The following is a 57112-nucleotide window of genomic DNA, read 5'->3' on the forward strand; positions in this document are numbered from 1 at the left end:
GGGCGGGGACCCGGGTCCGCCCGCGCGGCAGCCCTGCGACACCGTCGCGCCGGTGCGGCGCCCCTCAGGGTGCCGCGCCGCCGTCGGGGGGCACGGGGGGCCCTTCGGCGGGGGGCGCACCGGTCGCGGAGGGCGCAGGGGTGCCGGCGGGGGGCACGGGGGTGCCGGTCGCGAGCCTGCTCTCCAGTTCCTTGCGGAGCGCGGGGGGCAGGTTCCCGGTGCGGGCCCACTCCAGTACCAGTGCGGCGACGCCTCGGAGCTTGGTGTTGGTGCGCATCGACGCCTCGCGCAGGACGTCCCACGCCTCGGCCGGGGAGCAGCTGCCCACGGCCATGAGGACCCCCATGGCCTGGTCGATCACGGCGTGCGACTCGACGGCCTGCTCCAGTTGCGCGATCTCGGACCTGAGGCGTTCGACCAGGAAGTCACCGTCCGCCGGACCGGCTTCGCGGTGTGCGCTGTCCTGCCCTGTCACGCTCGCCTCCGTGCTCGCTGTGGGATGGTCATCAGTGGAGAACACTTTTCGGCTCGTGCCCGCCTTGCGCACCCCCATGCCTCGTCTTCACCACAGTGGCGCGGAACGCGCACCCGCGCACCCCGTCCGCGCCGACCCGGTGGCGCACGGACGCGCACCCGCCGCACCGGGCGGCTGCGGCGGCCCCGGACGCGCCCCGGGCCGGGTGCGGAAGTCGCAGGTGAAGGGCCGCCCGGGCTCCGGCAGATGCCCTGCGGCAGTCGGCGCGGGCCGCGCCGCCGCCGGGGTGGTCACCGTGCCGCCGCTCCGGTGCCGAGGCCGGCGAGGAAGTCGCGCTGGTCGGCGAGGAAGCCCTCCGCGAACAGGGCCCGCGGTGCGAAGAGGGCGGTCAGGGTGAGGCGGAGCGGCGAGTTCTCGACGTCGTACGCGACGAGGCTGTGGGCGGCGCCGGGGTAGCGGGCGACCCGCAGTCCGGGGCCCGGCAGGAGCCTCCGGTAGACGGCCTCCGTCTCGGCGGTGTCGACGTTCAGGTCGCGGCCGGCCAGCACCAGCAGGACGGGCGTGCCGCGCAGGGCCGGCAGCGCGGGGGTCGCGTCGGCGGTGTGGTTCCGGGAGACGAACCGCCAGCGGGCGGCGGTCATGGCGTGGGAGCGGCCCACGGCGCGCACGTACGCGTCGTAGGGCGCGGACCGGTCGAGCAGGTCCCGCACGGTGTCGCGGCGGCGCAGGGCGGCGGCGGTCTCGGCGTCGGAGGCGCCGTCGCGGCGCAACTCGGCGAGGAGGTTGTAGCGGCCCTGGCGGTGCCAGTCGATCGCCGGGGAGACCGCGATGGCGAACCGGATGCCGCGGTCGCGGGCGGCGATCTTCGGCAGGACCCAGCCTGCCTGGCTGGCGCCCCACAGTCCGATGCGGTCGCCGTCGACGTCGGGCCGTCCGCGGGCCCAGGCGATGGCGTCGGCCGCCTCGGCGGCACGGTCGTCCATGGACTGTGCGAGCCAGTCGCCCGGAGCGCCGCCGACACCCGGCTTGTTCCAGGACAGCGACGCGTAGCCGGCGCGGGCCAGGGACTCCCAGATCGGCCGGTAGAAGGTGTCGTGGGTGGCGTCGACCGGGCCGTCCCCGTGGACGAACACGACCAGCGGATGGGGACCTCGGCCGTTCGGGGGCAGGGCGAGGACGCCTTCGAGGGTCCTGCCCCCGTGGCGGATGGTGACCGCCTCCTCGCGCAGGTCGTAGCTGTGCTGCCAGAGCACGAGCCCGACGAGGCCCGTTGCCAGCAGCGCCAGTGCGGTCAGCGTGGCGAGCAGGGCACGCGCCGCCTTCCCGGCGCGTGTCGTCGCGGTGCGGTGCTTCTTCATCGATCCCCCCGAAATGTATCGCTCCTGAAACGATCGTAGTCGAATCGACCGTACTATGTTCGTACCAACAGTGCGAGGAGGGGTCGTGGACACAGCAGCAGCCATCCGGCGGGGCGTACCGCGCGGGCAGGAGGAGAGGGTCGCGGAGCTGTACTGGGAGGCGTTCGGGCGCAAGCTCGGCGCCGCCCTGGGGCCCGCCGAGCGCGGCCGCGCCTTCATCGCCGACCACCTCCACCACGACCGCGCCGCCGTCGCCCTCGCGCCGGGCGGCATGGTGGTCGGCGTCGCCGGGTACCAGCTCGGCGGGCGGGCCCTGACCGGCGGCGGCGTGCGGGACATGCTCTCGCGCTACGGACTCGTGCGCGGGCTGCCCCGGCTCGCGGTACTGGCCCTGCTCGAACGGACCCCCGAGCCGGGTGAGCTGGTCATGGACGGCATCGCCGTCGACCCCGCCCACCGGGGCGGGGGGATCGGCAGCCGCCTGCTCGCGGAGACGGCGGCCGTCGCGGCGGAGCACGGCTGCTCCCGGGTCCGCCTGGACGTCATCGACGTGAACCCGCGCGCCCGCGCCCTGTACGAGCGGCACGGGTTCGTCGCCGTGCACACCGAGCAGACGCCGTACCTCCGGCGCCTGATGGGTTTCGGTGCGGTGACCACCATGCACCTCGCCGTTCCGGCGCGCCCGGACGGGCCGCGGGCCGGCGGCGCGGAGGCAGGCCGATGAGCACGTCGGCGGCCGAGCCGGCCGCGCCCGGGATCGGCACCCGCACCCTGGTGTTCGCCCTGCTCCGCGAGGACGGCACCGTCGACGGCGCCGAGCTGTACGCCGTCGCGGGTGCGCTCGGCATGACGGACCAGCAGGTGAGGCTCTGCGTCAAGCGCCTCGTGGCCGAGGGCCGGTTCACCCAGGAGGGCCGCGGCCGCAGGGCGGTGCTGCGCGCGGCGGCCGATCCGACGGGCGCCGTCGCACCCGACGCGCAGTACGTCCGCCACGCCTACCGGCAGGACCGGGGGCTGGCCCCCTGGGACGGGACCTGGCACCTGTTCGCCTTCGCCGTCCCCGAGACCGAGCGGCAGGCCCGCGACGCCCTGCGCGACGCGCTCCTCCACCTCGGGGCGGCGCCGCTGCAGGGCGGGCTCTACGTGACCGCGAACGCCGTGGGCCCGGTCGTCGAGGCGCACGCCCGGCACCTCGGCGTCCTGTCCTTCCTCACCCGCCTCACCAGCCGGGACCTGCGCGTGGGCGAGGAGGACGACCCGGCCCGGCTGGCCGCCCGGCTGTGGCCGCTCCGGGCGGTCGCGGACCGCCACGAGGCCCTCGCCTCCCTCGCCGCGGACCGGCTCGCCCGGGTGACCGGTCCGGACCGCACCGGCGGCACGGCGCGGCTGACGTACGCCATCGAGCTGGCCGCGGCCTTCACCGACGCCATGCGCCCCGACCCGCTGCTGCCTCCGGAGCTCCTCCCCCAGCCCTGGCCCGGCACCCGTGCCCGCGCGCTGGCCGCCCGCTGCTGGCAGGCCCTCGACGACGGCGACGACGGCACCCGCAGTGGCCTGCGGCTGTTCCGCCTGTACGGCGAGGCCCTCGCCGACGCGCCGGCTTCCGGCACACCCGTCGGCGACCCGGCACCGGGCCGTCCCGGGGCGGGCTGACCCTGCCCGCCCCGGGTCGGTGGGCCGGACAGCCGACCGGCGGGGCGCACGGCACCGCCGGACCGGGCTGTCCCGCACGGCGCGCGGCCTCGTCCGGAGGACCCGCCGGCGCGCCGCGTCGGCGGAGGCGGGCCTACACGGGCGCGGAAGCGGCGGGCCGTCCGTGGCAGCGCGCCCACTTGCGGCCGCCGCCGCACGGGCAGGGCGCGTTGTGAGGCCGGTGGGCGTCGGCGGCCGCGTAGGCGCGCATCAGCAGCGCGGGCGCCCGTCCCTGGTGGAGCAGGCCGGTCATGGCGCGCATCGGGCGGTCGACGTGGTGGAAGAACGCGGTGAACCCTGCGCACAGGTGGTTGAGGCCCGGCTCACCGTCCCCGGTGGTGGCGAAGCGGTCCTTGGGGCAGCCTCCGTGGCAGGCGAACCGGACGTCGCAGTCGAGGCACTGGCGGGGCAGGGTGTCGTACTTGTCCTGCCCGAACCTGCGCTGCTGCGGGGAGTCCACCAGCTCCAGCAGGTGCCGCTCGCGGATGGTGCCGAGGAGGTGCTCGGGTTCCACGAAGTGGTCGCAGGAGTACACGTCGCCGTTGTGCTCCAGGGCGAGGGCGCTGCCGCAGGTCCTGGAGTGCACGCACAGCGAGGGCTGTTCGCCATACCAGTTCGCCAGGGCCACGTCGAACATCTGCACGTGGACGCGGCCGATGTCGTGGCGCACCCAGTCCTCGAAGACGTCGATGAGGAACCGGCCGTACTGCTCCCCGGTCACCGAGCGGTCGGTGACCCGGTCGCCCTGCTGCCGGTACAGGGGCCGCTCCGCGGCGCGGGCGCCCCACCCCGCGTCGGCCAGGGGCAGGTCCTGCGCGGTGGTGCGCTCCACGATGGGGATGAACTGCACGTGTTTCGCGCCGCAGTCGTCGCGGAGGAAGGCGTAGACCTCGCGGCCGTGTCCCGCGTTGGCCGCGTGGAGGGTCGTCAGGGCGTTCCACTGCACGCCGTGCTCGCGCAGGTGGCGCAGGCCGCGCATGACGCGGTCGAAGGTGGGCTTGCCGCCCTTGTCGACCCGGTAGGCGTCGTGGAGGGCGCGGGGGCCGTCGACGGAGAGGCCGACGAGGAAGCCGTTGTCCTTCAGGAACCGGGCCCAGTCGGCGTCCAGGAGGGTGCCGTTGGTCTGGAGGGTGTGGACGATCCGCTGGCCGGGGCGCGCGTACCGCCGTGCGAGCTCCACGGACCGGCGGAAGAAGTCCAGGCCCATCAGCGTCGGCTCCCCGCCCTGCCAGGCCACGGTGACCTCGGGCGCCGGTCCGTGCGCCTCGGTCAACTGGCGGAGGTAGGCGTCGAGCAGGTCGTCCGCCATGCGGAATCTGCTGCCGCCGTAGAGCATCTCCTTGGACAGGAAGAAGCAGTAGGTGCAGTCCAGGTTGCAGATCGCCCCGGTCGGCTTGGCGAGCAGGTGGAAGGGCCGCCGCCGGATGGTCGGGTCGGGCAGGTCGACGGTGCTCATGCCGCCAGGGTGCGGCCGGCGCAGGCCGCGCGCCTCACCCCCGGAGGGTGAGGGCCCCGGCGGGCGTCCCGCCGGGGCCCGGCCAGTGGTACGGGCCCCGGCCCGGGACAGCGGCTGTGGCGCGGCCGCTTCGGGTCTCACACGGCGGGGAGCGGCGCGGCGCCCGGGCGGCGCGGTGGGGCGACGCCCGGTCGGCCCGCCTCCTCACGGTTCGCGGGGCACGACGCACAGGGCCCAGATGACGAAGGCGTACAAGGCGATCAGGACGATCGACCAGACGGGGTAGTACGGGATCGTCAGGAAGTTCGCGATGATCAGCAGGGCGGCGATGCCGACCCCGATGACCCGTGCCCACAGGGCGCGGGAGAACACGCCCAGGCTGACGACGATGGCGACGGCCCCGAGGATCAGCTGGATCCAGCCCCAGCCGGTGAGGTCGAACTGGAAGATGTAGTTCGGTGTCGTGACGTACACCTCGTCCTCGGCGATCGCCATGATGCCGCGGAACAGGTCCAGCAGGCCCGCGATGAACAGCAGGACCCCGGCGAACGTCACCAGTCCGCCGGCGGCGGCCTCGGACGCCGCGGAGCGCCGGTGGTTCGTGGTCGTGTCCATGATGGTTCCTCCCTCGGATGCGTACCGGTTGCGTGCCTCCTCCTTCCGCGCCCCCAGTCTGGGGCGGCGGCCCTGGGCTGGTGATCACCCGTGGCGGGTGAGGCCCGGCGCCCGGTCTGCTGGTGCCCTGAAGAGGCGGTCTGCGGACACCGTCCGCACGCCCACGCAGGAGGACGGAGGGGCCCGATGGACGGCGAGACCTGGGCCGGGTTGGCGGCGGCGGGGGTCACGGCCGCCTACGCGCTGTTCTCGCGGCGCCTCGCGGCGAGTCCGGTGTCGTCCGCGACGGTGTTCGTCGGGTGCGGGGTGCTCCTCGGGCCGGCGGTCCTCGGTGTCGTCGACCTGGGGCAGGAGACCGGGCCGGTCCGCGTGCTGATCGAGGCCGCCCTGGCCCTCGTGCTGTTCACCGACGCCCTGGCCGTACGTCTGCGCGACCTCCGGTCCGGTGGCTTCGTGCCGGCGCGGCTGCTCGGCGTGGGACTACCGCTGACCATCGGAGCGGGCTGGCTCCTGGCGTGGCCCCTGCTGCCCGGGCTGACCCTGTGGGAGCTCGCGCTCGTGGGCGCCGTGCTCGCCCCGACGGACGCGGCCCTCGGGAAGACCGCCATGTCGAGCCGGCAGGTCCCGCCACTGGTCAGACAGGGCCTCAACGTGGAGAGCGGCCTCAACGACGGCATGGTGCTGCCCTTCTTCGTCCTGTTCCTCGCGGGCCTGCCCGGCACCTCGGCCGCCGGGGAGGGGGCGGCCGGGGTGTTCTGGCGCGCGCTCGTGCTGAGCGCGGTGCTGGGCCTCCTGGCCGGCTCGGGCGGGGGCCGTCTGCTGCGGTGGGCGCAGGCGCGGGGGGGGGTGGCGCGGGAGTGGGCGCAGCTCTACGTCCCCGCCGTGGCCGCGGCGGCGTACGGGCTGGGCGTCGCGGTGGACGGCAGCGGATTCATCTCGGCCTGGGTCGCCGGTTTCACGTTCGGTGTCGTCCTGCGCCGGCACGCATCCGCGGGGCCGGGCCGGCGGCGGCCGGAAGGACCGGAGCGCGAGGCCGCCTTCGCCGAGCACCTGGGGGGCCTGCTGGCGTCGCTGAGCCTGCTGCTGTTCGGGGCGGTGCTGCTCGGGCCCACGCTGGAGGGCCTGAGCTGGCGGGTCGTCGGCTACGCGGTGCTCAGCCTCACCGTCGTGCGGATGGTCCCGGTGGCCCTCGCGCTCGCCGGGAGCGGCCTCAGGGCGCCCACCGTGGCGTACGTCGGATGGTTCGGCCCGCGGGGGCTGGCCTCCGTCGTGCTGGGGCTGCTGGTGCTGGAGGACCGGGTCCCCGGCGTGGACCTGCTCGGCAGGGTGGTCGCGGTCACCGTGGGCCTCAGTGTCCTGCTGCACGGGATGTCGGCGGTCGCCCTCGCCGACCGCTACGGCCGCTGGCACCGTCGGACCGCGGCGGCGGGCCGGGAGACCGTCGAGGCGGCGGCCGTTCCCGAGCCGGTGCGGCGGCGGATCACCATCAGGTGACGGGGCCGAACCGTACGCGCGGGGCCGGCCTCTGCGGGGCGCGGGCCCCTCACCCTCCCGGGGTGAAGACGGGCGGCCGCCCCCGGGGCCACCCTGGTCGCATGTCCGGGCACGACCCGCCGGAAGCCAGGAGAAACGCCATGTCCAAGGCCTACAGGGGAAAGATCGCCCTAGACGTCCGCGACTCCCGGCCGGACTGGGAGCCGTTCCTTGCGCCCCGGGCGCCGGAGAACGCCCCGAACGTACTGCTCATCGCCTGGGACGACGTGGGCTACGGGACGATGGACTGCTTCGGTGGGCCGGTACGGACCCCGACGATGTCGCGCATCGCCGACATGGGCGTCCGCTGCTCGAACTTCCACACGACCGCGCTGTGCTCCCCCACCCGGGCGTCGCTCCTGACCGGCCGCAACGCCACGTCGAACGGGATGGCGACGATCGCCGAGTTCAGCTCCGGCTTCCCGGGGATCTCCACCCGCATCCCGTTCGAGAACGGCTTCGTGTCCGAGGTCCTGGCGGAGCGCGGTTACAACACGTACTGCGTCGGGAAGTGGCACCTGACGCCCGGCGAGGAGACCAACATGGCCGCCTTCAAGGGGCGCTGGCCTCTCGGGCGCGGCTTCGAGCGGTTCTACGGCTTCCTCGGCGGCGAATCGAGCTGCTGGTACCCGGACCTGATCCACGACAACCACCCCGTGGACCCGCCGGCCACGCCGGAGGAGGGCTACCACATCGCGAAGGACTTCTCGGACAAGGCCATCCGGTTCATCCGCGACGCGAAGGCCGTCGACCCGGGCAAGCCGTTCTTCATGTACCTCTCCCTCGACGCGGCGCACGCGCCGCACCATGTCTTCGCCGAGTGGGCCGACCGCTACCAGGGCGTCTTCGACGAGGGGTACGAGGCCGTCCGGCCCGGGATCCTGCGCCGACAGAAGGAGCTCGGTCTGCTGCCGGAGGACACGGAACTGTCCGGCATCAACCCGCACGGCGAGCCCGCGGCGACGGGGCAGGGCGGCCGGTCGTGGCCGACGCTCGACACCGTGCGGCCCTGGGACGGGCTCAGCGACGACGAGCGGCGGCTGTTCGTCCGGATGGCGGAGGTCTTCGCCGGCTACGTCTCCTACACCGACGACCAGCTGGGCCGGGTCCTCGACTACCTGGAGTCCGCGGGGGAGCTCGACAACACGATCATCGTGGCGGTGTCCGACAACGGGGCCAGCGGCGAGGGCGGACCGGACGGCACGTTCAACGAGTGGCGGTTCTTCAACGGCGTGCCGACCCCGGCCGAGCTCTCCCTGGAACACCTCGACGAGCTCGGCAGCCCCTCGTCGTACAACCACTACAACACCGGGTGGGCCTGGGCCTTCGACACCCCGTTCCCTTACTGGAAGCGCTGGGCCGGCTACGAGGGCGGCGTGGCCGACATGTGCCTCGTCGCCTGGCCGGCGGGCATCCCGGCGCGGGGCGAGGTGCGCTCCCAGTACCTCCACGCGGTGGACGTCGTCCCCACCCTCTACGACCTGCTGGGCGTGGAACCGCCCGAGACACTCAAGGGCCGTCCGCAGAGCCCGATCGAGGGTGAGAGCTTCGCCGCCGCCCTCACCGACCCGGCGGCGCCCGGGCGGGAGACGCAGTTCTACGCGATGCTGGGCCAGCGGTCCCTGTACCACGAGGGCTGGCTGGCCTGCACCGTCCACCCGCCGCTGAGCGGCTGGGGCGACTTCGCCCACGACACATGGGAGCTGTACGACCTGACGCGCGACCGCGCGCAGTCGACGGACCTGGCCGCGCGGGAACCGGAGCGGCTGGAGACCCTCAAGAGCCTCTGGTACTACTACGCCGGCCTCTACCACGGGCTCCCGCTGGACGACCGCACCGCCCTGGAGCAGACCCTGGCGGACCGTCCGCGGGGGAACCCGGAACGCAGCCGCTACGTGTACTACCCCGACTCCGCGCCGGTGCCCGAGCAGTCCGGCGTGGTCACCGGCGGCCGGTCGTACACCATCGCCGCCGGGGTGGACGTCGACTCGGCCGACGCCGAAGGCGTCCTGTACGCCCACGGCGGCGTGACGGGCGGCCACAGCCTGTACGTCAAGGACCACCGGCTGCACTACGCGTTCAACTGGGTCGGCACCACCCTGCAGGTCGTGGATGCCGACCGCGACCTCCCTGCGGGCAGGCACGTCCTGACGGCCGAGTTCGCGGCGGAAGGCCGCAGCAGCGACCCGGCGATGCCCGGCGCCACGGGCACGCTCACCCTCTACGTGGACGACCAGGAGGTGGGTCACCGCGACATCGTCACCCAGCCCGGTGCCTTCTGCCTCGTCGGGGACGGCATCTGCGTGGGCCGCGACGACGCCTCACCGGTCACCCCCGACTACACGGGGCCGTTCCCGTTCACCGGGGGCACCATCGACAAGGTCGTCGTCGACGTCTCCGGCGACCGGTACGTCGACCACGAGGCGCAGGTGCGCGGCTGGTTCCTCAACGACTGATCGGCAGACGGGGGGTAGGGCAAAGGAGCAACGACATGAATCTGGCCTACGACTACCCGGTCCTCGGGGCGTTCTGGACGGTCATGTGGATCTTCCTGTGGGTGCTGTGGATCGTCCTCCTCTTCCGCATCATCGCGGACGTCTTCCGCGACGACACCCTCGGCGGACTCGCCAAGACGGGGTGGCTGATCTTCGTGATCGTGCTGCCGTTCCTCGGCGTCTTCGTCTACGTGATCGCACGCGGCAAGGGCATGGGCCGCAGGGAGGCCGAACACGCGCAGGCGCAACGGCAGGCGCTCGACGACTACATCCGCGAGACCGCCGGTGCCGGGGCGGGCTCCGGGAACCACGCCGAGCAGCTGGCCCGGCTCTCCGAACTGCGCTCGCGGGGCGAGATCACCGAGGAGGAGTTCCGGCGGGCCAAGGAGAAGGTCCTGCACTGACCCGGCCGCCGCCGGGCAGGACGCAGCGGTGCGTGCCGCGCCACGGCGCGGCACGCACCCGTGTCCTTGGCGGGGAAACGCCGCCCTGCGTGGTTTCTTGGGCCCATGCCCAGCGGAGTACGCGCACGTGTCCTGCCCGCCTCCCAGCGCCGTTCGCTGGACGACCTCGCACAGGACCTGGACCTGTCGCACGGGGACACCGTGTCCAAGCGGTCGGCGTTCTGGACGATGCTGACGCTGTCGTCGGTCATCGCGGCGGGCGGGGTCCTCACCGACTCGACCGCGACGGTGATCGGAGCCATGATCATCGCCCCGCTGTCGACCCCGATCATGGGCATCGCGCTCGGCTCGGTCCAGCGCCGCCGCACGGGCTCGGCCAAGGTCGTCCTGCTCGCCTGCGCGCTCGTGATCGCGATCGGCGCCGTGTTCTCGACGGTGCTGCCCGGCAGCTACGAACTGCTCTCCAACAGCCAGATCGCGTCCCGCACCTCACCCGGCATCATGGACCTGGTCGCTGCTCTGGCCACGGGCTTCGCGGGCGCGGTGGCACTCGCCCGGCGCGATGTCGCCGCCGTGCTGCCCGGGGTCGCGATCGCCATCTCGCTCGTCCCGCCCCTGGTGGTCGCCGGGGTCTGCCTGGGGCGCCTCGCCGGGTGGCTGGCGCTGGGCGCCCTGGTGCTGTTCGTGTCCAACCTGTTCGCCCTGGTCTTCGGCGGCATGGTCGTCTTCGCCGCGCTCCGCCACGGCGGCCCGGCGGGACGGGAGCCGGGGCGGCCCGCCCGCCGGACGTACGCCGCCATGACCTTCCTGTTCGCCGTCGTGGTCGTGCCGCTGTCCGCGAACACCGCCCTGACGCTGCTGCTGGACACGTGGACCGGCCGGGCCAAGGCGGCGGCGGAGGATTGGCTGGCGGACCAGCCGGACGCGTCCGTCACGAGCGTCGACGCGAAGTCCCGCACGATGTACATCCAGGTCCGCCTGCCCGGCGACCTGCCGCCCGTGCAGGGGCTGCTGGACCGGCTCGACGGGCAGCTCCCGGACGGCGTGCCCGTCGTGGTGGACGCCTCGCGGGGCCGGAGCATCGACGCGGGCCGAGTCGGGCAGTGAGCCCGCGGGGCGCCGGGGAGCCCACCAGCGCGGGCCTCATCCGGCGGCGGGCCGCGGCCCCGCCGCCCGCGGGGGCTCGTCGTCGTCCAGGAACTCGCGGACGCCGAAGGCGGCCAGGGTGATCACCGCCGTCCACACCACCACGGCGGTCGTCGGGTAGCTCCAGGTGAACAGGACGACCGCCGCTGCCACGAGGACGGCCACCCCGATCCAGCGCTTGTAGCGGTGCACGAACCGCCCGACGGGCCCCGAGCGCCATCCGGCGGACTTCGCCACGTCCCGCAGCGCGCCGACGCTCCTGCGGCCGCCGGAGCGGGTCAGCACGGCGGCCCGCGACGGCCCCGCCAGGAACGCCCCCACGGCGGTGAACACGGCGACCGCGCCCAGCGCACGGGCAGCCGCACGCAGGAACCGGACCAGGGTGTCGTACACCTCCCCCGCCGCCGCCTGGGAGACGTCGGGCGGCAGCCGGTCGAGGTAGACGTCCCGCGTGACGGTCAGGGCGATACCGAGGATCACCATGGCCACGAACACGGCCACCCCGGTCCCGATCAGCGCGTGGCGGCGGTCGAACGCCACGTACACCCCGGCGGCCGCGACGAGCAGCGCGATGAGGGGCAGCCAGCCGCCGAGGATCTCCAGCACCCGGACGTAGGTGCGGACCTCGCCGATGTCCTTCGAAGCGAACACCACGAAGTCGGTCTGCACGGCGGGAATCCGCGCGGCGGGCGCGAAGCCGGCGTCGACCAGCCGTTCCTTGACCAGGGCGACGATCGGACCCACGTCGACGGCGACCTCGTCGCCCTCCAGCTTGACGACGCCGTCGGCCTCGCCCGTCAGCGCCCGGTCCAGCAGCGTGTGCGCCCGCCGGTTGGCGTCGACCCACACCGTCTCGAACGCCTCACTGCCGACGACCCGCTCCACGGTGTCCCTGACCAGCTGCCGGAGCCCGTTCTCGATGGGCTCGTCCAGCGTGCCCAACAGCTCCGCCAGGCGCGGGGGGACGCCCTGCTGGGCGGCCGCGTCCGTGAGCTGCTGCACGAGCGCCTCGACGTCCACCCGGTCCAGGACGACGTCGGTGACGCGGTCGGCGACGGCCGCCTGCACGTCGGGATCGCTCGCCAGCGGCGCGACGGTGGCGACGTAGCGGTCGGTGTCCTGCACGATGCTGTCGGCCCACACCGCGACGACGGCGAGCATCGACAGCAGTGCGGCGAGCAGCACGAGCACGGTCGAGCCGACGGAGCGCAGCACGTGGCGCCGCGGGGGGCGGGACTCCAGGGCGTTCAGCCGCCGCCTCAGCTCGTCCAGTTCGCTGCCCGCCCCCGGTGGGGGCGCCGGGCCGTCGACGTCGCTCATGGCCCCTAGCAGACGCGGACGGCGGGGCGCCCGCCAGCGGTGGGCCCTGTTCGGGTGACGGCACCGAAGGTGCGGGGGCGGCGGGCCGGTGGTGGACTGGGGGTGCGGGAGCAGCCGGCCGTTCCGGTGCGGAGGCGCGCCCCCGCACCCGATCCGAGAAGGGGACGCCGTGAACACAGAGAACGAGCCGACGGGTCCGATCGACTACCTGGTCGTCGAGTTCCCCGGCAACCGGATGACGGGGGAGGGCTTCCCCCTGCTGGTGGACCTCGTGGACCGCGGTCTGATCCGGATCCTGGACCTGGTCTTCATCCGGAAGGAGGAGGACGGCTCGGTGACGGGGATGGAGATCGCCGACCTCACCGGGGACGGCCGCCTCGACCTGGCCGTCTTCGACGGCGCGTCCTCGGGCCTCCTGGGCCAGGACGACCTCGATGAGGCCGCCGTCGCGGTGCAGCCCGGCAGTTCCGCCGGGATCCTGGTCTACGAGAACCTGTGGGCCGCCCCGTTCGCCGCCGCCCTGCACCGTGGCGGCGCACAGCTCGTCGCCTCCGGCCGCATCCCGGCGACCGCCCTGGTCGCCGCCCTGGACGCGGTCGAGGAAGCCGACTGAGCCGCTGCCCGCAGCCCCTGACACATAGGAAGGACACAGCCATGCCGGGTCTGATCCGCGGGGTCGCCCGCACCGCCGTCGTCGCGGGAACGGCGACCGCCGTGTCGAACCGGGTGACACGGCGCCAGCAGGGCCGCTGGGCCTCCCAGCCGGGATACGCCGAGGCCCCGCCGCCGCCCGCGGCACCGTCCCCGCCCCAGGCTCCGCCGAGCACGGCCGCCGGGGCGTCCTCCGGCACAGCGGACACGATCGAGCAGCTCAGGCAGCTCGGGGAACTGAAGGCGCAGGGGGTGCTCACCGAGGCGGAGTTCGAGGACCAGAAGCGCAAGCTGCTGGGTTCCTGACACCCATGCGACCGTGACCGCCGGGAAGCCGACGGGCACGGTCGACTGCCCTGCTGGCCTGCCCGCCGCGAGCGGGGCGGTGGCGCGGCCCACCGTGGTGGGGGCCTCCGAGAACACCGGCTGCCGGGACCCCCTGGGGGAAGCGACGAGGCACACAGCCGCGGACCCCGGCTCTCCGCCGGCGGGCGGGCGCGGCAGGTCGGACCGGCGGTGCGACGCCGACGGGCCGGCCCGCGCGCACCGGGGTGCGGCGCTGACGTGCCGGCACGCTGACGTCTCGGCACGCGCCGCGTCGGGCGGGGCGGTGAAGCGGCCCCGCCCGGCCTGCCGGCCGACCGGGGGCACTCCGGCGCGACGGCCCGGCACGGCACGCACAGCGGAAGGGGACCTGGGATGGCCGACCCGGCAGCCGCCGGCACCACGGGGGATCCCTCCCGAGGCCCCGGCTGGCCGCGCGGCAACCGGCGCGCCGCGCTGGTCATGCTCGCGCGCGCCCTCCTGGTGGCGGTGTGCGTCGTCCTGGCGTACTACCTCCTGCCGATGGACAGACCAGGCACGCTCCGCACGGTGACGGTGCTCGTGGGCGGGGTGCTCGCGGTGCTGCTGGTCTTCGCCTGGGAGGTGCGGACCATCATCCGCTCGCCCTACCCGCGGCTGCGGGCCGTGGAAGCGCTCATCACCACGCTGGTGCTGTTCCTGGTGGTCTTCGCGAGCGTCTACTACCTGCTGGAACGTGCCTCCCCCGGCTCCTTCAGCGAACCGCTGACCAGGACGGACGCCCTGTACTTCGCCCTCACCACGTTCGCCACGGTGGGTTTCGGGGACATCGTGGCGGTGACCCAGGCGGGACGGGTGGTGGCGATGCTGCAGATGGCCGGGGGGCTGCTGCTCGCGGGCGTCGCGGCCCGCATCCTGACGGAGGCGATCCGGACGGGTCTCGGTCAGCGGCGCGACCGCGGGGCCGGCGGGCCCGACGCGACCGGGCCGGACGACCGCTCCTGACCGGGGGCAGCGGATCCGTTCACGGCCGGCCGGGGCGGCCGGGGGCCGCCGGGCCGCAGCGGGCGGGGACGCCCGCATCGGCACTCCCGTGGCCCGCCGCGCCGCATCTGCGCGGCACCCGTCGCGCAGCCTCGCCGTGCCGCGGCGGGACGGCCCGCGCCGCATGTCCGCCGCGTCTGTCGTGCCGCACCCCGGGCCGGGCTCCGTCGGGCCGCAGCAGGCCGGGCAGGCCCGAGCCCCGCTGCGCCGCACAGCGCCCGACTGACCGGGCCCCTCCCGCCGCACCGCAGCGGCCCGCGTCGGGCCGCACGCCCCCGCCCTGCCGTGCGCGCCCCGCACGCCGGCCCTGCCCTGGCGGGCCGCCCCGTCGGATGCGACGCGGCGGAAGGTGCCGGGCCGGTCAGAGCGGCGGTCCCGCCAGATGGACGCCCGGGCGGTGGCGGGCGCGCACCGCCAGGGCGGCGACGTCGTCCTCGGCGTGGACCGCGTCGAGGCGGTCCAGCACGTCGTCCACCACTTCCTGGACCGTCCCGCCGGCGGGCAGGCGCAGTCCGGCGAGCCGGGCGAGCGAGTCGTCGATGTCCTCGCCGCGGCGCTCCACGAGACCGTCGGTGAACATGAGGAGGGTCTCGCCGGGCGCCAGCCGGCGCGTGGACATCTCGTATCCCCCGAGGCCGGTGCCGAGGGGCGGGCCGACCGGCACGGACACCAGCTCACCGGTGCCGTCCGGGGCGAACGCCACGGGTGGCAGGTGCCCGGCGCCGGCGAAGGCCACGGCGCCCCGGGCCGGGTCGACTCGTGCCAGCAGGCACGTCGCGGGCCGTCGGGTGCCGTCGTCCGTGACGGCGGAGTCCAGTTGCCGCAGGATCCTGTGCGGCGGCAGGTCGGTCGAGGCGATGTAGCGGAGCATCGAGCGGTACAGGTTCATGTCCACCGCCGCGTCGATGCCGTGCCCCATGACGTCGCCGATGACGAGCAGGGTCCGCCCGTAGTGGAGCCGTACGGTCTCGAACCAGTCCCCGCCGACCAGGGCCCCGCCCCCCGCGGGGAGGTAGCGCGTCGCCAGGTCCAGGTTGGGGTGCGGCCGGCCCGGCTCGGCGAGCAGGGCGCGCTGGAGGTGCATCGCCGTGTCCCGCACCCGGGCGTGGGCGCGGGCGTGCCCGACGTGGGCGGCGGCGAGGCGGGCCGCGAAGCGCGCCACCGCCACGTCGTCCGCTGCGAAGGGGCGCCGCTCCCGCAGGGCGAGGGCGCTGCCGTAACGGCCGCGCGGACCGGTCAGCGGGACGAGCAGCGCGTAAGGCGGACCGCCCGGCAGCAGAACCGGCTGCCCGTCGTCAGGCACCCGCGGGGTCAGGTCGGTGGCCGGTGGGCGGTGTCCGAGGAGACGGCCGGGACCGGCTGACACGCGCAGGGCGGCCGGGCCCGCCGGGCCGGTGCCGGGGGTGTCGGCCGCGAGCTCGACGAGCACGGCGTCGCAGACGTGCCGGTGCAGGAAACCGGCAAGCTCCTCGCACGTGGTGCGCTCGTCCAGCGCCGTGCCGACCGTGCCGACCGCCTGCTCCAGCAGTACCGGAAGCGTCGCGTCCGGCTCGTCCGCCGGCCTTCCCTGCCCGCCACCGCCGCTCCGACTCACCCGTCGCCTTCCTCACCGTCGCCCCCGCGATCAGGGGGCGCTCCCGCTCCATCATCGGGCGAGTCGCGTCCGGGGGCTCCTCGGCGCTCGCGACCGCCGGGGCCGCGGAACGCTCGGGGTGCCGCCGGGGGCCGAGGCTCCGGGCGCTGCGCGGCATCGTCCGGCATCCCTGGCCGCCGGCGGGCCGGTGTGCCCAGAATGGTTCAGGAGCAACTGCTCCCCGGCCGCGTTCCAGGACGGTGTGCGCGATGAACAGTCCGGTGATCGTGGGGGTGGACGGTTCGCGGTCCGGTCTGGACGCGGTGGACCTGGCGGCGTACGAGGCGTCCCTGCGGTCCGTCCCGCTGCGGATCGTGCACGCCTTCGGCCGCTCCCCCGCCCACCCGTACGCCGGTGCGGCGCCGTGGCACACGGCGCACCAGGGTCTGGGGCCCATGGTGCACGGGGTGCTGGCCCGCGCCGAGGAGCGGGCGCGCGCGGCGGCGCCCGGCATCGAGGTCGGCCGGTCGGTGGTGGCCGGCGACGCGCGGGAGGTCCTGCGGATCGAGTCGCGCAGCGCGGTGCTCGCGGTGGTGGGCGGCGGGGGCCGTCGCTCCGGTCTGGCCGGGCTGGTGTCGGAGTCCACGGCGGTGCACCTGGCGGCCCACGGGCACTGCCCGCTGCTGTCGGTGCGCGGACGCCGGGACCGTACGGGACCGGTGCTGCTGGCCGTGGACGGCTCCCCGGCGGGGGGCGCGGCGGTGGAGTTCGCGTTCGCCGAGGCCGCGATGCGCGGGGCGCCACTGCTCGCCCTGCACGTGTGGAACACCTGGAGCGAGCGTGCCTACCGCCACGCCGGCGACCCGCTGTCCGCGGCGGTCGCGGACGTCGACCGGCTGCGCACGGCCGAGCAGGAGCTGCTGCGCGCGGCGGTCGCCCCCTGGCAGCGGGCGTTCCCCGACGTCGTCGTGGAACTCCGTCTGCTGCGCTCGCGCATCCGGCCCGCCCTGACCGCCGCCGGCCGCGACGCGCAGCTCATCGTGGCCGGTGCGCGGGGGCGGGGCGGCGTGAGCGGACGGCTGCTCGGGTCGGTCAGCCAGGGCCTGCTGCGCCACGCCCGGTGCCCGGTCGCCGTCGTGCGCGGTGAGGACGGGGCTCCGGAGCGGCGCTGATCCTCCCGACGGGAGTGGCGGGGACCAGGGCCCGCCGGTGGCTCGGGGACAGTTCCGTACCGCGTACCGCCAGCTTCGGGCGTTCTCGATCAGTAGGGGGCAGTCGGCCCCGGGAAGCGGTGCGGTGCGCTGGGATGGCCGACATCCCTTTCGGCGGCGGCTCTGAGGCGACGACATGAACGGCAGTGACAGCACGTCGGGTACGCGACCGGTGCCCGTACCGACGGCGCGGCCTCGCCCGCACGGCGAGCCGTCCCGGCGCCCTGGCGTCCGGGACGCCGCGGGCGAGTGGTTCCGCGGTCTGCTGGAGGCGGCGCCCGACGCGATGGTCATCGTGGACGACGGCGGGGTCATCCGGCTCGTCAACGCCCAGACGGAAGCGCTGTTCGGCTACGGCCGGGAGGAACTGCTGGGCCGGCCGGTGGAGCTGCTGGTGCCGGAGCGCTTCCGCACGCAGCACCGGGCGCACCGCGCGGGGTACGCGGCGAACGGGCAGGTGCGGCCGATGGGTGCGGGTCTGCAGCTGTACGGGCGGCGCAAGGACGGCACGGAGTTCCCGGTCGAGATCAGCCTCAGCCCGCTGGAGACGGACGAGGGCCTGGTGGTCTCCGCGGCGGTCCGCGACGTCAGCGACCGGAAGGCGGCGGAGCGGCGCATCCACGAACTGGCCGGGCTGGTCGAGTCCTCGCAGGACGCCATCCTCGCCAACACCCTGACCGGTCGCATCACCTACTGGAACGCCGCGGCGCAGCGCATGTACGGCTACACCGCGGACGAGGTGATCGGGCGGCATGTGTCGATGCTGGCCCTGCCGGAGAGCCGGGCGGAGATCGCGACGCTGCTGGACCGGCTGCGGAAGGGCGAGAAGGTCGAGCACTTCGAGGCGATGCGGGTCACCCGGGGCGGCGGGCTCCTCGACGTGGACGTCACGCTCTGGCCGACGCGCGCCCCGGACGGCGCCGTCATCGGGGTGTGCGCCATCGCCCGTGACGTCAGCGACCGCAAGCAGGTGGAGAAGGAGCTGACGGCGCTGTACGAGCAGCAGCGCCATGTGGCGCTGACGCTGCAGCGCAGCCTGATGGGCACCCCGCCGGACGTGCCGGACCTGGCCACCGCGAGCCGCTACCGCCCGGCCACGCAGGGCGCGGGCGTGGGCGGTGACTGGTTCGACCTGATCCCGCTGGGCGCGGGGCGGGTCGGGGTGCTGATCGGCGACGTGATGGGCCGCGGCCTGGAGGCCGCGGCGGCGATGGGACAGCTGCGGTCCGCGGCGCACGCCCTCGCCAAGACGGGCATGCAGCCCCGGCAGCTCCTTCAGGCCCTGGACGGCTGCGTCGCGGACCTGGGCGTGCCCGACCAGCTGGTCACCTGCAGCTACCTGGTCATCGCCGCCCGGACGGGGGAGGTGACGCTGTGCTCGGCCGGGCACCTGCCGACGCTCCTGGCGGTCCCCGAGGAGGGCGCCAGGGTGCTGCCCGCCCCGGTGAACGCGCCGCTGGGCGTGGGCGGTGTCCTCTACGAGCAGTCCTCCGCGGTCGTGCCGCCGGGGGCGACGCTGGTGCACTACACCGACGGTCTGATCGAGACGCCGGGCTGCGACATCGAGGACCGGCTGGGGTTCCTCCTGAAGGCCCTCGACGGGCTGTTCGCCCGTGACGTGCCCGGTCTGGAGGCCGCCGCCGACCATGTGCTGGCCACGCTGCTGCCGGGCAGCGACGGCCACAACGACGACGTGACGCTGGTGCTGACCCGGCTGCCTCCCGCGCCCCCCGCGGCGGCGGCCGTCACCCTGCCCGCGGTCCCCTCCTCCGTGCGCGAGGGCCGGGAGTTCCTGAGGAGGGCGCTGCGCACCTGGAACTGCGCGGCCGTGTCGGACGACGCGCTGCTCCTGCTGTCCGAGGTCCTGACGAACGCCGTGCGGCACGGCGAAGGGCCGGTGTCCCTGCACCTGTGCCGCACCGACACCGAGCTGACCGTGGAGGTGGCCGACCGGAGCCCGCACCTGCCCGACCCCCGGCGGGCGCCCGAGCACGCGGAGTCGGGGCGCGGCCTGTTCCTGGTGCGGGCCCTGGCGGTCGACTGGGGGATACGGCCGGCGGACGGCGGCAAGACCGTGTGGTTCACGCTCGGCCTGTGACCCACCGCCCCCCGGTGGCACCGGGGGGTACGCCTCCTGGGGCGGTGCGGCGGCGCAGGTGACGACCCGGAACAGAGGCGGGCGCGCGGCCTGACCGGGCGGGGCGCAAGGGCGGACGCGGGCGCGCGGCCCGGCCGGGCGGCGCAGCGCGTCCGGGCCCGGTTCAGGGGCGTGGCGGGCGGCGGACCAGGGCGGCGCACTGGTCCGCTATCACGTCGAGCAGTTCCTCGGCACGCTCGGGGTCGCCCAGGACCAGGTGGTTCAGGGTGAGTCCGTCCGTGACCACGGCCAGGTACCGCGCGAGGGTCGCCGCCGGGACGAGCAGTTCCAGGCCGGCGGAGTCGCGCAGCCTCTCCACGAGCTGCACGTGGGCGGCGGCGTAGCGCTCGTACTGGCGGCGGGCGAGGTGCTCGAAGCCGGGGCGGCGCAGCGCGTACTGGGTGAGTTCGTACGTGAGCATGTGCTCGCCGGGATGGGTGACGACGTGGTCCCAGTAGGCCCGCAGTCCGGCGCGGACCGTGTCCCGCACGGTGCCCTCCAGCGCCACCGAGGGGTCCACCCCGGCGACGGAGTGCTCCGTGATCGTCTCGACGACGGACTCGAACAGGTCCTGCTTCGACGCGAAGCAGTAGTGGAAGACGCTCAGCGACACACCGGCCTCGGCGGCGATCGAGCGGGTGGTGGCCCGGGCGACGCCGTCCCGGGTCATCACCCGTATCGCGGCCTCCACCAGCTGCCGGCGCCGCTCGGCCGCAGGCATCCGTGCCATTCCCCGCCCCTCCCCGTTCCCGGTACGGCTCCGGCGCCCGCGGCTCCGCGCCGGCCGTTCACGCGCCGGCGCCGAGCGGGGGCGTCCTCGGCGGGCCGGCGGTACGGTGCGGCGCTCGCCCTGCCGCCCCGTACCGCCCGGCGCACCGCGGGCGCCCCGGCCGGATCAGCTCCGGTAGACGCCCATCTCGTGGACCGAGTAGCCCCAGCCCGTGCCGCGGCGCAGGCCGTGCAGCCGGACGAAGCGGGCCGCGGTGGCGTCGAACCGGGCCGTGTCGAGTCCTCCGTCGCCTTCCGCGGTCGACCACACGGTGCGCCACCGCGACCCGTCGGTGGACACCTCGATGCGGTACTCGCGGCCGTAGGCACGCTCCCAGTCGACGACGACCCGGCCGACGCTGCGGACGGCCCCCAGGTCGACGCGGAGCCACTGGTCGTCGCTCCACTCACTGGCCCAGCGGGTCGCCCTGTCCCCGTCGAAGGCCCGGCCGGGCCGGTGGTCCGCGAACGGGTTCCACCACTGGGTGGAGCTCGCGGCGGCCGGGGCGCCCGCGGCCAGGTCGGTGCCGGCACGGTGCCGTTCGGTGGCCCGCCACGTGCCGAGGTAGGACTCGGCGCCGCGCAGCAGGTCGTCCACCACGTCCTGCGCCCCGCCGCCGCTGAGGCGGATCTGCTCGATCCAGTCGGGCAGCAGGCCGTTGTGGGCGAGTCCGTCGGTGTTGAGGTCCCAGGTGCGCTCGCCGGTGACCTGGCGGTCGAGGACGGAGCCGCCGTCGGCGCTGGTGAACGGGTAGCGCACGGAGTTCGCGGCGCCCTCGCCCACCGGACCGGGCCAGCCGCCCACGCCGTTCATGTCGCTGCCGTAGCCGTAACCCGCCCCGTAGGTGTCGCGCAGCGCGGCGGTGCGCCGCGCCTCCTCCACGAACCCTTCGGCGGCGTTGGCGTACTGGGCGACGAAGCCTCCGAGCCGGTAGAGGCGCTCGGTCCAGTCGAGGTCCATCCAGCTGTGGCTGGAGATGACCCCCGGGTACGACTCCGACTCCAGGATGTCGAAGGCCCGCCCGGCGGCCTTCACGCTCATGTGGTCGATCTCCAGCATCATGTTGCGCTGCATCATGCCGCGCAGGGCGTACTCGCCGAGGCGGGTGAGGCCGCGCGTGTTGCAGCGGGCCTCCTCGGCGTAGGACGGCATCGACACCCCGTCGGGCAGCAGGGACGCGGCGTCGGCCGAGGCCGTCAGCCCGATGGGGTTGTCGGTCTGCGGCCCGGTGCACCGCTCCGTCTTCCAGAACGTGCCGGTGGAGAGGAACTGCCCGGCGTTGACGGCGGTGCCGATGGTGCCCGAGTCGAAGCGGACGCCGCACAGCGCGTTGTCGAACTTGTGGCAGAGGAACATGCTGCGCACACCGAGCGCGTACAGCTCGTCGAGACCCCGGTCGATGTCCTCCTCGTCGCACTGGGCGATGTCGAGGATCTGCTTGCAGCCGAACGGTTCGGACGTCTCGACGCCGAGCACCACGGCGAGCCGGCCCTGCCGGACGACGTCGCGTGCCTGCTCCGCGTCGGTGACGACACGGAACCAGCCCTTGCCCGGGCCGCCGTACATGCGGTCGATGTGGTCCTGGAGCTCGTACGTCTTGCGTGCCTGCATCCGGATGGAGTCCATCTCGTCGCAGCCGCGGTCCTTGTACGGGTAGAGCGAGCACAAGAGGCCGTTGGTGACGAGGTCGTTGACGAGGACGCGCTGGCCGCCGCGCCAGGCCCGCTCGACCCACGCGTAGTAGTTCTGCTGGTGGCTCAGCGAGTCGTGGGCCGGCCAGTCCCGGAAGGTGGGCCAGCCGACCGGGTCGTGGTGCCCGTCGGCCCCGCCGGTGACGTTCTCGAACAGTGCGCGGGCACCGTCGGGATAGTGCTCCGGGCAGTCCTTCAGGGCGTCGGCGACGCCCTTCTCCGAGAAGGTGGAGCCGCAGATGAGGCGGCCGCCGAAGCCCTGGTCGGACATCAGGTGGTTGTGGGCGTCGACGAACCCGCGCACCCGCCCGTCCGCGTCGGCTCCGCCGAAGGGCTCACCCGTCACGTTGACGCCCGAGTCGGGCTGAGGGCGCGCGGCCGGGTTCCACCACTCCTCGGCGGCCGCGGCGGAGGAGCCGGTCCCCGCGGCGAGGAGGGTGGCGGCCAGGGCGAGGACGAGGGCCAGGACAGTGGCCCGTACGGGTCTTCGCGGTGCGTTTCCGGTCATGGTCACACCTCCGGGGCGTGGGGGGGACGTGCCGGCCCGCAGGCCCGCCCCGCCGCCGACGGGCTGGTCACGGCGGCGGGCGGAGCAACTCCCCGTCAGGGGTGGCGAGTTCACCAGAGGATCGCGACCGGCGGCAGGAGAGTCAAGAGTCCGGGACGCATGACCTGCTCGCCCCCCCCACGGCGGCGACCGCCCGCACGGGACCGTCGCACGTGCCGGTGCGGCCCGACCGCGTGTCCGTGCGACTCGGTGCCGCCCGCCCCTCCCCCGGCGCTCCCCCGCGCCCTACGCTCGTCGTGCCGGGCGTGCGGCTCTTGGCGCCGGACGCTTCTCGTGCCGCGGGCGCGCCGGAGCGCCCGCCGTCGCGACCCTGGCGCGCCACGGCGCGGACGGCCGCGACTGCCCCTCCCCTGAGGCGTCGTGCGACTGGTGGGAGGCCCTTCCGCCGGAGAGCGCACAGCGAGGCGGCGGAGCCGGGCCCGGGCGGTCCGCCGCACACCGGGGACCACTGCCGTCGACCTGGCGCGCCGCCGCACCGCGGCAGTCTCCGCGGCCGTCGGGCGCCTCCGCACCGCCGGGCGGGCCCGTGTGCACCGTGTGACTCCGCCCCTCCCCGCAGCGGCCGACGCCTCCCCACCGGGGTTGCGGCCCGGCGGCGCATCGTCGCACCGCGGTCCCTGCCGGCCTCCCGCCACGACCGGATAGGCGGTGTCCGGTCCGAGGGCGGTGCCGTGCGAGTGGCACGCGCTCGACGCCCCTCGCACCCCGTGCAACGGCGACGACCTTGCGGAGCTTGCTGCAAGATCTTGCCGGGCCGGGGTGGCGGCTGCTTGACTCGGCCGCCGGCGGCCGTGGCCGTCAGCGGCCCGCATCCGAGAGGAACAGCCATGAGCAGCGAGTACGACGCCCTCGTCCTGGGGGGCTCGGGCGTCGACACCATCGTCCATGTGCCGGAACTGCCGCTCCCGTACGCCGACAGCTACACGATCCGTCCCGGCATCGAGACCCGCGCGGGCCAGACCGGGGACCTCGTGGCGCTGGGGCTCAGCTCCCTCGGGCTGTGCACCCCCCACATCGACATGGCCGGCGACGACCATCCGGGGGACCTCGTCCGCGCCTTCCACCGCGACCGCGGCATCGACTTCACCGGGGTGCCGCAGCGCGCAGGCACCAAACGCGCCGTCAACCTCGTGGGCCCCGACGGCCGCCGCCTCTCCCTCTACGACGGCACCCGCTCACGGGAGTCCGACCGGCTCCCCGAAGACGTGGTGCGCGCCCTCGCCGCGGTCAGCCGCCACGCGCACGTCTCGATCACCCAGCCGTGCGCGTACGTCCTGCCGCTGCTGCACGAAGCGGGCCTGACCGTCTCCACGGACCTGCACGACTGGGACGGCGAGAATCCGTACCACGAGCCCTTCGCCTTCGGCGCCGACCTCGTCTTCGTCTCCACCAGCGCCCTGGCGGACCCCGAGCGGACCATGCGGCGCATCCTGGAGCGCGGCCGGGCCGGGACGGTCGTCGCCACCGCCGGAGCCGAGGGCTCCTGCCTCCTCGCCTCCGGCGGCCCGCTCGTCCACGTCCCGGCCGTCGCGCCGCGCCGCGCCGTCGTGGACTCCAACGGCGCGGGCGACGCCTACGCCGCCGGGTTCCTCTTCGGCCACCTGTCCGGCGAGGAACCCGCACGGTGCGCGCTGTACGGTGCCGTGGCGGGCGCGTACGCCTGCACCGTGCCCGCGACCGGCAGCGACGCCATCGACCGTGCGGCCCTGCTCGGCCAGGCCGCCGCGATCGCCGGCGTCGCCGAGCCCGTCGAGGCGGGCCCCTGACCGGCTGCCCGACGGACCGGGCACGGAGCCCCATCGCGCACCGTCGCCGGGAGAGCGGGCGACGGCCCGGCGGGGCCCTTCGGCCGCACGGCCCGGGGCGCTGCGCCGAGGGCCGGGGCCCGTCGCCCGGCGGAGCTCCCGGCGGCCGGCACCGGCACCCCGGCCCAGCCCGCCACCACGACCCCGCACCAGAGGAGCGACGAGCATGACCCCGACCCACCCCACGACCGGCGGGCGCCTCGTGTACGGCTGCATGGCCCTCGGAGGCGCCTGGGACAGCCTGCCCTACGGGGCCGAGGACATCGCCCGCGCCGAGGCGGCCGTCGAAGCGGCGCTCGACATCGGCGTGACGGCCTTCGACCACGCCGACATCTACCGGCACGGCAAGTCCGAGTCCGTGTTCGGCGAGGTGCTGGCGCGCTCCCCCGGCCTGCGGGAGCGGATCACGCTCCAGACCAAGTGCGGCATCCGCCTCCCCGACGACGGCAGGCCGGGGCTGTACGACCTGCGGGGCGCGAGCGTGCTGCGCCGGGTCGAGGAGAGCCTGACCCGGCTGCGCACGGACCACGTCGACGTGCTGCTGCTGCACCGGCCCGACCCGCTGGCCGATCCGGCGGAGCTCGCCGGGGCGCTGTCGTCCCTGCACCGGCAGGGCCTGGTCCGCCGCTTCGGCGTGTCCAACATGCACGCCGCCCAGATGGCGCGCCTCCAGTCCTTCCTGGACGTCCCGCTGACCGTGAACCAGTTGGAGATGAGCCTGCACCGGCGCGACTGGGTGGAGGAGGGGGTGCTCGTGAACACGGTCGCGGGCGCCGGTGTCGGCTTCCCGTCCGGGACCGTGGAGCACTGCGTCGAGCGTGGCGTGCAGCTCCAGGCGTGGGGGGCGCTCGCCGGCGGGCGGTTCTCCGACCCGGAGAACGGCCCGGCCGCCGCCCTGGTGGCGCGGCTCGCCGAGGCCGGGGGCACGACCCCGGAGGCGATCGTGCTGTGGTGGCTCCAGCGCCACCCGGCCGGGATCGTGCCGGTGGTCGGCACGACCCGCCCCGAGCGGATCCGCGCCTGCCGGGACGCCGTGACGCGGGCGCCCGGCCTGGGGCACGAGCAGTGGTACGAGCTGTGGACGGCAGCCCGCGGCGCACCGCTGCCGTGAGCCCCGTCCGGCCCGGCCGTCTGCGGGCGCGCGGCGCCGATCAGGCGGGCGGGGGCGGCTCGATGGGCGCCGCAGAAGCGGGACTGGTCCAGATAGTCATGTTTCGCCGCCAAGAGTGCGGATAGTCGCTCCTGCGTGAAAGGCCCTTTGCGGGAGCCGGAGACGGCAGGGGCGCCGAACCGCCGCAGCGCGGTGTGTCCGGCGCCCCGCCACCGGGCCGGACCGCCCGCCGGGGGCCCCGCAGCGAGAGACGAGGAGACAACACGTGACCACGGGCAACGCTCCTGTCCTGAAGAAGATCAGCGAATCCGGGCAGACGGTGGCGTCGCCGGACGAGGACGTGCGCGGCCGGAAGGTCGTCGATGCCGAGGGCGACGAGATGGGCAAGGTGGACGACCTGCTCATCGACGAGCAGGAGGGCAAGGTCCGCTTCCTGCTCGTGGAGCACGGCGGCTTCCTCGGACTGGGCGAGAAGAAGACGTTCGTGCCGGTCGACGCCGTCGTGGACGTGCGGGACGACGTCGTCGCCATCAGCCGGTCCCGCCAGCAGATCGCCGACGCGCCGGCCTACGACCCGGAGCTGGTCGACGAGTCCCGGTACTCGGAGGACGTCTTCCGGCACTTCGGCATGGCCCCGTACTGGGGCGCCGGGTACGTCTACCCGCCGTACCCGTACTACCGCTGACGCCGGACCGGCCCGGGCCCCTGCGCCACCGCACCCGCCCGGCTTCTCCCGGAGCCCCCTCCGGCGGGCGGGGCCCGGGACGGCCGGCGGCGAACGGCAGTACCGCGGGAAGCGTGATCACCCCCCGGTCCGATCACGACGTGCGGTGTGTGCCACGGCTCCGCCGCGCGACGCGGCGGGCTGGCCGCGTAGGGCCTGCGGGGCACCGGTCGGCGCCGACACGGCCGCACGAGGCCCGCGCCGGCGCGGACGCGGACCGTCACAGGTGCCGGGGCGGACCGGGCAGCGGTGTGCGCACGGGTGCGGCCAGTCCGACGAAGACCACCATCTCGTGGCCTCCGGGATCGGTCTACAGCGGCACGTCACGCCAGTTGTCGGCCCACCACACGTTGCCCGACGGGTCGATCTGGACAGCCGTGCTGCGTTCCAGTCCGTCGCCCGACACCGTACAGCCCGCCGCCCCGGCACGGAGTGCCCGGCACGTCCTCGCCGGTCGGGGCCGGCCGGGAGAGGAGGGGCGGGCGCCCCTCTACACGGAGGGGCGGGTGCACGGCGGCCAGACGGAGCAGGCACCTCGGGGGCGGCGACGGGGCCCCGGGAGCCGAAGGGCACCAGCCGACCGTACAGAAGCGCGATGCGGTCACTTATCGGATGCTGTCGATCACACATGATCCCGTGGTGCGCTCTTTCGATCTTCTCCTGTCATCCGTAGGACAAGCCGACCATATGTCTGACCACAGTGCGTAAGGTCCAAGTCACGGATCCGGGCCGTGCGCCCCGGACAGAACCGGCACTGGAGGACATACCGAAATGGCCAACGTGGAGATCTCGCTCAAGGAGACGCTGACCTCGATCGAGGGCGCTCTCGGCGTCGCCCTGGTCGACTACACGAGCGGCATGGCGCTCGGCACCCTGGGCGGCGGCAAGGACCTGGACCTGTCCGTTGCGGCCGCGGGCAACACCGACGTGATCCGGGCCAAGGCCCGCACGATGGAGCACCTCGGCCTGAAGGACGACATCGAGGACATGCTGATCACACTCGGGAGTCAGTACCACCTCATCCGGCTGCTGACGGGCCGGGGCGGCAACGGGCTGTTCCTCTACCTCGTCCTGGACAAGGCGAAGTCCAATCTGGCGATGGCCCGCCACCAGCTCAAGCGCATCGAGGCGGAGCTGGAAGTCTAGACACGCTCTCCGTCCGGGCCTTCGCACACCCATGAGTTGAAGATTTCTTCATGTAGCCACATACAGATCGGCCCAATCCATGAGGTGTGCGGGGCCCGGACCAGGGAAAATCGTGGTGAACGACGTCGCCGCAGCGGTCGGCCGCAGGTCACCGCTGAGGACGCAGCCCGTCAACCGCGGCAGGGAGCGAGCAATCCACCATGCAGGTGCCCCTCTACCAGGCCAAGGCCGAGTTCTTCCGCATGCTCGGACACCCGGTGCGCATCCGGGTCTTGGAGCTACTGCAGAATGGGCCCGTTCCCGTGCGCGACCTGCTGGACGACATCGACATCGAACCCTCCAGCCTGTCGCAGCAGTTGGCGGTTCTGCGCCGTTCCGGCATCGTCGTGTCCATACGTGAGGGCTCCACGGTCAGCTACGCCCTCGCCGGCGGCGATGTCGCCGAACTCCTGCGGGCCGCCCGCATGATCCTCACCGACCTCCTGGCGGGGCAGACCGAGTTGCTCGCCGAGCTCCGCCAGGCGGAGGGGGTCTGAAGCCAGGCGGTACGGGTCGGGCGGACCGCGGCCGTCCACCCGCCGCAGCCCGGTGCCCGCCGCCTGCCCGCCCAGGCAGCCGACCCGGCACGGCACGGCCGCAGACGGCACGGGGGGGCGAACGCCCCCACCCGTGTCCGGTGCCGCCCCCTCCGCATCCTGGGGCCTACGGGGGGCTTACCGCGGACGGCCGCATTCCGCCCGCCCCCGTAGGTGCCGCTCGGGCGCGCCACCCGGCGCGCCGGGGCGGCGGCACGGACGACGCTTCCGGGCGGCAGCACGGGCATGGACGACGCGTCACGGTCCGGGCCCGGCACCGGTCGCCGGGGCGGGCTCCGCTCCATGCGGGGCTCCGATCCCGGGGCTGCCGGAGGCGGAGCGGAGGCCCCCGAGGGCGGGCCGGAGGGACGGACCGGAGACTCCCGAGAGCGGACCGGAGGGACCGACCGGAGGCTCCCGCGGGCGGACCGGCGGGGTGCCCTGCGGCACCCCGGACCTGCTTCAGCGTCAGGGCGGGCCGGTCCGGCGCAGCGGGGTCACGTCCCCGCCTCCTGCGGGCGCACTGCCGAGCCGCGGCCCCCGTCGTCCCGGTGCGGAACCGGGTCACCGCCGTCTCCCGGCGGCCCGATCCGGCCGCCGCGTCCCTCCGGCGTCGGGGCCGAGCCGCCGCCCGCCCGGCGCCGGTCAACGCTCCGCAGTCGGCCGGGGCCGGCTCCGCAGGGCCGTCCCCGCTGCGTACCCGGCATCGCCGACCGGGCGCGGGGCGCCGGCCGCGCGGGTCCGGCGCGGTGGGGACGCGCCCCCGCCGCATGCGGCTTCAGGGCGCGGTGGGTTGGTCGGCGGCGCGCCGCAGCGCCTCCCCCGCGGCGGCCAGGGCCGCTTCCCGGTCCTGCGGTACGAGACCGATGCGGGTGCGCCGGTCCAGCAGGTCGCCTTCGTCGAGGGCCCCCTCGTGGCGTACCGCCCACAGCAGTTCCGCCCCGGTGACCGGGTGCCCGGGCACCACGGGTCGGGCGAGGTCCGGGTCCGCCAGTCCGAGCGCGTGGACGGCCGGGGCCTCGGTGCCGTAGCGGCGCACGAGGCGGCGGGGCGCCTCCAGGGCGGCGAGCCGGGACGGGCGCGCCGCGCCGACCAGGGGCAGGGACGCGGTCCGGCAGGGAGCGGCGGGCAGGCCGCGGGCGCGGACGGCCGCGTCCACGGCGTCCTGCGCCATGCGCCGGTACGTGGTGAGCTTGCCGCCGACCACGGTGACGACGCCCTCCGCGGACGTGAGCACCGCGTGCTTGCGGGAGATGTCCGCCGTGCGGCCGCCGTCCGCGTCCGCCGCGGTGTCGAGGAGGGGCCGCAGTCCGGCGAAGGCGCCGATGACGTCGTCGCGGCCCAGCGGCACGTCCAGGGTCGAGCAGAGGACGTCGAGGAGGAATCCGATGTCGGTCTCGGGCACCTCCGGCACGTCGGGGATGCCGCCGTCGACCGGCTCGTCGGTCAGGCCCACGTACACGCGGCCGTCGCCCTGGGGCAGGACCAGCACGAAGCGGTTGGCCTCGCCGGGGATCGGGATGTGGAGGCCCGCGGTGAGGGAGCCCAGGTCCTCGGAGCGCAGGACGAGGTGGGTGCCGCGGGAAGGCCGCAGCCGGATGTCGCCGACGAGGCCGCCGGCCCAGACGCCGGTGGCGTTGACGACGGTGCGGGCGCGGACACGCGTCTCGCCGCCGGTGAGCTCGTCGCGTACGAGGGCCCCGTCGCCGTCCAGCCGGAGGGCGCGGGCCCGGGTGAGGACGCGCGCGCCGTGGGCGGCGGCGGTGCGCGCCAGGGCGGTGACGAGTCGGGCGTCGTCGCTGAGCCGGCCGTCCCAGGACAGCAGGCCGCCGCGCAGGCCGGTGGGCCGCAGGGCGGGCGCCATGTGGCGGGTCTCCACGGGCGACAGGGTGCGGGGGGCGGGGAGAGTGGTGCGGGAGGTGCGGGCGGCGGCGCGCAGGACGTCGCCGGCCCGGAAGCCGGCCCGGGCGAGGGCGGCCTGCGGGCGTGACACCAAGGGGGTCAGGGGGAGGACGAAGGGCTGGGCCGCCACGAGGTGGGGGGCGGTCCGCTCCATGAGGACGCCCCGCTCGACGGCGCTTTCGTAGGCGACGTCGAGCTGTCCGGTGGCCAGGTAGCGCAGCCCGCCGTGGACGAGTTTGGAGCTCCAGCGGGAGGTGCCGAAGGCCAGGTCGTGCGCGTCGACCGCGGCGACGCTGAGGCCGCGGGAGGCCGCGTCGAGGGCGGCGCCGGCACCGGTGGCGCCGAGGCCGACGACGAGCACGTCCACCACGGCGCCGTCGGCGAGTTCTGCGAACTCGCGTCGGCGGCGGGCGGCGTTCAGGGAGTGGGCGGGCTGGGCGGAGGTGCTCGGGCGGCTCATGGGGTGAGGGTCCTTTCCAGGATGGTCCGCAGCTCGCCGAGGAAGGCGGCCTCGTCGAGCGCGGCGGCCGCGCCGGACCCGGGTCCGGCCGTGCGGGGACCGGGCGCGGCGCCGGGGCCGTCCGTGGCCGCCGCGCCGGCGCCGTCCGCCGGTTCCTCGGTCATGGTGCGCAGCGAGAGCGTGAAGGACTGGACGACGAGCAGCAGCGCACGCGCCTGGAGCTCGGGGTGGACGCGGCGGACGGAACCGTCTGCGTGCCCCTCCTCCAGCGCGTCGCCGAGGAGGGCCAGCAGGGCGTCCTGGCTGGCGCCGCGGCGGTCCAGGACGTACGGCAGCAGCAGTTCGGGGTCCACGTCGAGGATCTTGTGGAAGAGCGGGTGGGCGCGGAACGCGGCGACGCCCGCGACCAGCCCGTCGACGATCCGGGGCCGCGCGGGCGCTCCGGGGTGCCGTTCCGGCATGGCGGAGAGCGCCACGCCGATCCACTCGCGGGTCATGAGGTCGCCGACGAGCGTGCGGACGTCGGGCCACCGGCGGTAGAGCGTCATGCGGGAGACACCGGCGCGGCGGGCCACGTCGGTGAGTGTCGTACGGCGCACGCCGACGGCCAGGACGCAGTCGCGTGCCGCGTCGAGGACGGGGTCCGCGTCCGAATGGTTGTGACGAATGGGCGTCATCTGTCACAGTGTAATGCCTGCGGGGCCCCGGGCACCGGGAACACCCGCGAAACCGACGGTGAGGACGAAGCCACGTGGACATGTTGTGGAGCGGCTGGGGCGACCCGGCCAAGGCGGCACCGCTGCCCGACACGGTGATCGGACTGCTGCGCGACCTGCTGGGTGTCGCCCCGCGTGCGGACGGGCCCGCGGCCCTGGACGAGATCGCCGTCCCCGACTCCACCCTCACCGCCGCGGCGCACCGCGCCCTCGCCGGGTGCCTCGGCGGCAGCGCCCACGTCCGCACGGACGCCGAGAGCCGCATCCGCCACACCCGCGGCAAGTCCACCCCCGACCTGCTGCGCATCCGCGCGGGCGACGTGGACGACATCCCCGCGGCCGTGCTGCTGCCCGCCGGCCACGACGAGGTCCTGGCGGTGCTGCGGATCTGCACCGAACACCAGCTGGCGGTCGTGCCGTTCGGCGGCGGCACCTCGGTCGTCGGCGGCCTGGCGCCCGAGCGCTCCCGGTTCGTCGCCCTGGACCTGCGGCGCATGGACGCCCTGCTCGACCTGGACGAGGTCTCCCGCACCGCGACCCTCCAGCCCGGGCTCAGGGCGCCGCAGGCCGAGGCACTGCTCAACGCGCGCGGCTTCACGCTCGGCCACTTCCCGCAGTCCTACGAGTGGGCCACCATCGGCGGCTTCGCCGCCGCCCGTTCCAGCGGGCAGGCGTCCGCGGGCTACGGCCGGTTCGACGAGATGGTCCTCGGCCTGACCGTCGCCACGCCCGAGGGCACCTGGGAGACCGGCCGCGCCCCCCGCTCGGCCGCAGGGCCCGACCTGCGCCAGCTCGTCCTGGGCTCCGAGGGGGCGTTCGGCGTCATCACGTCCGTGACCGTCCGCGTGCGGCCGCTGCCCGCGGTGCGGGTCTACGAAGGCTGGCGCTTCCCCTCCTTCGACGCGGGCACCCGGGCCCTGCGCGCCCTGGCGCAGGACGGTCCCCGCCCGACGGTGCTGCGGCTCTCCGACGAGACGGAGACCTTCATCGGCCTCGCCCACCCCGACCGCATCGGCGACGGCGCGGCCCCGGCCGGCTGCATGGCCGTCGTCGGGTTCGAGGGGACGGAGGCCGACACGGCGCTGCGCCGGGCCGGCGCCCGCGAGGTGCTGCTGGCCGCCGGGGGCGAGTACGCCGGGGAGGAGCCGGGCGAACGCTGGGCGCGCGGCCGCTACGACGCCCCCTACCTGCGGGACGCGCTGCTCGACGCGGGTGCCTTCGCGGAGACCCTGGAGACCGCCGCGTTCTGGTCGCGGCTGCCCGGACTGTACGCCGCCGTGCGGGAGGCCCTGACCTCCGCGCTCACCGGCGCGGGCACACCGCCCCTGGTCATGTGCCACGTCTCCCACGTGTACGAGAACGGCGCCTCGCTGTACTTCACGGTGGTATCGGCCCAGGGCGACGCCCCGGTCGCCCACTGGGAGCCCGCGAAGCACGCGGCGAACGAGGCGATCCTCGCGGCGGGCGGCACCATCAGCCACCACCACGGCGTGGGCACCGACCACCGCGACTGGTTCACCCAGGAGGCGGGGCCGCTCGGCGTGCGCGCCCTGCGGGCCGTCAAGGCCGGCCTCGACCCGGCGGGGATCCTCAACCCCGGCATCCTCATCCCCCTCCCCTGACCCGGCCGCCGGCCCCGGTCCACGACCCCCTCACGGAGGCGCGCCCATGAGACAGTTCACCGCCGTCGTCAACCCCGCCGCGGGAAGCTCCGGCGGCACGGCGGCCCTGCTGCCCGTCGCCCGCCTCCTGAGGGAGGCCGGGGCGCGGCTCGACACCCGCTACAGCCGCAGCCTGGACCATGCCCGCGCCCTGGCGCGGCGGGCGGCGGCGGACGGGCGGACCGTGCTCGCGGTCGGCGGTGACGGGATGGCCGGCGCCGTCGGCGGCGAACTGAGCGGCACCGGCGCGGTGCTGGGTCTCGTGCCGTCAGGCCGCGGCAACGACTTCGCCAGGGCCCTCGGCCTGCCCGGCGCCCCCCGGGCCCTGGCCGAGGTGCTGCTGCACGGCTCGCCGCGCGGCGTCGACACCATCGGGGTGGCCTCGGCGGCGCACCCCGAGGTGTCGGTGCTGGGCAGCGTGTACGCGGGCGTCGACGCGGTGGCCAACCGGTACGCCAACCGCTCCCGGCTGCTGCGGGGCTCCGCCTCCTACTACGCGGGGGGCCTGCGGGCGGTGGCCGCCTGGCGGCCGGCCACCTACCGGATCACCGTGGACGGGGTGCTGCTCGAACGGCGCGGCTACACGGTGGTCGCCGCCAACTCCGCCTTCTACGGCTTCGGTCGGCTCATCGCGCCCGACGCCCGCGTGGACGACGGGCTGCTGGACGTGGTGGTGGTGCACGACGCACCGAAGCGGCTGTTCTTCACCATGATGAACGAGCTCAAGACGGGCGCCCACCTGGCCCGGCCGCAGGTGGAGGTGGTGCGCGGCAGCGAGGTCCGCATCGAGGCCGACCGCGGCCTGCCGTACGGCGCGGACGGCGAGGTCGACGCCGCGCTGCCGGTCACCGTACGCGTGCAGCCCGCCGCGCTGAACGTCCTCGGCTGAACGTTCCGGGTCGGTCGGCCCGGTGCCACGACGCCGGTGGCACGACCCGGGCGGCACGCCCTCAGCCGGGCCCGCGTGCTGCCCGGCACCGCCCGCGGCGGGCACCAGCCCCGGGGTCTGGCCCGGCGATCCGGCAGACCCGGCGGCGTGCCCGTCCGCAGGACCGGTCTCCCCGACGGCCGTCCGCTTGCCGCTCCGCCCCACCGCTCCCGTGCCGGTGACTTCGCGGCCGGTCGCCGAGGGGCGTGGCGCGGCCGGCGGCGTGCCTCCCGGCCGGGGCGGCCACCCGCTGCCTTCCCGGGCCGCCGCCGCGCCGCCCGCACGGGAGACACCGCGGCGTGCCCCCGGCCCCCACCACCGGGAGCGTGGCCCCGCCGGTGCGCGCGGCCACGGGGCGCCGCCCGGTGAGCGGCGCACCTTCGGCCCTGCACGACAAATTCACAAGGCCGATCAGGTCACTTAGACTCTGGACGCGTCATCCCGGTGAGCCCTCCCGACCAAGGGGCGATCTCCACCAGGACCCGTACCGGCCATCATTCCCGGGGGAACGATGCGTGAGAACGAGATGGCGGTCTTCGGCGTCTCCGCACACGAGGAAGAGGCGTACCGGCATTTCCTGCGCAACCCGGGAACCCCGGCCGACGACATCCACCTCCTGCTGCACACCACGCAGGAGGGCGCCAGGCGGTGCCTGGGGCGCCTCCAGGAACTGGGACTGGTGCACCGCGCGGGCGAGGACGGGCTGGTGTTCCCTGCCGACCCCGACGTGGCGCTGACCCGGCTGATGGACGCGCGGATGCAGGAGCTCCACCAGGAGCTGATGCGCGTCACCCGCTCCCGGCACGTGGTGGACGGGCTGCGCGCCGAGCAGGCGTCGCGGTCGTACGCGCAGCCGGGCATCGAGCAGTTGGAGAGCCTGGCCGCGGTGCGCAACCGCATCGACGACCTGGCGTTCTTCGCCAGGGACGAGATCCTCGCCGTGGAGCCGTACCGCAAGCTGTCCTCCGAGAACATCGCCCGGTCCCGTCCCCTGGACCTGCGCTGCCTCCATCGCGGGGTGCGGATCAGGAACGTCGTCGTCCCCGCCGTGCTCGACGACCCCCCGACCACGGACTACCTCCGCGAACTGATCGCCCACGGCGCCGAGATACGGGTGTCCGAGGACACCAGCGAGCGCCTGCTGGTGTACGACAGGACGACCGCGCTGGTGCCGCTGGACCCGAAGGACACGGCGCGCGGGGCGCTGCTGGCCCACCGCAGCGGCCTCGTCGTCCACATCATCGCGTTGTTCGAGAAGATCTGGGACGCGTCGGAGGACCTGGAGCGCGTCGTGAAGGAGCGGTCCGCGGAGGCCGGCGGCGCCGCGCTCACCGAGATGGAGCGGCGGGTGCTCGTCTCCATGTGCACGGTGAGCAAGGACGAGGCCGGCGCACGGGAGCTGGGCGTGTCCGTACGGACGTACCGGCGGCACGTCGCCGAGCTGCTCCATGCCCTCGGGGCCGGCAACCGGGCGCACGCGGCGCTGCTCGCGCGGGAGCGCGGCTGGATCTGAGACCCGGGGGGCCGCACCCCGTTCGACGGCACGGAGCTCGCGCCCCCGGTGCGGGCACGGAGAACATTCCCGGTGCAGCGGGAGGCCCGCGCGGAGACTGGAGGGTCCCGCTGGAGGTGCGCGGGGCCCCGGCCGAGGACGGCGGCCGCCGGGGCGGTCCGGTCCGTCGCGGGCCGGCTCCCCGGCGGCCTCCCGGTCGGGGCGCTACCCCCCGGGGCCCGTCCCCGCCAGCCGCCAGCCCCGCAGCGCCGGGTCCGTCAGCGCCGTCCGGACCGCTTCCCGCACGGCGCTCTCCCCTGCGTGCGGCCCCAGGACGATGCGCAGCCTGATCCAGTCGAGGCCGACGGCCTCCGTGCACGCCCAGTGCCCGGGCAGCAGGGCCAGCAGCCGCACCAGGGTGGTCGCCGCCGCCGGGGCGCGGCCGTCGTCGCGGACCGCCTCCACGTCGACGTAGCCGGCGTGCCGCTCGACGGTCACGGGACCGCCTCCTCCAGGGAGTGCAGCGCCGCCTCCCTCAGGGCCGCGATCCCCGTGGGCAGGGCCGTCCGTACGTCGGGCGCGAAGCCGGGTGCGTGGTTGGCCGGCACCGGGACCCCTTCCGCGAGCGCCGACCGCAGGGTGCCGGCCCCGGTCACCCCGAGCAGCCAGTACGCCAGGGGGACGCCGCCGTCGGCGAAGCAGGGGAAGTCCTCGGCGGCCGTCGCGGCCGGGGTGCGGGTCACGCGCCGCGGGCCGAGGAGTCGGGTGTGCGCCTCGTACAGGGCGGCGGCCGCCGCGGGGTCGGGCACGAGGGGCCGGGCGTGCGAGGCGACCGCGAAGTCGGGGCCCGTGGGGCAGGCGGAGGCGGTGCACTCCGCGCGGATGACGCGCTCCGCTGCCGCCCGCAGCCTGGTGAGCGCCTCGTCGGTGAACGCCCGCAGCGTCAGCGAAAGTTCGGCCCGGTCCGGCGTGACGTTCGGGCGGTCGCCGGCTCTGAGGACACCCACCGTCAGCACGGCCTGCTCCGACGGATGGGTCTCCTGGGCCACGACCGACTGCAGGCGGACGACCGCGGCAGCCGCGGCCAGGACGGGGTCGGCCGTCAGGTGCGGGGTGCCCGCGTGGCCGCCGCGGCCGTGGACCACCGCGTCGAGCGTGAGGCTGCCGGCCATGAGGGGCGCGCCGGGCACGGCGTGGGCGACGGTGCCCGCGGGGAGCGGCGCGGCATGCTGGGCGAGCGCCAGGTCGGGGAGGCCGAACCGGTCGTACAGGCCGTCGTCCAGGAGCGCCCGCGCGCCCGTCAGGGTCTCCTCGGCGGGCTGGCCGACCACCAGGACGGTGCCGCGCCAGCGGTCCCGCAGCCGGGCCAGTTCCCCGGCCGCACCGGCCGCGGCGGCCAGGTGCAGGTCGTGGCCGCAGGCGTGCATCACGCCGGGCACGGTGCTGGCGTAGGGCAGGTTGGTCCGCTCGGTCACCGGCAGGGCGTCCAGCTCCGCGCGGATCAGGACCGTCGGTCCCGGACCGTTGCGCAGGACGCCGACGACGCCGTGGCCGCCGACGCCCCGGGTGACGGTGCAGCCGTGCCGGGACAGCGCGGCGGCGAAGCGGTCGGCGGTGCGCTGTTCGGCGCCGGAGAGCTCGGGGTGGGCGTGCAGGTCGAGGTAGAGCTCCAGGGCGGGGCGCAGCGCCTCGCGGGGCAGGTCGGGGATGCCGGGGGCCGCTGCTCCTTCGGCGGTGTATGTCATGGGCTTCGCTTCCGCTGGGTTCGGTACGGGGCTTGTGCCGGGCGGGCGCGGCGTGCGGGCCACGCTCCGCCCGCGGACGCCGTGCCGGCGGGCGTCCTCGGGCGCGCAGTCCCTCGTCGGCCGCGGTGGGCCGCCGGTGCGCTGTCACGGGGTGTCAGCGGTCTGGCAGCGGGAGGCGGGCCGATCTGACAGCGGGCGGGGCTTGGGTGGGGGGACCGCCCCCCGGCACCGCCGAGGTCCCGGCCGCACGGGTCGGGGCGGCGCTCCCCTTTAGTCGACGCCCAAGGAGACCATCATGGCCAAGTCGGAGCTCGCCACCCTCGCCGACGAGATCCTGGAGCTGGAGTCGGAGACCTTCGAGATCTCGGACTACTCGGACGCGGTCGAGGTCGTCCTCGCCGGTTCGTGCTCCTCGTCCTCGACTTCCACCTGCTCCAGCACGACCAGCACCACGTCCTGCAGCGCCTGATCCGGCCGCTGACGGCACACCGGCCCCTTCCCGGGTGGGATTCCGCCTCCCGGGAAGGGGCCTTGCCGTGCCAGGCTGCGTCGGGGTCACGGGAAGGGGTGCGGCACGGTCTTGACCTCGTCGTCGCGCAGCGGGTCCGGGCGCCGTCCCGCGTCGCGCAGCCCCGTGCGGAGCCTCGGCATCCGCAGGGCGCGCTGCCGGGTCCAGCCGAAGTCGAGCGGGAGCAGGCCGGGGACGGTCGTGCTGACGGTGTGCAGGCCCATGCGGTGCTGTTCGGGGGTGGTCTGGTCGACGGCGATCACGTCGAACCCGGCGGCGCACAGGTCGTCGCGGACCAGCCGCAGGTCGTCGAGCAGGTCCCCGGTGCGCGGGCGGCGCCGCTCCCAGTCCCCGTACAGCTCGGTGAGGGGCCGTACGGCGGCCGGGGACAGGTACTCGGCGGCGTGGTGGACCATGGACGGCAGGCCGTACAGCTGGGCGTGGTCCTTCAGGTGCAGGACCTTGGTGAAGTCGCGTGTCATGGCCTCCAGTTCGGTGCGGCGCTCGGCGACCTGGTAGGGGAGGTACGGGATGTAGGTGAGCACCTCGGAGAGGGCCGCCTCGACCGTGCCCTCCGGGTCGAAGCCGGCCGCCGCGGCGAAGGACAGGGAGCCGTGGCCGCCGTCGCGGCGGACCGCCAGGGCCGTGACGACGGGAACGGCGAGGCCCATGCGGGTGTCGAAGGCGTGGACGTCGTAGCCGTGCAGGGCGGCGCGGTCGGCCATGCTGCGGACGGCGGGGGTGCGGCAGCTCGCGAGGTCGATCTCGGTGAGGCGCGCCCTGCCGTACCAGGCGAGCAGGAACGCGTCCCGCTCGATCAGCTCCAGCAGCCCGAAGAGGACCGCCTCCTCCAGGCTGCCGCCGGTCGCGCAGCCGTTGGAGCACTCGAAGACGAAGTTGTCGGCGTCGACGCCCGCGCCGTAGTGGGCGAGCCTGGCGGGGACGAGGACGGGCCGGTCGTCGCGCAGGGAGTGGCCCCACACCCAGGGGATGGGGCGGTCCGGGTCGAAGGGGCTGACCAGGGGGTCGGCGGCGTACGTCTCCGGGGCGTAGAAGCCGCAGTCGGCGGGGTCGAGGGCGGGGACGCCGTCCGTGAGGAGGGTGCGGTGGGCCGCCGTGACGGGGCTGGTGCCGCGGCGCCGGTGGGTGCCCGCGTACCGTTCGAGCCCTTCGAGGTAGGCGAGGGTCCTGCTGGTGGTGTAACGGTTGGACTGGCCGCTCCAGGTGACGTCGTTGAGGCCGGCGTAGCCGCGGACGAAGTGGGTGCCGGCGACGGGCGCGGTGGTGGTGGAGGCGGGGTTGATCCAGGTGTCGGTGCCGATGGCCCCGCACACGGGGTTGGCCAGGGCGGCGGTCGGGAGGGGGTAGGCGTCGAGGGGCCGCAGCCGGTGGCCGTCGGCGTCCGGTTTCGGCTGGGGGACGAACGCCATGCGGGCCGCGTCGGCGGTGTCGGGGCGCTCCCGCACGCAGGCGGGGCACAGCGGGTCGGGCAGCAGCGGGAAGGTGGCGGTGGCGAGGGTGCCCAGGTCCACGCGGGTCACCTGGGGCAGCGCACGGTCCGCGGCCGTGAATCCGGCGGGCGCGGTGCGCAGTCCGGGCAGGACGGCGCGGTAGGCGGCCCAGACGGCGTCCACGGCGAAGGGGGTGAGGACGGGCCAGGCGGTGGCGCCGTGCGACCGGAAGCCGAGTTCCAGGGCCTCACGCTCGGAGCGGCTGCGCAGCCGCTGCCAGCGCATGGCGAGGCACTGGCCGCACGCGTCCGTCCCGGATCCGTCGACGGTGCCGTCGTCCGGGCCGCCGCCCCAGGGGCCGAGGAGGACGGCGCGTGCGGTGAGCTGCACGTTCGCGGCGGGCCGTGCGGCGGCGTACGGATCGGGGGCGCCGCAGCCGAGGGTGTCGGCGGCGCCGAGCGGGACGACCACGGGGGCGGGCAGGTCCGGCCGGGCCGCCGCGCCGTGGCGGCCGGTCAGCTCCCGCTGGAGCTGACGCCTGGCCGCGTCCAGGGGTGTGGGTGCGTGTACGGCGGTGGCCGTCATGACTGGTCGCTCCAGCGGAAGGTCTTCAGCGCGACGGCGCCGAAGACGGCGGCGCAGCCCGCGAGCACCGCGCACGCCGTGGCGACGGCGGTGCCCACGCCGGAGGTGCCGGTCAGGGCGGCGGAGGTGCCGTCGACGAGGTAGTGCAGGGGCAGCGCCTTGGCGAGGGTCTGCATCCAGTCCGGCATGGCGTCGAGGGGGAAGAAGGAGCCGGAGAGGAACGCCATGGGGATCATCAGGCAGTTGGCGATGGCGGCGACCGCCTCGGGCGTCTTGGCGTACGAGCCGACGATGACGCCGATGGCCAGGAACGCGGTGATGCCGAGGACCAGCACCGGCAGCACCAGCGGCCAGCCGGAGGCGAGCCTGAGCCCGAACCACGGCAGCAGCGCGACGCCCACGAACAGCGCGGTCTGGACAAGGCCGATGCCGAGGGCCAGGACGTAGCGGGAGCCGAGCACGGCGGGCAGCCGCACCGGGGTCATGCGGATGAGGCGCAGCAGGTCGTCGCGGCGCCACTGCATCAGTACGAACCCGACGCCGAAGACGGCGGCGTTGGCGACGCCCCAGGCGAGGACGCCTGGCGCGATGTAGTTGATGTAGGGCTGTCCGCTCTGCTCGACGTCCTTGCCGTGGAAGATGAGGCCGAAGACGACGAGGAAGAGGAGGGGGAAGGCGAAGGTGAAGAACAGGGTGGTCTTGTCGCGGACGTAGGCCCGGTAGCCGGCCTGGCTCAACGCGGCGTATGCGCTCATGGTGGCGGTTCTCTCTCGTGTACGCGGGGGCGCGTGGAACGGCGCTGCGGACACGGTGAGGGCCACGGGGCCTTCCTCGTGTACGCGGGGGCGCGCGGAACGGGGACGGGGACGGGGTGCTGGACGGAGGGCGGCTACGGGGCTTCGGCGGTGGCGTGCGGGGCGGCGCCGCCGGTCAGTTCGAGGTAGACGTCCTCCAGGCTGGCGGTGCGGGTCCGTACGCCCTGGAGCCCCGCGAGGCGGTCGACGTGGGCGAGGACGGGTCCCGCGTCCAGGGTTTCCAGGACGATCGTGTCGCCTTCCAGGGCGGCCGACCGCACGCCGGGGATGCCCCGGGCGGCTTCCAGGGCGAGCCGGTCGGCGGGCACCAGGAGCCGGGTGGTGGGGCTGCCCGCGGCGACCATCCGCGCGGGCGTGTCGAGTGCGGCGACGCGTCCGGCGACGATGATGGCGACCCGGTCGCAGAGCACCTCCGCCTCGTCCAGGTGGTGGGTGGTGTAGACGATGGTGCGGCCGGCGCCCTTCAGGTCGCGGAGCACCTGCCACAGGTCGCGGCGTGCCTGCGGGTCGAGTGCGGCGGTCGGCTCGTCGAGGAAGATCAGCTCCGGTTCGTGGGCGAGGGCGGCGGCGATGGCGAGGCGCTGGCGCTGGCCGCCCGACAGGTCCTCCACCCGGGTGTCGCCGTGGTCGGTGAGCCGGACGGAGGCCAGGGCGCGTTCCGCCGCGTCGTGGCCGGCGCCGTACAGGGCGGCGACGGTGCGCAGGTGTTCGCGGGCCGTCAGCCGGACGAAGAAGGCGGATGCCTGGGTCTGGACGCCGAGCTTGGGCAGCAGGTCCACGTTGCGCGGCCAGGGGGCGCGGCCGAGGACGGACACGGACCCGGAGTCCGCCTGCCGCAGGCCCTCCATGATCTCGATGAGGGTGGTCTTGCCCGCGCCGTTGGGGCCGAGGAGCCCGAAGAACTCACCGCGCGCCACGGTCAGCGAGACGCCGTCCACGGCCTTCACGGGTCCGTAGTGCTTGCGCACGGAGTCGAGGGCGACGGCCGGGCCGTCCTGCGCGGAGGGCGGCGGGGACGCGGGGGCGGTGGTGCTCATGGGTCTCTCCTTGTCGGTGCTCACCGGGTGGTGAGCCGGTGCCTTGTGGCTCACCTGTGGTGAGCGGGTGCCTTGTCGCCGCTCACCGGGCGTTGGGCCGGTGCCTTGTGGCGCCCGCCCTGGGGCGCGGGTGCGTGGTGGTGCTCACCCGGCGGTGAACAGGTGGTGGACGGTCGCGGCGGCCGCCGCGGCGAGCGCGAGGACCACGAGTGGCACGCTCAGTCCGTAGACGGTGTAGGCGGTGCGGGCGCTGCGCGGGTAGGCGCGGGCGGCGGGGTCACGGCGGACCGCGAGCCGCAGGTACGTCCGGGTGGAGGCGGCGAGGCCGGTGGCGCCCGCCCACTGCGCGACGATCTTGTACCCGTCGAGCGGGGGCAGCGGGACGAGCATGCTGAGCGCCTGCACGCTGCCGAGGAGCAGCAGTCCCGCGAGGGCCCCCCGCGTCGCGTCGTCGACGGGGGCGTACGCCCAGACGGCGAAGAACGGCAGGAGGAAGACGAGGTTCATCACGGCGCCGGCTGCGGCCGTGGCGATGCGGTGGCGGCGGGCGCCCAGGTAGAGGAAGTCGTCGACGGTGCAGTACATGATGACGGCGGGGAGCCGCCAGCGCAGGCCGATCTCGGAGACGTGGCCGCCGTGGTGGCGGGCGACCACGCCGTGGGCCAGCTCGTGCAGGGCGGTGCTCAGCCACAGCAGGGACGCGGTGGCCAGCAGCAGCACCGGATGGGTGAACACCTGCCGTGCCCCGAGGACGAGTTCACCCGCGTGCAGGGCGAGGACCGCCTCCATGACGGCGACCAGCACCAGCAGCGGGACCGTGCACCACGGCGACAGCAGGGGGCGCACGGCCCGGTGCAGCCGGGCGGTCGTGGCGTCGGCGTCCGCGACCAGCCGCAGCGTCCCGCGCAGCAGCCCGCGCGGGGCGGGCGGCGGGGGCTCGGGCGCGGCGGCGGGCGGGGAGTCGGTGAGCAGTCCCCTGGTGCCGAGCATGCCCAGCAGCTGCTGCCAGTGAGGGGCGCCGAGCCTGCGGCCGTAGGCGTGGGCGTAGTCGGCGCCGATCTCCTCCAGGCTGCGGCGGCCGTCCATGCGGGAGATGAGGAAGTGCTCCTTGGTGCCGACTTTGAACGACTGGCCGCTGCCGGTGTCCTTGATGAGGTGGACCGTGGCCGGGCCGTGCAGCAGCGCGTCGCTGACGAGCACCCCCGGGCGCAGCGCGGGCCGGTACGCGGTGAAGGCGGAGGGACGCGGGGAGGTCATCGCGGCTCCCGCAGGGCGCGGCCGAGGATGTGGGCGAGGTAGGCCTCGTCGCGGATGGTGACGTGCAGCCGGTTGTTGGTCATGTGCATGTACGGGGAGAGGAGGCGCGGCAGGGCGGCGGCGGGGTCGGTGACGCGTTCGTCGCGGGTGCCGTCCCAGGACCGGAAGACCAGGTCGCCGTTCTCGGCCAGGGCGCGGGCGCGGTCGCGGAGTTCGGCGCAGTGCGCGGCCCAGCCGGCGAGGAACGCGGGCAGCCGGGGCGCGTCGCCGCCCCCGGCGACGGCCGTGCGGACCGCGGCGAAGCGGGCGGCGAGCTTCGGGGCCATCGCCGCGTAGTGGGTGTCGTACTCCTCGCTGCCGATGAAGTCGGTGCCGGGGAAGGCGCGGTGCCAGAAGGCGTAGTAGCTGTCCAGGTAGTCGGCGAGGTCGCGACCGTCGGGCAGGAAGGTGCCGGACATGACCATCATGAGTTGCGCGGAGGTGCCGAGCAGCACGGTCCGCAGGTGCAGGTTCTTGGTGCGGAAGGCTTCGATGACGAGGTCGCTGGAGTGCCGGAAGTGCCATTCGGCCAGTTCGATCCCGGCCGGTCCGCCGTACTTGCCGTACTCGGGCTCGTAGGGCTCGGGGCTGCGGGTGTTGTTGGGCCGCAGCCGCATGCGGCCCTGGTCGTCGGTGTAGCGGCCGCGTTCGGCGGCGGGGAACTCGATCTCGAAGAGCGTGTTGTAGAAGTCGCTGAGGAACCCGGAGTCGACCTCGTAGAGGGCGGGGCGCTCGCTGAGGAACGCGTCGACGGCGCGGGCGGTGCGGCTGCGGACCTCGTCCTCCGCGGCGGGGGTGGACGGCTTGATCCGCAGGCGGACGTGGGGTCCTTCGAGCCAGTAGTTGATGAAGAAGTAGCCGGCGAGGAGGCCGTCCGCCTCCAGTCGGGCGACGAGGGGCCGGACGCAGTGCAGCAGCAGGGGGCGGGGGTTGGCGGCGTAGAAGACGTGGGTGGCCTGCCATGCGCCGGTGGCCGTGGGTGTCCCGGTCGTCGTCATCGGTGGTCGTCCCTTCCGGGGGTGCGGGTGCGCGCCGGCGTCTCGACGGCGAGTTCCGCGACGTGGCGGCCGCGGCCGGACGCGGTGTGCAGGGCGTCCTCGTCGGGGAGCATCTCCCGCAGGACGACCCGGGCCCGCCCGTTCCTCAGCAGCGCCTCGAACGCGGACAGCGACAGGGGGCTGTCGAAGTCCACGTACTGCGGTTTGGCGGCGGTGGCGCCGCGGGCTCCGGAGTCCGCGACAGTGGCGAAGACGCGGTCGGGCAGGCCGTGCGCCCGCCGGAAGCGGTGCCAGGCGAGGAACCGCTCCTCGTCGGGGACGCCGGGCCCGGCCTGGGGCAGCCGGTCGGCGGTGCAGCTCCAGCTGCGGCGGCTGAGGACCACGCTGCCGTGGCGGACGCGCGGCCGGGTGGCGACCCCGTCGTGCGGCTCGCCCTCGGGGACGCCGGCCCACACGTCGAGCGGTGCGACGGACGTCGGGGAGAGGAGCAGCAGGGTGCGGGGCAGTTCGGGGAGGGCCAGCGGCACGAGGTAGCCGAGGTAGACGGGGACCACTTCGCGGCCGAGGCGGGTGGAGCGCAGGACCAGGCGGTCGGTGTCCTCGTCGTGCTCCAGGTACAGGGCGTCGAGCGGGATGCGGGCCTCCGGCTCCAGGGTGCCGCGTTCGCCCGGGCAGACGATCTCGTGCGTGGTGAGCCGCCCGTGCAGGTTGAGGTTGCTGGTGACGGGGCCGCCGGTGACCTCCGCGAACACGGCGTCGCGGGGCCGGACGTCCTCCGCGTGGCGCAGCAGCCGCTCCTCGACGCCGTCGAAGCAGTGGGTGAAGCGGCTGAAGGGGAAGGAGAGGCCGCCGTACGAGCGGTTCAGCACGGCGAGGGGGCGGCCGTCGCCGCGGTCGGCGAGCTGGAGGTGGTGGCTCATCGGCCGGAAGTCGGCGGTCACCGGGGCGAGCAGGTCCGCCATCTCGTCGATGAGGGAGTCGTCGACGACGACCTCCTGCCCGCCGCTGCGGTCGTGCAGGGCCCGCATGCGGGCGGTGAAGGTCTCGCGGGCCGCGTCGAGCACCTTCAGCTGCGGCAGTCCGAGCCAGTTCACCTCGGGGACGTAGCGCCCTTCGGCGTCGTGGGCGGTGCGCCCGGAGGTGAAGGACAGGTACTGGTCGTAGAAGTCCTCGTGGAAGTCGTGGACGAGTTTCAGCAGGTCGTCGCAGCGGCCGCCGGGCCGGTGGCGGGCGAGGAAGAAGCCCTTGAAGGTGAGGCGCTGCGGCAGCGTCAGGTCGAAGGCGGGCAGGATCCGCTCGACGCGGCCCAGCGGCCCTTCGATGTGCCGGGCCCACGCCTGGAGGTCCAGGGTCGTGCGCGTGCCCGCCGCGGCGTCCTCGTAGAGCACGGTCTGCGGGACGGCGCCCTGCTCCGCTCCCAGTTCCCGCTGGACGAGGCGCAGGTCGCTCCGCAGTTCCTCCAGCAGCGCGGTGCGGTCCGCGGGGGCCGCCCGCCCGAACCGCTCCACGCACGCGGCGGCCGTGTCGAGCCGGGCGGCGAGGGTGTCCGCCCAGGGGCGGCCGAGGCCCCGCAGGGAGGTCTGGAAGGTCCGCAGCGGGTCGGTGTCGTGCACCTCGGTCCGCAGGCACGGCACCTGCACCATGCCGACGTCGAGCAGCGCCTGGAGGTACCGGGCGCTCTCCTCCTCGTCGGCGCCCCGGTCGGCGGCGAGCCAGTCGGCCAGCTCGCCGAAGCGCACGGCGCCCCGCTCCTCGAAGAGCGCGAGCAGCCGCTCCAGGGTGCCGCTGCGGCGCAGGAAGAACAGGCGGTCCTTGACCGCGTCGAAGGTGACGGCCGTGTCGTCGTCGCCGGCCGTGACCCAGCGGCGCACGTAGCGCACCCGGTCGTCGTCCCGGCCCCAGCCGGAGGCGGGGGACACGGGCAGGTCGGCGCGGCGGGCCGGGTCGGCGGCGACCGTGTCCGCGAGGCGGCGCAGGGCGACCACGTTGAGGCGGGGGTGGCTGGTCCACTCGTCCGCGATCCGCGCCGCGAAGCCGCCCGCCACGGGCCTGGTGCCGGCGGGGTCGGGGCCCTGAGCGTGGCCCCGGTCCGGGGCGGGTCCGCGGTCGCCGGGGCCGGTGCCGGGGTCATCCGGGCCGGGGCTGGTGCGGGGGCCGGTGAACTCGCCGAGCGCGACGCCGGTGAACGTCGAGAACGGGCTGGTCTTGCAGGCCGTGCGGTAGAGGTACGACAGCAGCGACCGCTCGATCTTGCGCAGCTTCCGGTCCGGGAGGGCACCGGGGTCCGCGGCCGTTCTCCCGGTGTACGCGTCGAGTTGAGCGTCGAGGGCGGGTGAGGCGAGCAGCAGCCCCTTGCGCAGCCGTTCCTCGCCCGCGAGGCGGCACAGGGCGGCGCGGCTGCGGGCCGTCTCCGCGGCGAGCAGCCCGGCGCCCTGCGCGGTGCGGTCCGCGAGGCGCCTGCGGGCGGCCAGCCAGTCGGCGAGCGCCCGGCCCGCCGCCGGGTCGAGACGGGTGGTGAGGGTCAGTGCCGCGTCGGCTTGCGCCGCGTGCGGCAGGCGGTTGTTGAACGCGTCGCGGCGCACCTTCAGCAGCGCCCGCCGCTCCCCGGGGTCGCCGCACCGGCCGACCAGCGGGTGCAGCAGGTCCCCGAGCGCGGCGCCGGCCGCGCCGACCGCGTCTGCGGCGGCGAGGACGTCGTCGGCCCAGCGGCGGCTGTCCGGGCAGCGCAGCTCCCGTACGGTCTCGATCGGCAGTCCCGCGACCCGGAGCATGAACGGCATCGCGGGTCCCCTTCAGGCGATCTCGTACCGGTAGTCGGCGGGGGCGGGCCGCTCGTGGCCGATCATCATGATCAGCAAGGGGGCCTCGCCGGTGCCTTCCAGACCGAGTTCCTCGATGTACGCGATGTTGTCGAAGCCGAGGGCGACGCCGCAGCCGAGGCCCATCGCGGACGACGCCGTGTAGACGGCCTGGGAGACGGCGCCGACGACGGCGTTGACGACGCGGTAGCCGCGGTCGCCCACGGCGTCGAGCACGGCGGTGGTGCGGACGGCCGGGACGAGCACCGCCCCGGCCTGCTCCAGGTTGTAGTTCGCGAGGAAGTAGTTCCGCTGGAGGAACGCCCCGGGGCGGCCCTCCGTGACGGGCCGCAGTCCGTGTGCGGCGGGGTCGTAGGCGTACGCGCCCGGCGGGAGGCCCTCGACGTGGTTGGCGAACGCGTACAGCCCGGCCAGGCGGGTGTCGTCCGTGCCGGTGTCCCCGCCGAGCCGGGCGGCCGCCTCGGCGGCCTTCAGGCAGGCCGCGAGCTGGTCCCGGCCGACGGGCCGCGCCGCCTCGAAGCGGCCGAAGCTGCTGCGGCGGCGCCGCAGGGCGGTGCGCACGTCGGTGCCGAGCGGCCGCGGCGCGGGCAGCGCGGTCGCCGGGCCGCCCGGGGCGGGGGGCGCGGCGGCGGGGGCGAGCGCGCCGGGGGCGGGGCGCCGCGCGGCGTGCTCGGCGGTGGCGGCCTGCATCCGCGTGACGGCGTCGAACGCGAGGACCGTGCGGGACCGCTCAGCGTCCCGGCGGCGTACGGCCGCGGGGACGGGCGCCGACGGGGTGGTGGCGGTGGAGGCTGCGAGGGCGGGGGCCGACGGGGCGGGGGCGCCCCGCCACCGCAGGGGGACGACGGCGAACAGGCCCTCTTCCTGCGTGCGCAGGCCCAGCAGCCGGGCCAGCCGCTCCTCGTCGAACCACATCAGCGGTTCGACGTCCAGTCCCCGGGCCCTGGCCCACATGCGCCAGGTCTGCAGGACGGTGCCGACGTCCATGCTGACGGCGTGGAAGGAGAAGCTGTTGTACTTGAAGGCGTTCTGCCAGTACTTGACGCCGAGGACGAGGTACTGGTCGGTGTCCGCGGCCCCCGGCGCCGCCTCGCCCAGGGCGGCGCGCACCTCCCCCGACACGTCGCCGGCCAGCAGCCGCTGCAGGGCATGGCGGCGGGTCGCGTAGTAGTGGACGCCGGGCGGCAGGGGGCCGCCGGGACCGGACACCCAGTAGACGCTCACCGGGTAGAGGCCGCCGCCCGACGCGGTGCCGCGGGACCAGTTGGCGTCCGGGTAGCGGGGCAGGGCGGGAAGGTCCGTGTTCGCCTGGACTCCGAGGCGGCGGCCCGTCAGCCCGTACGAGTCGAGCAGCATCCCGGCGAGCGCGCCCAGGTCGAACGCCCCGCCGGGCACGCCGGTGCGGGTGACCGGTCCCAGGCCGCGGTCGAGGGAGGCGTCGGCGGGATATCCGCCGTCCGGGAGCGGCACGGTGTCCGCGCCCGGGTAGAGCTTCGTCCTGCGGGGGCTGTCGGCCCAGTCGGGCACGAAGTCGGCGGGCGGCATCGCGACCCGTCCGCGCCGCATGATGGCGGCGGCGTAGTCATGGGCGTACCCCATGGGTGACTCCTCGGTGGCTCGGTCGGCGGGGGCGCTCACGGGAAGGGGTGCGGCGCGGGGTTGAAGTCGGCGGGGGCGAGGTCCCGGTCGCGCAGTCCGGCCTCGCGCAGGGCGGTGCGGAGCCGGGGCATGCCCAGGGCGCGCTGCCGGGTCCAGCCGAAGTCGATCGGCAGCAGCCCCGGCACGAGCACGCTGACCGTGGTCAGGCCCAGGTCCCGCTGTTCGGGCAGGGTCTGGTCGACGGCGATCACGTCGAATCCGGCCGCCGCGACGGTCGTGACGCACCACTCCAGGTCGTCCCGCAGGTCGTCGGAGACGGGCGGCGCCGGGCGCGGCGCCCCCGGGCCGTACAGCTCCGTGAAGGAGCGCAGGGGCGGCCGGGGCGCTCCCGGTCCGCCGAGCAGGAAGTCGGCGTGGTCGCCCATCTCGGGGACTCCGTAGGCGAGGGGGTGGTCGTGCAGGGCCTCGACCTTGGTGAAGTCGTCGGTCATGGCGCGCAGCCGGTCCCAGTCGCGTTCGGTGCGGTTCTGGAGGTTCACGGCGTCGGTGGCGATCTCGCAGAGGGCGCCCGCGAGCGCGGCCTCGGGGTCGAGTCCGGCGCCCGCGCCGAAGCACATGCGGCCGGGCCCGCCGTCGGGCCGTACGGCGACGCCGGTGACGACGGGGAAGGGGAAGGTGATCCGGGTGTCGAAGAAGCGCGCTTCGTAGCCGTACATCTCCAGCCGGTCCACCGTGGCGCGGGTGGCGGGGCGGGTGCTGGTGCGGGGGTCGATCTCGGGGAGTGCGGCCCGCCCGTACCAGGCGAGGAGGAAGGCGTCGCGCTCCACGACCTCCATCAGGCCGCAGTACACGGCTTCTTCGAGGCAGCCGCCGGAGGCGCAGCCGTTGGAGGACTCCTGCACGAAGCGGTTCTCCAGCCCCGGCGCGTGGTAGTACGTCAGCACCTCGGGGACGAGGACGGGTTGCCGGTCGCGCAGGGAGTGGCCCCACACCCAGGGGATGACGCGGTCGGGGCGGAAGGGGGCGACGCGGGGGTTGGCGCGGTGGAAGGCGTCGGAGTACAGACCGCACAGGCGGGGGTCGAGCGCCGGTTCGCCGTGTGCGCGCAGGCTGTCCAGGGAGGCACGGACCGCCGCCCGCCGGGTGCGGGCGCGCATGCCCGCGTACCGTTCCAGGCCCTCCAGGACGCCGATGCGCATGCTCTGCGCGAAGGTGTCGGCGTGGCCGCCCCAGTACGTCTCGCGGAGGTAGTCGCCGGAGCGCATCGAGAAGCAGCCGATGGTGGCCGACGTGGACAGGGACGACACGTCCTGGACGACGGACGGCCCCAGGGACCCGCAGACGGGGTTCGTGTACGGCTCGGGCGGCAGGTCGTAGGCGGCGAGGTCCCGGACGCGGAAGCCGCCGGGGCGGTGCTTGGGCGCGGGCCGCAGGTGCAGGGCGGCCGCTTCGGGGGTGTCGGGTTCGGGTTCCGCGCAGGCGGGGCACTCGGGGTCGGGGACCAGCGGGTAGGCCCGGGTGCGGAGCGTCTCCAGGTCGACGAGGCGGACGAGCGGGTAGCCGCCGGAGGGGGGTTCGGTGCCGCCGGTGGTGCGGGCGGCGACGAGCGCGGCGACCGTGTCGGCGGCGAACGGCGTCAGGTACGGCGTCTCCCCCGCCGCCCGGGTGTCCCCGCCCCGCTCCAGGGCATCCCGCAGCGGCACGGACCTGACGGCCTGCCAGCGGCGGTCCAGGCACCGCCCGCACGGGCGTCGCCGGCCGGCGGTGGGGAACGGCCCGACGATGACGTGCCGGCCGTAGTGCCGCACGGGCACCGCGCCGGGTGGGCGCCCGCCGCCCCGCGGGGCGGCGCCGTCGGGCGGGCCGTCGCCGTGCTGCTCCCCGCCGGGGACCGCCGCAGTGAAGGCGTCGCGGACGCCGAGGGGCGCCACGTCCAGTTCCACGCTGACGCCGTGCCGGGCGAGGGCCGTGTGCAGGGCCTGCGCGAGGCGGCGCGTCGCGTCAGCCACGGGCATGCGCGCCGTCCTCGGGGCCGGTGGTGAGGAGGACGTACGCGGTGCTGATGCCGCCCGGCGGCAGGTCGGCGGGGGTGGTAGGGACGTGCAGCACGTCCCGGCCCGCGGCGCGCAGCCGCTCCAGGACCGTCGGGAAGTCCGTCGCGGCCGTGTCCGCGGCCAGCGGCGCGCCCGTCGTGGCGACCGTCCCGGGTGCCAGGTCGCCCATCAGCGGGTCGCCCAGGTCGACGGGGGTGGCGGGGTCCTCCGCGGCGAGCTGCACCTGCCCCAGCAGGTCGCGGAGGGCCGCGCCGGCGGCGGCCGCGCGGGACAGGCCGGCGCCGACCGCCCAGCGGCCGTCGGCGGACCGGGCCAGGACGACGTGGGCCGTGGTGCGGGCGGGCTCCCCCAGGTCGAGCAGGTCCACGTCGGCGCCCAGGGTGCCGGCCGACTTGAGCAGGAACACCAGTTCCGGTCCGGCGCCGTCCCCGTCGGCCGTCAGCGGGCGCACGTCCGCCGTGCCGCGCACCGCGCGCAGGAGGGCGTCGTGGGCGAGCGCGGACAGCAGACCCCGGCCGGCCGCCTCCTCCGGGGTGGCGCCGGCTCCCGTTCCCGCGCGGGTGGCGAGGTGCAGCCGGGCCCGGTTGTGCTCCCCGAAGGGGCGCACGGCGGCCGTGGGCACCCGGACCGGCTCCTTGGTGAGGAGGGAGGTCGCGGCCGTCCACGAGGTGACGGGGGCGCCGGTGCCTCCGCCGGTCGCCAGCCGGTCGGGGCCGACCGCGGGGGCTCCGTCCGCGTCCGGCGTGCCGGTGCGGGGTGGCACCACGTGCTCGACGTACGTCTCGGCCGCGGCGTGCAGCGCCCGCATCCGGGCTCCCGCCAGGTGGTGCACGTCGAAGGCGGCGAGGGTGCGCCGGACCCCGGCGCCGAGGGCCACCTCGACCCGGCTGACCTTGAGGGGTGTCTGGGTGATCTCCTCGTCGGCGTAGCGGCGGAAGGTGCCCGTGTACGGGCGGACGAGGGCGCCACTGGTCTGGTTGAGGCCGTCGACGAGGGCCTCCGCGTCGCGGGCGGTCTCTACGGTGGGCGTGGCGGGCAGGGCGAGCCCGTCGGGCAGCGGGGCGCCCGCGGTCGCGGTGAGGGCGGCGCAGCGGCGGCAGCGCGGGTGCGGCCGTACGGGTTCGGCGACGACGTCCAGGGACTCCAGGTCCTGGAGGAGGATCTGCTGCCGGGTCTCGGGGGGCAGGGCTCCGGTGGTGAGCCGGAAGACTTCGTAGGCGAGGAGGTTGCCGGTCATGGCGGCGACGGGTCCGGCCGGCAGTGCCCGGTCGGCGGGGGGTGCCACGCCGCCGGCGACGGTGGCCCACAGCTCGGCGGCGGCTCCCGCGTCGGTGTTGCCGCCGAGGCGGAGGACGGCGCAGGTCCAGCAGCCGGTGGACGCGGCGGTGGTGAGCGGGCCGGTGACGTGGTGGCCGCCGAAGCCCCAGGAGGGTATGAGGGTGCGGCCTTCGGGCACGCCCGCGGCGAGCAGCCGCCGGGTGGTGGCCGCGGCGTCGGGGCCGGTGGCGATGACGACGTCGTACGCGGCGAGCTCGGGCCAGTCGGCGTCCGGGGCCAGGTCGTCGACGCGCACGGGGCAGCCGTCCGCGTCGAGTTCGGCGGCCTCGCGGGCCACGTCGGGGAAGGCCGTGGTGACGGCGATGCGGGCGCAGCCGTTGCGGACGAGGCCGAGGGCGCACCAGCGGGCGGTGGCGTCGTCGCCGAGGACCGCGACGCGGGTGTCGCGGAAGCGGGTGAAGCGGGCGGGGGCGCCGTTGGCGTAGTGGTCGATGTAGGCCGTTTGCGCGGCGAACCGGCGGGCGGGCCCGTCGGCGGCGGGCTCCGCGGTGTCGGCCGCGGGGACGTCGCGGGCGAAGTCCCGTTCGTAGAGCGTCTTCACGAGTTCGGCCGCCAGGGCGCGCTGCGGCGGGCCGAAGCCTTCGCAGATGTCGCCGAGGGTGTGCTGCCCGGCGAGGTGCGGGACGAGGAGGGAGGCGAAGCGGTAGGCGGTGCGGCCCGTCAGGTGGAAGCCGCCGTCGGCGTTGTGGAAGAGCACGCCGCCGGGGGTCTCGGTGAACAGCACGTCCCGGCGTATGCGGGGCCGGGTCGCGGCGAGGGCGTCGAAGGGGGTGTCGACCATGCGGGGTCACACTCTTTCTGTGGTCTCGGGACGTGGGTCGCGTGCCGCGGCGGCTCTACGCGCGTACACGCGGAGCAGTTCGTGCACCCGGTACGGGCCGGGCGGGCCCTCCTCCAGGAACCCGGCGTCGGCCAGCCGCTCCAGGACGTCCTCCGTCTCGGTGCCTCCCGTGCCGAGGGCGGCGGCGCCGTCGGCGGGGCGGAAGGCGGCGGACGGCAGGGAGGCGACCCGGACGAAGGCGTCGGCCAGGCGGGGGTCGAGCCGGCCGAGGGCGGTGTCCAGGACGCGGGTGACGGACAGTCGCGGGTCGTCCGCCAGGGAGAGCCGGGCCGGCGGGTCGCCGGCCAGCCATCCGGCGGCGTCCGCGAGTCCGAGCCCGGGGCGGGTGAGCAGCCGTGCGGCGACGATCCGCAGGGCCAGCGGGAAGTAGCCGCACAGGGCGGCGAGCCGCCGGGCCGCGGCCTCCTCGGGCCGGACCCGTTCGGCTCCGAGCGCGGCGGTCAGCAGCCGGTGGGCGTCCTCCTCGTCCAGGGTGGACAGCCGGTGCACCTGGCCGCCGTGGGTGGCGACGAGCCCGGCGAGGCCCATGCGGCTGGTGATGACGGCGGCGCTGCCGGGCCCGGTCGGCAGCAGCGGCCTGACCTGGTCGGCTTCGACCACGTCGTCCAGGACGAGGAGGACCGGGGCGTCGGAAGCGCCGTCCCCGAGGGCGGCGGCGACCGCGGCGGCGGCTTCCGCGGCGTCGCGGGGCCGCCCGTCGGCGTGCACCATCGGCACGTGCAGCAGCCCGCCGGGGAAGCGGTCCCGGACGTGGTGGGCGACGTGGTGTGCCAGGGCGGTCTTGCCGATGCCGGGGGCGCCGGACAGCAGGATGGTGACGGGCTCGTCGCGGGCTGCGGCGAGGCGGGCCGACATGGCTGCCGCCTCGGCCGTGCGGCCCGTGAAGGACGGCACGGGGGACACGGGGACCACCGGGGGTGGCGGCTCGCCGCCGCCCGCCGCGGGGGGTCGGCGGACGGCGACGAGGTCGGTGGCGGGGCCGGCCGCGGCGAGGGCCCGCGGGCCGTCGGCGCACGGCCCCAGGTCGTCGCCCCGGAGGATGGCCAGCTCCAGCCGGCGCAGCCCCGGCGAGGGGTCGACGCCCAGTTCTTCACGCAGGTACCGCTTCACCCGCCGGTACTCGGTCAGTGCCTCGCTCTGCCGCCCGGTGCGGTAGAGCGCCTCGATCAGCTGCTCGTGGAACCGCTCGTGCCCGGGGTGGGCGCGGGTCTCGCTCCACAGGGGCACGAGGGCCTCGCCGCAGCGGCCGAGGGACAGTTCCAGGTCGCAGACCCGCTCGACGGTCCGCAGCCGCTCCTCGACGAGGCGCGGCGCCTCGTCGCGGTGCAGCGTCTCGGAGCGGACGTTGGCCAGCAGCGAGCCGCGCCACAGGGCCAGGGCGGCTTTGAGCGTGCGCAGTTCCGCTTCCGGGGAGTGCGTGAGCCGGGACGCCTCGCGGGTGGCGTCCCGGAACCCGATCAGGTCGAGGCTGCGAGGTCCCGCGCTGATCCGGTAGCCGCCGGGCACCGCTTCGATGGGGGTGTCGACCACGCCGTGCTTGGCGAACAGCCGCCGCAGCCGCAGGACGCAGGTCTGGAGCGCGGCCTTCGCCGTGGCGGGCTGTTCCTCGCCCCAGATGGCCCGCTGGAGGTACTCGGCGGACACCACCCCGTTGGCGTGCAGCAGCAGGGCGGCCAGCAGGTTCGTCGGCTTGGAGGGCTGCAGGACGACGGTGTCGGTGCCGTCCGTGATGCTGAGCGGCCCGAGCAGCTCAAACCGCATGCGGTGGCCTAGTCCCAGCCGTTGACCAACTGGCGCAGCGCGGGCGGCGCCGCGTGCAGCGGCAGCCGCGCGGCGGCGTGCCCCGCGTGGTGGAGCGCCGCGCGGACGGCCCGCTCCGGGAGGTCCTGCGACGGGGTGGAGACGGCGGGCGCGGGGCTCCGGCCGGCCGCGGCACCGGGCGGGGTAGCCGCCGCGGCCGTCGTGGCGCCGATCGACAGCACGGCGGCGGCAAGGGCCAGGGAGGCACCGGCACGTGTCCACCCGGCGGACGTCTTCGCCGCTCCGGTCATGCTTCCCCCTCGGATCGCTGCATCGGCTCGCTCCGCTCCGGTCGTGTTCTGCGGTGGGCAGAACGATGCCAGCGATGCGCCCGCGCCATGCGTGGCGGCCGTGTCAGCTTGCTGCACGGCGGATGCAGCTTGGTGCCAGACGTGGGGCGAACCCCGCCGCACCGTGCGCCGTCGGCCGCCCCTCCGGAGCGCGGGACCGGGGCGTTGTGCGCTGCGGGGGCGTGAGGCGTGCCGCTCCCGGGTGCCGGCTTGCCACCGGAGGGCCGGCGGTACCGGCTGTTCGGGTCTCCTGTGTCCGGGGCGGCTTCGAGGACCGGCACCGCGGCTGCCTGCACACCGCTCCGTGCCGGTACGGCTTTCCGGCGCCACGCCCAGCGGTGCGGACGGAGTGCGCCGGCACCACTGGGTCACCGGTCTGCGGCGTCCGCCCTTCCCCGTGCAAGGGCGAGGGAGGCGAGCGACAGGGCGATGAGCGCGCTGCCGACCGCGAGGTCGTTGACGCGGGCGGCTCCCGCCGCGGCGGTGTCGGCGTAGCTCAGCGCGAACGGGGCCACGACCAGCCACACACCGCCCGCGAGGACGATCAGGTCGGCTGCCCGCCCCCGCGGTCTGATGAGGCGTGCCAGGGCGACGCAGAAGACGACGATACCGACGAGCATCTCGGTGAGGTGGGCGTCGCCCGAGGGTTCGTTGAACGGGTAGCCGATGACCCAGGCCCCGATGAACAGCCAGATCGAGGCGGCGAGCATGAGGACGGTGATCGGCCCGTCCCTCAGTCCGCGGCCGAGCTTCCTGGTGGACGGGCGTACCTGTGAGGGGGGTGACGTGGAGTCGGTGCGGGGCATGGCTGCCTCCTTTCCCACGCGGGCCCCGCCTCGTGGGCTCGTACGCCGTGCGGGTACCCCCGTCAGGGCATGTCGGACAGCCGACGCAGGGGTTTCCGGTGGTGGGCACGGCCCGGAGGGCGGCCGCTCCCACCCGCAGGCCGGGGACGCTCCGCCGCCCGGTGGGTCACTGCTCCGGGGAGGGCGGTGTGAGACCGGGCGTCTCGTCCTCGTCGACGTACGTGGGCACCTGCGCGTGCATCTGGAGCGCCACCTCCCCGGCGCGCTCGAAGCGCAGCGTCACCCATGCGTAGTCGCCGCCGCGCAGTTCCTCCTTCACGCCGCGCAGGAGCAGGTGCGGCTGCCCCTCCGCGAGTTCCACCAGTTGCCCGGACGGCACGTCGACGGCGCCTCGCGGAGTGCCGTCCGCGGTGACGACGTCCACCGACTCGGCGATGGTCGTCGCACCGCCGAGGAGCCGGTCGGAGGTCTGCGCCTCGTTGTAGAGCCACAGGTACACGGGCACGTCGGCGCCCTCCTCCCAGGGGCCGTTCGGCGGCTCGGCCATGTGGGCGTAGCGGATCAGCATGGCCCCGACGCGGGCGTTCGCACCGGGCGGGTTGTACTTGCCCTGAGTGGAGTCGCACCCGACGAGCACCGCGGCGGCGAGACAGCCGCTCGCCAGCCCGCAGGCCGCCCGACGCAGACGGAGACCGAGACGCCGGCGGCTCTTCATGCGGTGGTCCTCACCTTGCTTCGCGAGTACGGATTCGCCTCCACGTTCTCCCCTGATGCCGCTCGGGGTGTCCGGAGTTGGGCCGGATGGCGGGTGGAGGTGCCTCGGAGGTGTCAGTGGGCAGGCCGCGAGCCGGGGCGCGGAGGCGTCCTTCAGCAGGAAGCCGGACGGGCCCGCGCGCAGCGCCGCGTACGTCCGGCGGCAGGGCGGCCCCGGCTGCGGACCCCGGAGCTCGGGCCCCGGGTTCCGGCGCTGCGCACCGGCGGATCGTGCGGCGCCGGCCGGCGCCCGCGCAGCGCGGTGAGCTCCTGCCCGGTGTGTGCGCCGCCGGCCCGGCTCGCGGTCCGCGGCCGGCCGGGTCGCTGCGACGCGGCGCGCGCGGTCGTCGGCGGAGAGCCGTCCCCGACCGCCGGCCGCGGGGGGCCTGGCGGTGCGGACGCGCTGCCGGGCGGAGCGGCACCCGTGTACGCGTCGCCGGCTGCGCACGGAACGGTGCCGGGGTGCCGCCCGGGCCGGAGGGGTCAGGCCCGCTCGTCGGGCTCGTCCTGCAGGCCGGCCTCGATGCGCTCCTTGCGCACGCGTCCCTCGACCGTCTCCTGTTCGGTGTACTCGTCGGTGGCCAGCCGGACCCGCTCGACGGGCTCGGTGCGTGTCTCCACGACCGGCCGCTCCTCGTGCAGGGTGACCTCGTGTTCGGACTCGGAGATCTCCGGCCCGGACAGCGCGGCGTCACGGTTGGCCTCGGTGATGGGCTCGCGTTCCAGCCGGACCTCTTCGTGGCGCACCGGGATCGTCTGCTGCACCTCCTCTGTCACGACGTACTTCCGCAGGCGGGCCCGGCCGGCTTCCCGGCGCTCGACGCCCACGTGCATCGACTCCTCCGAGAGGGTCATGGCGTCGTCGCGGCCGCCGCCCTCGGCCGCCAGGTCGCCGCCCCAGTCGACCTCGAAGTAGTCGTACAGGCGGCGCTCCTCGTCCGCGGAGAGGTGTCCACCGGCTTCGACATCGGCCTTCGGGGCGCCCTTGACCTTGTCCTTGTCGTACGGCACCTCCAGGTGGTCCTCCACGACGTCTGCGTCGCGCACGGGCACGAAGGATTCCCGCGATCCGAAGAGCCCGGTCGAGACCGTGACCCATTCCGCCTGGCCTGTGGCGTCGTCGAGGAGGACGTGCTTCGCTTCTCCGATCTTGCTGCCGTCCCGCGCGTACACGGGCCGGTCCAGAACTGCTGGTACCTGTTCACGGCTCAGCACGATGGCTCTCCTCAGCATCGGTGTCTTCAGGGTCTCCGCGACGCGTATCCCTGCCCATCAGCCGCAAACGGGGTGAAATGCTGACATTTCACCACTCCAAGACAGGCTGCCGCGGAGGCGCCCAGCACCCCGGCCGGCCCCGGTGGTCCAGACCCTGCGGCCCGCGCCCCTCCGGGCGGCGGGGCGCCCGCGACACGCACG

The 57112-nt window shown here is 75.3% G+C and carries 46 protein-coding genes; 20 read left to right on the plus strand and 26 right to left on the minus strand.

The genetic code is table 11. The features are described from left to right. Positions 1-64 precede the first annotated feature (64 nt). Positions 65-475 carry an ANTAR domain-containing protein gene (locus tag BJP40_RS05685; RefSeq protein WP_071279127.1) on the minus strand — a complete coding sequence of 137 codons (411 nt, stop codon included), beginning with the start codon at positions 473-475 and terminating at the stop codon, positions 65-67. A gap of 290 nt (positions 476-765) precedes the next feature. Continuing rightward, positions 766-1833: a S9 family peptidase gene (locus tag BJP40_RS05690; protein ID WP_079170951.1), complete on the minus strand. Its 1068-nt coding sequence runs from the start codon at positions 1831-1833 to the stop codon at positions 766-768. Positions 1834-1918: 85 nt separating this feature from the next. Here BJP40_RS05690 and BJP40_RS05695 point away from each other — a divergent pair, with 85 nt between their 5' ends. Next, positions 1919-2557 (plus strand): N-acetyltransferase, encoded by a 639-nt coding sequence (locus BJP40_RS05695; protein WP_226962824.1) that lies wholly within the window; start codon positions 1919-1921, stop codon positions 2555-2557. After that, on the plus strand, positions 2554-3486 hold the full coding sequence (locus BJP40_RS05700; RefSeq protein WP_071279129.1) for a PaaX family transcriptional regulator C-terminal domain-containing protein: 933 nt from the start codon (positions 2554-2556) through the stop codon (positions 3484-3486). Before BJP40_RS05695 ends, BJP40_RS05700 begins: the two co-directional genes overlap by 4 nt. 133 nt (positions 3487-3619) lie before the next feature. Here BJP40_RS05700 and BJP40_RS05705 read toward each other — a convergent pair whose 3' ends face one another. Beyond that, a complete protein-coding gene (locus tag BJP40_RS05705; RefSeq protein ID WP_071279131.1) occupies positions 3620-4981 on the minus strand; it encodes an anaerobic sulfatase maturase in 1362 nt (453 codons plus the stop codon). A 204-nt stretch (positions 4982-5185) separates the two neighbouring features. Then, positions 5186-5596, minus strand: a complete 411-nt coding sequence (locus BJP40_RS05710) for a hypothetical protein (protein WP_071279133.1) — start codon at positions 5594-5596, stop codon at positions 5186-5188. Positions 5597-5782: 186 nt separating this feature from the next. Between BJP40_RS05710 and BJP40_RS05715 the strand changes: the two genes are divergently transcribed. The 4 genes from BJP40_RS05715 to BJP40_RS05730 all read left to right on the plus strand — a co-directional run bounded on the left by BJP40_RS05715 (position 5783) and on the right by BJP40_RS05730 (position 11135). Beyond that, positions 5783-7090, plus strand: a complete 1308-nt coding sequence (locus tag BJP40_RS05715) for a cation:proton antiporter (RefSeq protein ID WP_071279135.1) — start codon at positions 5783-5785, stop codon at positions 7088-7090. Between the two features lie 140 nt (positions 7091-7230). Then, a complete protein-coding gene (locus BJP40_RS05720) occupies positions 7231-9585 on the plus strand; it encodes an arylsulfatase (protein WP_071279137.1) in 2355 nt (784 codons plus the stop codon). A 35-nt stretch (positions 9586-9620) separates the two neighbouring features. Beyond that, entirely contained in the window at positions 9621-10028 is a 408-nt protein-coding gene (locus tag BJP40_RS05725; RefSeq protein ID WP_071279139.1) for an SHOCT domain-containing protein, read from the plus strand. A 105-nt stretch (positions 10029-10133) separates the two neighbouring features. Beyond that, entirely contained in the window at positions 10134-11135 is a 1002-nt protein-coding gene (locus tag BJP40_RS05730; RefSeq protein WP_071279141.1) for a TIGR00341 family protein, read from the plus strand. A gap of 36 nt (positions 11136-11171) precedes the next feature. Here the strand turns inward: BJP40_RS05730 and BJP40_RS05735 are convergent, their stop codons facing one another. Beyond that, the gene (locus BJP40_RS05735) at positions 11172-12494 is read right to left on the minus strand and encodes a hypothetical protein (protein WP_177204307.1); all 1323 of its coding nucleotides are present in this window, start codon (positions 12492-12494) and stop codon (positions 11172-11174) included. 169 nt (positions 12495-12663) lie between these two features. Between BJP40_RS05735 and BJP40_RS05740 the strand changes: the two genes are divergently transcribed. The 3 genes from BJP40_RS05740 (at position 12664) to BJP40_RS05750 (ending at position 14453) form a co-directional block, all read left to right on the plus strand. Continuing rightward, on the plus strand, positions 12664-13107 hold the full coding sequence (locus BJP40_RS05740; RefSeq protein ID WP_177204308.1) for a DUF6325 family protein: 444 nt from the start codon (positions 12664-12666) through the stop codon (positions 13105-13107). A gap of 41 nt (positions 13108-13148) precedes the next feature. Further along, positions 13149-13451: an SHOCT domain-containing protein gene (locus BJP40_RS05745; protein ID WP_071279143.1), complete on the plus strand. Its 303-nt coding sequence runs from the start codon at positions 13149-13151 to the stop codon at positions 13449-13451. A gap of 393 nt (positions 13452-13844) precedes the next feature. Further along, the gene (locus BJP40_RS05750; RefSeq protein ID WP_079170952.1) at positions 13845-14453 is read left to right on the plus strand and encodes a potassium channel family protein; all 609 of its coding nucleotides are present in this window, start codon (positions 13845-13847) and stop codon (positions 14451-14453) included. Positions 14454-14853: 400 nt separating this feature from the next. Here the strand turns inward: BJP40_RS05750 and BJP40_RS05755 are convergent, their stop codons facing one another. Then, entirely contained in the window at positions 14854-16086 is a 1233-nt protein-coding gene (locus BJP40_RS05755) for a PP2C family protein-serine/threonine phosphatase (RefSeq protein WP_079170953.1), read from the minus strand. A 248-nt stretch (positions 16087-16334) separates the two neighbouring features. Here BJP40_RS05755 and BJP40_RS05760 point away from each other — a divergent pair, with 248 nt between their 5' ends. Further along, positions 16335-17237, plus strand: coding sequence for a universal stress protein (locus tag BJP40_RS05760; protein ID WP_177204309.1), 903 nt, complete (start codon positions 16335-16337; stop codon positions 17235-17237). Between the two features lie 175 nt (positions 17238-17412). Then, positions 17413-19374, plus strand: a complete 1962-nt coding sequence (locus BJP40_RS34005) for a PAS domain S-box protein (RefSeq protein ID WP_177204310.1) — start codon at positions 17413-17415, stop codon at positions 19372-19374. A gap of 163 nt (positions 19375-19537) precedes the next feature. On the opposite strand, the gene BJP40_RS05770 is transcribed toward BJP40_RS34005, so the two are convergent. Both BJP40_RS05770 and BJP40_RS05775 read right to left on the minus strand, forming a co-directional pair. After that, entirely contained in the window at positions 19538-20143 is a 606-nt protein-coding gene (locus BJP40_RS05770) for a TetR/AcrR family transcriptional regulator (protein ID WP_071279145.1), read from the minus strand. A gap of 165 nt (positions 20144-20308) precedes the next feature. Next, entirely contained in the window at positions 20309-22381 is a 2073-nt protein-coding gene (locus tag BJP40_RS05775) for a discoidin domain-containing protein (protein WP_071279147.1), read from the minus strand. A gap of 887 nt (positions 22382-23268) precedes the next feature. Between BJP40_RS05775 and BJP40_RS05780 the strand changes: the two genes are divergently transcribed. The 5 genes from BJP40_RS05780 (at position 23269) to BJP40_RS05800 (ending at position 27763) form a co-directional block, all read left to right on the plus strand. After that, a complete protein-coding gene (locus BJP40_RS05780; RefSeq protein ID WP_071279149.1) occupies positions 23269-24207 on the plus strand; it encodes an adenosine kinase in 939 nt (312 codons plus the stop codon). A 205-nt stretch (positions 24208-24412) separates the two neighbouring features. Further along, positions 24413-25357 carry an aldo/keto reductase family oxidoreductase gene (locus BJP40_RS05785; protein ID WP_226962823.1) on the plus strand — a complete coding sequence of 315 codons (945 nt, stop codon included), beginning with the start codon at positions 24413-24415 and terminating at the stop codon, positions 25355-25357. A gap of 265 nt (positions 25358-25622) precedes the next feature. Next, the gene (locus tag BJP40_RS05790; protein WP_071269433.1) at positions 25623-26042 is read left to right on the plus strand and encodes a PRC-barrel domain-containing protein; all 420 of its coding nucleotides are present in this window, start codon (positions 25623-25625) and stop codon (positions 26040-26042) included. An 810-nt stretch (positions 26043-26852) separates the two neighbouring features. Beyond that, positions 26853-27227, plus strand: coding sequence for a hypothetical protein (locus BJP40_RS05795; protein WP_071269435.1), 375 nt, complete (start codon positions 26853-26855; stop codon positions 27225-27227). A 200-nt stretch (positions 27228-27427) separates the two neighbouring features. Continuing rightward, entirely contained in the window at positions 27428-27763 is a 336-nt protein-coding gene (locus tag BJP40_RS05800; RefSeq protein ID WP_071279151.1) for a helix-turn-helix transcriptional regulator, read from the plus strand. 817 nt (positions 27764-28580) lie between these two features. Here BJP40_RS05800 and BJP40_RS05805 read toward each other — a convergent pair. Together BJP40_RS05805 and BJP40_RS05810 are read right to left on the minus strand one after the other, a co-directional pair. Next, the gene (locus tag BJP40_RS05805; protein ID WP_071279153.1) at positions 28581-30164 is read right to left on the minus strand and encodes a glycerol-3-phosphate dehydrogenase/oxidase; all 1584 of its coding nucleotides are present in this window, start codon (positions 30162-30164) and stop codon (positions 28581-28583) included. Further along, positions 30161-30841, minus strand: a complete 681-nt coding sequence (locus tag BJP40_RS05810) for a TetR/AcrR family transcriptional regulator (RefSeq protein ID WP_071279155.1) — start codon at positions 30839-30841, stop codon at positions 30161-30163. Before BJP40_RS05810 ends, BJP40_RS05805 begins: the two co-directional genes overlap by 4 nt. A gap of 74 nt (positions 30842-30915) precedes the next feature. Here BJP40_RS05810 and BJP40_RS05815 point away from each other — a divergent pair, with 74 nt between their 5' ends. From BJP40_RS05815 to BJP40_RS05825, 3 genes are all read left to right on the plus strand, one after another. Continuing rightward, entirely contained in the window at positions 30916-32502 is a 1587-nt protein-coding gene (locus BJP40_RS05815) for an FAD-binding oxidoreductase (RefSeq protein ID WP_071279157.1), read from the plus strand. A 46-nt stretch (positions 32503-32548) separates the two neighbouring features. Continuing rightward, positions 32549-33430, plus strand: coding sequence for a YegS/Rv2252/BmrU family lipid kinase (locus tag BJP40_RS05820; RefSeq protein ID WP_071279159.1), 882 nt, complete (start codon positions 32549-32551; stop codon positions 33428-33430). A 550-nt stretch (positions 33431-33980) separates the two neighbouring features. Then, on the plus strand, positions 33981-34982 hold the full coding sequence (locus BJP40_RS05825; RefSeq protein WP_079170954.1) for a helix-turn-helix transcriptional regulator: 1002 nt from the start codon (positions 33981-33983) through the stop codon (positions 34980-34982). 204 nt (positions 34983-35186) lie between these two features. Here BJP40_RS05825 and BJP40_RS05830 read toward each other — a convergent pair whose 3' ends face one another. Together BJP40_RS05830 and BJP40_RS05835 are read right to left on the minus strand one after the other, a co-directional pair. Then, a complete protein-coding gene (locus BJP40_RS05830) occupies positions 35187-35459 on the minus strand; it encodes a hypothetical protein (protein ID WP_071279161.1) in 273 nt (90 codons plus the stop codon). Further along, a complete protein-coding gene (locus BJP40_RS05835; RefSeq protein WP_071279163.1) occupies positions 35456-36706 on the minus strand; it encodes an amidohydrolase in 1251 nt (416 codons plus the stop codon). Before BJP40_RS05835 ends, BJP40_RS05830 begins: the two co-directional genes overlap by 4 nt. A 292-nt stretch (positions 36707-36998) precedes the next feature. Here BJP40_RS05835 and BJP40_RS05840 point away from each other — a divergent pair, with 292 nt between their 5' ends. Continuing rightward, entirely contained in the window at positions 36999-37175 is a 177-nt protein-coding gene (locus BJP40_RS05840; RefSeq protein ID WP_175500065.1) for a thiazolylpeptide-type bacteriocin, read from the plus strand. Positions 37176-37261: 86 nt separating this feature from the next. Here BJP40_RS05840 and BJP40_RS05845 read toward each other — a convergent pair whose 3' ends face one another. The 14 genes from BJP40_RS05845 to BJP40_RS05910 form a co-directional block, all read right to left on the minus strand. Beyond that, positions 37262-39250: a TOMM precursor leader peptide-binding protein gene (locus BJP40_RS05845; RefSeq protein ID WP_071279165.1), complete on the minus strand. Its 1989-nt coding sequence runs from the start codon at positions 39248-39250 to the stop codon at positions 37262-37264. Further along, positions 39247-40005: an ABC transporter permease gene (locus tag BJP40_RS05850; protein WP_071279167.1), complete on the minus strand. Its 759-nt coding sequence runs from the start codon at positions 40003-40005 to the stop codon at positions 39247-39249. Before BJP40_RS05850 ends, BJP40_RS05845 begins: the two co-directional genes overlap by 4 nt. A gap of 134 nt (positions 40006-40139) precedes the next feature. Then, positions 40140-41102 carry an ABC transporter ATP-binding protein gene (locus BJP40_RS05855; RefSeq protein WP_071271206.1) on the minus strand — a complete coding sequence of 321 codons (963 nt, stop codon included), beginning with the start codon at positions 41100-41102 and terminating at the stop codon, positions 40140-40142. A 144-nt stretch (positions 41103-41246) separates the two neighbouring features. After that, positions 41247-42359 (minus strand): M50 family metallopeptidase, encoded by a 1113-nt coding sequence (locus BJP40_RS05860; RefSeq protein ID WP_071279169.1) that lies wholly within the window; start codon positions 42357-42359, stop codon positions 41247-41249. Next, the gene (locus tag BJP40_RS05865; protein ID WP_071279171.1) at positions 42356-43396 is read right to left on the minus strand and encodes a lantibiotic dehydratase C-terminal domain-containing protein; all 1041 of its coding nucleotides are present in this window, start codon (positions 43394-43396) and stop codon (positions 42356-42358) included. The genes BJP40_RS05860 and BJP40_RS05865 overlap by 4 nt, the downstream gene beginning before the upstream one ends. Continuing rightward, positions 43393-46176, minus strand: coding sequence for a lantibiotic dehydratase (locus BJP40_RS05870; protein ID WP_226962822.1), 2784 nt, complete (start codon positions 46174-46176; stop codon positions 43393-43395). The genes BJP40_RS05865 and BJP40_RS05870 overlap by 4 nt, the downstream gene beginning before the upstream one ends. A 12-nt stretch (positions 46177-46188) precedes the next feature. Continuing rightward, positions 46189-47814, minus strand: a complete 1626-nt coding sequence (locus tag BJP40_RS05875) for a SagB family peptide dehydrogenase (RefSeq protein WP_071279173.1) — start codon at positions 47812-47814, stop codon at positions 46189-46191. 35 nt (positions 47815-47849) lie between these two features. Next, a complete protein-coding gene (locus BJP40_RS05880; RefSeq protein ID WP_071279175.1) occupies positions 47850-49829 on the minus strand; it encodes a TOMM precursor leader peptide-binding protein in 1980 nt (659 codons plus the stop codon). After that, positions 49816-51987 carry a TOMM precursor leader peptide-binding protein gene (locus BJP40_RS05885; RefSeq protein WP_071279177.1) on the minus strand — a complete coding sequence of 724 codons (2172 nt, stop codon included), beginning with the start codon at positions 51985-51987 and terminating at the stop codon, positions 49816-49818. The genes BJP40_RS05880 and BJP40_RS05885 overlap by 14 nt, the downstream gene beginning before the upstream one ends. Before the next feature lie 6 nt (positions 51988-51993). Continuing rightward, positions 51994-53808 carry an AfsR/SARP family transcriptional regulator gene (locus BJP40_RS05890; protein ID WP_071279179.1) on the minus strand — a complete coding sequence of 605 codons (1815 nt, stop codon included), beginning with the start codon at positions 53806-53808 and terminating at the stop codon, positions 51994-51996. An 8-nt stretch (positions 53809-53816) separates the two neighbouring features. Continuing rightward, positions 53817-54098 carry a hypothetical protein gene (locus tag BJP40_RS05895; RefSeq protein ID WP_071279181.1) on the minus strand — a complete coding sequence of 94 codons (282 nt, stop codon included), beginning with the start codon at positions 54096-54098 and terminating at the stop codon, positions 53817-53819. 407 nt (positions 54099-54505) lie between these two features. Then, positions 54506-54943 (minus strand): hypothetical protein, encoded by a 438-nt coding sequence (locus BJP40_RS05900; RefSeq protein WP_071279182.1) that lies wholly within the window; start codon positions 54941-54943, stop codon positions 54506-54508. Between the two features lie 166 nt (positions 54944-55109). Beyond that, on the minus strand, positions 55110-55658 hold the full coding sequence (locus BJP40_RS05905; RefSeq protein WP_079170955.1) for a copper chaperone PCu(A)C: 549 nt from the start codon (positions 55656-55658) through the stop codon (positions 55110-55112). Positions 55659-56179: 521 nt separating this feature from the next. Beyond that, the gene (locus tag BJP40_RS05910; protein WP_071279184.1) at positions 56180-56911 is read right to left on the minus strand and encodes a PRC and DUF2382 domain-containing protein; all 732 of its coding nucleotides are present in this window, start codon (positions 56909-56911) and stop codon (positions 56180-56182) included. Positions 56912-57112 lie beyond the last annotated feature (201 nt).

The organism is Streptomyces sp. CC53, assembly GCF_001865245.1.
In the GTDB taxonomy this organism is placed as follows: domain Bacteria; phylum Actinomycetota; class Actinomycetes; order Streptomycetales; family Streptomycetaceae; genus Streptomyces.

Bases quoted from the DNA above. Each gene is read 5' to 3' on its own strand.
- BJP40_RS05820 (WP_071279159.1), top strand. From the start codon at position 32,549: ATGAGACAGTTCACCGCCGTCGTCAACCCCGCCGCGGGAAGCTCCGGC.
- BJP40_RS05825 (WP_079170954.1), top strand. From the start codon at position 33,981: ATGCGTGAGAACGAGATGGCGGTCTTCGGCGTCTCCGCACACGAGGAA.
- BJP40_RS05800 (WP_071279151.1), top strand. From the start codon at position 27,428: ATGCAGGTGCCCCTCTACCAGGCCAAGGCCGAGTTCTTCCGCATGCTC.
- BJP40_RS05785 (WP_226962823.1), top strand. From the start codon at position 24,413: ATGACCCCGACCCACCCCACGACCGGCGGGCGCCTCGTGTACGGCTGC.
- BJP40_RS05835 (WP_071279163.1), bottom strand. From the start codon at position 36,706: ATGACATACACCGCCGAAGGAGCAGCGGCCCCCGGCATCCCCGACCTG.
- BJP40_RS05730 (WP_071279141.1), top strand. From the start codon at position 10,134: ATGCCCAGCGGAGTACGCGCACGTGTCCTGCCCGCCTCCCAGCGCCGT.
- BJP40_RS05805 (WP_071279153.1), bottom strand. From the start codon at position 30,164: ATGAGCCGCCCGAGCACCTCCGCCCAGCCCGCCCACTCCCTGAACGCC.
- BJP40_RS05780 (WP_071279149.1), top strand. From the start codon at position 23,269: ATGAGCAGCGAGTACGACGCCCTCGTCCTGGGGGGCTCGGGCGTCGAC.
- BJP40_RS05845 (WP_071279165.1), bottom strand. From the start codon at position 39,250: ATGACGGCCACCGCCGTACACGCACCCACACCCCTGGACGCGGCCAGG.
- BJP40_RS05700 (WP_071279129.1), top strand. From the start codon at position 2,554: ATGAGCACGTCGGCGGCCGAGCCGGCCGCGCCCGGGATCGGCACCCGC.
- BJP40_RS05870 (WP_226962822.1), bottom strand. From the start codon at position 46,176: ATGCCGTTCATGCTCCGGGTCGCGGGACTGCCGATCGAGACCGTACGG.
- BJP40_RS05760 (WP_177204309.1), top strand. From the start codon at position 16,335: ATGAACAGTCCGGTGATCGTGGGGGTGGACGGTTCGCGGTCCGGTCTG.
- BJP40_RS05855 (WP_071271206.1), bottom strand. From the start codon at position 41,102: ATGAGCACCACCGCCCCCGCGTCCCCGCCGCCCTCCGCGCAGGACGGC.
- BJP40_RS05770 (WP_071279145.1), bottom strand. From the start codon at position 20,143: ATGGCACGGATGCCTGCGGCCGAGCGGCGCCGGCAGCTGGTGGAGGCC.
- BJP40_RS05705 (WP_071279131.1), bottom strand. From the start codon at position 4,981: ATGAGCACCGTCGACCTGCCCGACCCGACCATCCGGCGGCGGCCCTTC.
- BJP40_RS05690 (WP_079170951.1), bottom strand. From the start codon at position 1,833: ATGAAGAAGCACCGCACCGCGACGACACGCGCCGGGAAGGCGGCGCGT.
- BJP40_RS05720 (WP_071279137.1), top strand. From the start codon at position 7,231: ATGTCCAAGGCCTACAGGGGAAAGATCGCCCTAGACGTCCGCGACTCC.
- BJP40_RS05905 (WP_079170955.1), bottom strand. From the start codon at position 55,658: ATGAAGAGCCGCCGGCGTCTCGGTCTCCGTCTGCGTCGGGCGGCCTGC.
- BJP40_RS34005 (WP_177204310.1), top strand. From the start codon at position 17,413: ATGAACGGCAGTGACAGCACGTCGGGTACGCGACCGGTGCCCGTACCG.
- BJP40_RS05865 (WP_071279171.1), bottom strand. From the start codon at position 43,396: ATGACGACGACCGGGACACCCACGGCCACCGGCGCATGGCAGGCCACC.
- BJP40_RS05885 (WP_071279177.1), bottom strand. From the start codon at position 51,987: ATGGTCGACACCCCCTTCGACGCCCTCGCCGCGACCCGGCCCCGCATA.
- BJP40_RS05860 (WP_071279169.1), bottom strand. From the start codon at position 42,359: ATGACCTCCCCGCGTCCCTCCGCCTTCACCGCGTACCGGCCCGCGCTG.
- BJP40_RS05850 (WP_071279167.1), bottom strand. From the start codon at position 40,005: ATGAGCGCATACGCCGCGTTGAGCCAGGCCGGCTACCGGGCCTACGTC.
- BJP40_RS05775 (WP_071279147.1), bottom strand. From the start codon at position 22,381: ATGACCGGAAACGCACCGCGAAGACCCGTACGGGCCACTGTCCTGGCC.
- BJP40_RS05745 (WP_071279143.1), top strand. From the start codon at position 13,149: ATGCCGGGTCTGATCCGCGGGGTCGCCCGCACCGCCGTCGTCGCGGGA.
- BJP40_RS05735 (WP_177204307.1), bottom strand. From the start codon at position 12,494: ATGAGCGACGTCGACGGCCCGGCGCCCCCACCGGGGGCGGGCAGCGAA.
- BJP40_RS05900 (WP_071279182.1), bottom strand. From the start codon at position 54,943: ATGCCCCGCACCGACTCCACGTCACCCCCCTCACAGGTACGCCCGTCC.
- BJP40_RS05895 (WP_071279181.1), bottom strand. From the start codon at position 54,098: ATGACCGGAGCGGCGAAGACGTCCGCCGGGTGGACACGTGCCGGTGCC.
- BJP40_RS05715 (WP_071279135.1), top strand. From the start codon at position 5,783: ATGGACGGCGAGACCTGGGCCGGGTTGGCGGCGGCGGGGGTCACGGCC.
- BJP40_RS05890 (WP_071279179.1), bottom strand. From the start codon at position 53,808: ATGCGGTTTGAGCTGCTCGGGCCGCTCAGCATCACGGACGGCACCGAC.
- BJP40_RS05880 (WP_071279175.1), bottom strand. From the start codon at position 49,829: ATGCCCGTGGCTGACGCGACGCGCCGCCTCGCGCAGGCCCTGCACACG.
- BJP40_RS05875 (WP_071279173.1), bottom strand. From the start codon at position 47,814: ATGGGGTACGCCCATGACTACGCCGCCGCCATCATGCGGCGCGGACGG.
- BJP40_RS05810 (WP_071279155.1), bottom strand. From the start codon at position 30,841: ATGACGCCCATTCGTCACAACCATTCGGACGCGGACCCCGTCCTCGAC.
- BJP40_RS05710 (WP_071279133.1), bottom strand. From the start codon at position 5,596: ATGGACACGACCACGAACCACCGGCGCTCCGCGGCGTCCGAGGCCGCC.
- BJP40_RS05795 (WP_071269435.1), top strand. From the start codon at position 26,853: ATGGCCAACGTGGAGATCTCGCTCAAGGAGACGCTGACCTCGATCGAG.
- BJP40_RS05725 (WP_071279139.1), top strand. From the start codon at position 9,621: ATGAATCTGGCCTACGACTACCCGGTCCTCGGGGCGTTCTGGACGGTC.
- BJP40_RS05750 (WP_079170952.1), top strand. From the start codon at position 13,845: ATGGCCGACCCGGCAGCCGCCGGCACCACGGGGGATCCCTCCCGAGGC.